Annotated in this window: 61 protein-coding genes, 2 tRNA genes and 1 pseudogene (1 of these 64 only partly in view); 26 read left to right on the forward strand and 38 right to left on the reverse strand. The window is 72.3% G+C overall.

What is annotated here, in order from left to right; translation table 11 throughout:
* From ABD086_RS08565 to ABD086_RS08635, 15 genes and pseudogenes are all read right to left on the reverse strand, one after another.
* A pseudogene (locus ABD086_RS08565) lies at positions 1-457 on the reverse strand (hypothetical protein); the annotation flags it as partial.
* Entirely contained in the window at positions 454-1,401 is a 948-nt protein-coding gene (locus tag ABD086_RS08570) for a transglycosylase SLT domain-containing protein (protein ID WP_343907069.1), read from the reverse strand. The pseudogene ABD086_RS08565 and the gene ABD086_RS08570, both read right to left, overlap by 4 nt.
* Positions 1,398-1,838 carry a flagellar FliJ family protein gene (locus ABD086_RS08575; RefSeq protein WP_343907070.1) on the reverse strand — a complete coding sequence of 147 codons (441 nt, stop codon included), beginning with the start codon at positions 1,836-1,838 and terminating at the stop codon, positions 1,398-1,400. The genes ABD086_RS08570 and ABD086_RS08575 overlap by 4 nt, the downstream gene beginning before the upstream one ends.
* The gene (locus ABD086_RS08580) at positions 1,835-3,148 is read right to left on the reverse strand and encodes a FliI/YscN family ATPase (RefSeq protein WP_343907071.1); all 1,314 of its coding nucleotides are present in this window, start codon (positions 3,146-3,148) and stop codon (positions 1,835-1,837) included. Before ABD086_RS08580 ends, ABD086_RS08575 begins: the two co-directional genes overlap by 4 nt.
* 10 nt (positions 3,149-3,158) lie before the next feature.
* Positions 3,159-3,845 carry a FliH/SctL family protein gene (locus tag ABD086_RS08585; RefSeq protein WP_343907072.1) on the reverse strand — a complete coding sequence of 229 codons (687 nt, stop codon included), beginning with the start codon at positions 3,843-3,845 and terminating at the stop codon, positions 3,159-3,161.
* A complete protein-coding gene (gene fliG / locus ABD086_RS08590) occupies positions 3,829-4,845 on the reverse strand; it encodes a flagellar motor switch protein FliG (RefSeq protein WP_343907073.1) in 1,017 nt (338 codons plus the stop codon). Before fliG ends, ABD086_RS08585 begins: the two co-directional genes overlap by 17 nt.
* Positions 4,845-6,440 carry a flagellar basal-body MS-ring/collar protein FliF gene (gene fliF, locus ABD086_RS08595; protein ID WP_343907074.1) on the reverse strand — a complete coding sequence of 532 codons (1,596 nt, stop codon included), beginning with the start codon at positions 6,438-6,440 and terminating at the stop codon, positions 4,845-4,847. Before fliF ends, fliG begins: the two co-directional genes overlap by 1 nt.
* Complete coding sequence (gene fliE, locus ABD086_RS08600) at positions 6,437-6,760, reverse strand: flagellar hook-basal body complex protein FliE (protein ID WP_343907075.1); 324 nt, start codon at positions 6,758-6,760, stop codon at positions 6,437-6,439. The genes fliF and fliE overlap by 4 nt, the downstream gene beginning before the upstream one ends.
* A gap of 70 nt (positions 6,761-6,830) precedes the next feature.
* On the reverse strand, positions 6,831-7,223 hold the full coding sequence (locus tag ABD086_RS08605) for a flagellar basal body rod protein FlgC (RefSeq protein ID WP_343907076.1): 393 nt from the start codon (positions 7,221-7,223) through the stop codon (positions 6,831-6,833).
* On the reverse strand, positions 7,223-7,591 hold the full coding sequence (gene flgB / locus ABD086_RS08610; RefSeq protein ID WP_343907077.1) for a flagellar basal body rod protein FlgB: 369 nt from the start codon (positions 7,589-7,591) through the stop codon (positions 7,223-7,225). Before flgB ends, ABD086_RS08605 begins: the two co-directional genes overlap by 1 nt.
* A 167-nt stretch (positions 7,592-7,758) precedes the next feature.
* A complete protein-coding gene (locus ABD086_RS08615) occupies positions 7,759-8,103 on the reverse strand; it encodes a hypothetical protein (protein ID WP_343907078.1) in 345 nt (114 codons plus the stop codon).
* Entirely contained in the window at positions 8,100-8,492 is a 393-nt protein-coding gene (fliS, locus tag ABD086_RS08620; protein WP_343907079.1) for a flagellar export chaperone FliS, read from the reverse strand. The genes ABD086_RS08615 and fliS overlap by 4 nt, the downstream gene beginning before the upstream one ends.
* A gap of 20 nt (positions 8,493-8,512) precedes the next feature.
* Positions 8,513-9,844, reverse strand: a complete 1,332-nt coding sequence (gene fliD / locus ABD086_RS08625) for a flagellar filament capping protein FliD (protein ID WP_343907080.1) — start codon at positions 9,842-9,844, stop codon at positions 8,513-8,515.
* Positions 9,845-9,973: 129 nt separating this feature from the next.
* On the reverse strand, positions 9,974-11,101 hold the full coding sequence (locus tag ABD086_RS08630) for a flagellin N-terminal helical domain-containing protein (RefSeq protein WP_343907081.1): 1,128 nt from the start codon (positions 11,099-11,101) through the stop codon (positions 9,974-9,976).
* Between the two features lie 163 nt (positions 11,102-11,264).
* Positions 11,265-12,110 carry a sigma-70 family RNA polymerase sigma factor gene (locus ABD086_RS08635; RefSeq protein ID WP_343907082.1) on the reverse strand — a complete coding sequence of 282 codons (846 nt, stop codon included), beginning with the start codon at positions 12,108-12,110 and terminating at the stop codon, positions 11,265-11,267.
* 237 nt (positions 12,111-12,347) lie between these two features.
* Between ABD086_RS08635 and ABD086_RS08640 the strand changes: the two genes are divergently transcribed.
* From ABD086_RS08640 to ABD086_RS08675, 8 genes are all read left to right on the forward strand, one after another.
* Positions 12,348-12,830, forward strand: a complete 483-nt coding sequence (locus ABD086_RS08640; RefSeq protein WP_425571578.1) for a flagellar protein FlgN — start codon at positions 12,348-12,350, stop codon at positions 12,828-12,830.
* 2 nt (positions 12,831-12,832) lie between these two features.
* Positions 12,833-14,230 (forward strand): flagellar hook-associated protein FlgK, encoded by a 1,398-nt coding sequence (gene flgK, locus ABD086_RS08645; RefSeq protein WP_343907084.1) that lies wholly within the window; start codon positions 12,833-12,835, stop codon positions 14,228-14,230.
* Positions 14,230-15,132 carry a flagellar hook-associated protein FlgL gene (gene flgL, locus ABD086_RS08650; RefSeq protein WP_343907085.1) on the forward strand — a complete coding sequence of 301 codons (903 nt, stop codon included), beginning with the start codon at positions 14,230-14,232 and terminating at the stop codon, positions 15,130-15,132. Before flgK ends, flgL begins: the two co-directional genes overlap by 1 nt.
* A 42-nt stretch (positions 15,133-15,174) precedes the next feature.
* Complete coding sequence (gene fliW, locus ABD086_RS08655; RefSeq protein WP_343907086.1) at positions 15,175-15,573, forward strand: flagellar assembly protein FliW; 399 nt, start codon at positions 15,175-15,177, stop codon at positions 15,571-15,573.
* A gap of 26 nt (positions 15,574-15,599) precedes the next feature.
* Entirely contained in the window at positions 15,600-15,839 is a 240-nt protein-coding gene (gene csrA / locus ABD086_RS08660) for a carbon storage regulator CsrA (protein ID WP_343907087.1), read from the forward strand.
* A 133-nt stretch (positions 15,840-15,972) separates the two neighbouring features.
* Positions 15,973-17,535 carry an MDR family MFS transporter gene (locus ABD086_RS08665; protein ID WP_343907088.1) on the forward strand — a complete coding sequence of 521 codons (1,563 nt, stop codon included), beginning with the start codon at positions 15,973-15,975 and terminating at the stop codon, positions 17,533-17,535.
* A gap of 1 nt (position 17,536) precedes the next feature.
* Positions 17,537-18,001, forward strand: coding sequence for a MarR family winged helix-turn-helix transcriptional regulator (locus tag ABD086_RS08670; protein WP_343907089.1), 465 nt, complete (start codon positions 17,537-17,539; stop codon positions 17,999-18,001).
* 36 nt (positions 18,002-18,037) lie between these two features.
* Complete coding sequence (locus ABD086_RS08675) at positions 18,038-18,214, forward strand: hypothetical protein (protein WP_343907090.1); 177 nt, start codon at positions 18,038-18,040, stop codon at positions 18,212-18,214.
* On the opposite strand, the gene ABD086_RS08680 is transcribed toward ABD086_RS08675, so the two are convergent.
* From ABD086_RS08680 to ABD086_RS08690, 3 genes are all read right to left on the reverse strand, one after another.
* On the reverse strand, positions 18,211-19,821 hold the full coding sequence (locus tag ABD086_RS08680; protein WP_425571579.1) for a glycoside hydrolase family 13 protein: 1,611 nt from the start codon (positions 19,819-19,821) through the stop codon (positions 18,211-18,213). The two genes, ABD086_RS08675 and ABD086_RS08680, sit on opposite strands and share 4 nt — an antisense overlap.
* A 14-nt stretch (positions 19,822-19,835) precedes the next feature.
* Positions 19,836-20,555, reverse strand: a complete 720-nt coding sequence (locus ABD086_RS08685; protein WP_343907092.1) for a hypothetical protein — start codon at positions 20,553-20,555, stop codon at positions 19,836-19,838.
* A 209-nt stretch (positions 20,556-20,764) separates the two neighbouring features.
* Positions 20,765-22,081: a cryptochrome/photolyase family protein gene (locus ABD086_RS08690; RefSeq protein ID WP_343907093.1), complete on the reverse strand. Its 1,317-nt coding sequence runs from the start codon at positions 22,079-22,081 to the stop codon at positions 20,765-20,767.
* A gap of 47 nt (positions 22,082-22,128) precedes the next feature.
* Here ABD086_RS08690 and ABD086_RS08695 point away from each other — a divergent pair, with 47 nt between their 5' ends.
* From ABD086_RS08695 to ABD086_RS08705, 3 genes are all read left to right on the forward strand, one after another.
* A complete protein-coding gene (locus tag ABD086_RS08695) occupies positions 22,129-22,815 on the forward strand; it encodes an iron-dependent transcriptional repressor DtxR (protein ID WP_343907094.1) in 687 nt (228 codons plus the stop codon).
* 56 nt (positions 22,816-22,871) lie between these two features.
* Complete coding sequence (locus ABD086_RS08700) at positions 22,872-24,323, forward strand: serine/threonine-protein kinase (RefSeq protein WP_343907095.1); 1,452 nt, start codon at positions 22,872-22,874, stop codon at positions 24,321-24,323.
* A 142-nt stretch (positions 24,324-24,465) separates the two neighbouring features.
* Positions 24,466-24,834 carry a hypothetical protein gene (locus ABD086_RS08705; protein ID WP_343907096.1) on the forward strand — a complete coding sequence of 123 codons (369 nt, stop codon included), beginning with the start codon at positions 24,466-24,468 and terminating at the stop codon, positions 24,832-24,834.
* Here the strand turns inward: ABD086_RS08705 and ABD086_RS08710 are convergent.
* Complete coding sequence (locus tag ABD086_RS08710; RefSeq protein WP_343907097.1) at positions 24,809-25,627, reverse strand: Sir2 family NAD-dependent protein deacetylase; 819 nt, start codon at positions 25,625-25,627, stop codon at positions 24,809-24,811. The genes ABD086_RS08705 and ABD086_RS08710 overlap by 26 nt on opposite strands.
* Positions 25,624-25,893, reverse strand: coding sequence for a DUF2277 domain-containing protein (locus tag ABD086_RS08715; RefSeq protein ID WP_343907098.1), 270 nt, complete (start codon positions 25,891-25,893; stop codon positions 25,624-25,626). Before ABD086_RS08715 ends, ABD086_RS08710 begins: the two co-directional genes overlap by 4 nt.
* A 44-nt stretch (positions 25,894-25,937) precedes the next feature.
* Here ABD086_RS08715 and ABD086_RS08720 point away from each other — a divergent pair, with 44 nt between their 5' ends.
* Together ABD086_RS08720 and ABD086_RS08725 are read left to right on the forward strand one after the other, a co-directional pair.
* Positions 25,938-27,095 (forward strand): saccharopine dehydrogenase family protein, encoded by a 1,158-nt coding sequence (locus ABD086_RS08720; protein WP_343907099.1) that lies wholly within the window; start codon positions 25,938-25,940, stop codon positions 27,093-27,095.
* A gap of 64 nt (positions 27,096-27,159) precedes the next feature.
* A complete protein-coding gene (locus ABD086_RS08725; RefSeq protein WP_343907100.1) occupies positions 27,160-27,948 on the forward strand; it encodes an Fpg/Nei family DNA glycosylase in 789 nt (262 codons plus the stop codon).
* Positions 27,949-28,028: 80 nt separating this feature from the next.
* Here the strand turns inward: ABD086_RS08725 and ABD086_RS08730 are convergent.
* Together ABD086_RS08730 and ABD086_RS08735 are read right to left on the reverse strand one after the other, a co-directional pair.
* Positions 28,029-28,101, reverse strand: a tRNA-Arg gene (locus ABD086_RS08730).
* A gap of 32 nt (positions 28,102-28,133) precedes the next feature.
* Complete coding sequence (locus ABD086_RS08735) at positions 28,134-28,781, reverse strand: polysaccharide deacetylase family protein (protein WP_343907101.1); 648 nt, start codon at positions 28,779-28,781, stop codon at positions 28,134-28,136.
* Between the two features lie 311 nt (positions 28,782-29,092).
* Between ABD086_RS08735 and ABD086_RS08740 the strand changes: the two genes are divergently transcribed.
* Positions 29,093-30,277: an LCP family protein gene (locus tag ABD086_RS08740; protein WP_343907102.1), complete on the forward strand. Its 1,185-nt coding sequence runs from the start codon at positions 29,093-29,095 to the stop codon at positions 30,275-30,277.
* Positions 30,274-30,447, forward strand: a complete 174-nt coding sequence (locus ABD086_RS08745) for a hypothetical protein (RefSeq protein ID WP_343907103.1) — start codon at positions 30,274-30,276, stop codon at positions 30,445-30,447. The genes ABD086_RS08740 and ABD086_RS08745 overlap by 4 nt, the downstream gene beginning before the upstream one ends.
* Here the strand turns inward: ABD086_RS08745 and ABD086_RS08750 are convergent, their stop codons facing one another.
* From ABD086_RS08750 to ABD086_RS08760, 3 genes are all read right to left on the reverse strand, one after another.
* Entirely contained in the window at positions 30,448-30,810 is a 363-nt protein-coding gene (locus ABD086_RS08750) for an MscL family protein (RefSeq protein ID WP_343907104.1), read from the reverse strand. It lies immediately after the preceding gene.
* Between the two features lie 9 nt (positions 30,811-30,819).
* The gene (locus tag ABD086_RS08755) at positions 30,820-31,440 is read right to left on the reverse strand and encodes an SAF domain-containing protein (RefSeq protein WP_343907105.1); all 621 of its coding nucleotides are present in this window, start codon (positions 31,438-31,440) and stop codon (positions 30,820-30,822) included.
* Positions 31,441-31,515: 75 nt separating this feature from the next.
* Complete coding sequence (locus ABD086_RS08760) at positions 31,516-31,812, reverse strand: FmdB family zinc ribbon protein (RefSeq protein ID WP_343907106.1); 297 nt, start codon at positions 31,810-31,812, stop codon at positions 31,516-31,518.
* Positions 31,813-31,905: 93 nt separating this feature from the next.
* Between ABD086_RS08760 and ABD086_RS08765 the strand changes: the two genes are divergently transcribed.
* Positions 31,906-34,476 (forward strand): penicillin acylase family protein, encoded by a 2,571-nt coding sequence (locus tag ABD086_RS08765; protein WP_343907107.1) that lies wholly within the window; start codon positions 31,906-31,908, stop codon positions 34,474-34,476.
* An 18-nt stretch (positions 34,477-34,494) separates the two neighbouring features.
* Here the strand turns inward: ABD086_RS08765 and ABD086_RS08770 are convergent, their stop codons facing one another.
* Positions 34,495-35,079, reverse strand: coding sequence for a 5-formyltetrahydrofolate cyclo-ligase (locus ABD086_RS08770; RefSeq protein ID WP_343907108.1), 585 nt, complete (start codon positions 35,077-35,079; stop codon positions 34,495-34,497).
* Between the two features lie 23 nt (positions 35,080-35,102).
* Between ABD086_RS08770 and ABD086_RS08775 the strand changes: the two genes are divergently transcribed.
* The 9 genes from ABD086_RS08775 to ABD086_RS08815 all read left to right on the forward strand — a co-directional run bounded on the left by ABD086_RS08775 (position 35,103) and on the right by ABD086_RS08815 (position 41,136).
* Positions 35,103-36,485 carry a UTP--glucose-1-phosphate uridylyltransferase gene (locus ABD086_RS08775; protein WP_343907109.1) on the forward strand — a complete coding sequence of 461 codons (1,383 nt, stop codon included), beginning with the start codon at positions 35,103-35,105 and terminating at the stop codon, positions 36,483-36,485.
* On the forward strand, positions 36,478-37,710 hold the full coding sequence (gene glp / locus ABD086_RS08780; RefSeq protein WP_343907110.1) for a molybdotransferase-like divisome protein Glp: 1,233 nt from the start codon (positions 36,478-36,480) through the stop codon (positions 37,708-37,710). Before ABD086_RS08775 ends, glp begins: the two co-directional genes overlap by 8 nt.
* A complete protein-coding gene (moaC, locus tag ABD086_RS08785; RefSeq protein ID WP_343907111.1) occupies positions 37,710-38,195 on the forward strand; it encodes a cyclic pyranopterin monophosphate synthase MoaC in 486 nt (161 codons plus the stop codon). The genes glp and moaC overlap by 1 nt, the downstream gene beginning before the upstream one ends.
* Positions 38,192-38,668, forward strand: a complete 477-nt coding sequence (locus ABD086_RS08790; protein WP_343907112.1) for a MogA/MoaB family molybdenum cofactor biosynthesis protein — start codon at positions 38,192-38,194, stop codon at positions 38,666-38,668. Before moaC ends, ABD086_RS08790 begins: the two co-directional genes overlap by 4 nt.
* Complete coding sequence (locus tag ABD086_RS08795) at positions 38,665-39,276, forward strand: GNAT family N-acetyltransferase (protein WP_343907113.1); 612 nt, start codon at positions 38,665-38,667, stop codon at positions 39,274-39,276. Before ABD086_RS08790 ends, ABD086_RS08795 begins: the two co-directional genes overlap by 4 nt.
* 61 nt (positions 39,277-39,337) lie before the next feature.
* Entirely contained in the window at positions 39,338-40,114 is a 777-nt protein-coding gene (sepX, locus tag ABD086_RS08800; RefSeq protein ID WP_343907114.1) for a divisome protein SepX/GlpR, read from the forward strand.
* 15 nt (positions 40,115-40,129) lie between these two features.
* The gene (locus tag ABD086_RS08805; RefSeq protein WP_343907115.1) at positions 40,130-40,594 is read left to right on the forward strand and encodes an SRPBCC family protein; all 465 of its coding nucleotides are present in this window, start codon (positions 40,130-40,132) and stop codon (positions 40,592-40,594) included.
* 57 nt (positions 40,595-40,651) lie between these two features.
* Positions 40,652-40,727: transfer RNA gene (locus ABD086_RS08810), tRNA-Ala, on the forward strand.
* Positions 40,728-40,863: 136 nt separating this feature from the next.
* Positions 40,864-41,136 carry a DUF3263 domain-containing protein gene (locus ABD086_RS08815; RefSeq protein ID WP_343907116.1) on the forward strand — a complete coding sequence of 91 codons (273 nt, stop codon included), beginning with the start codon at positions 40,864-40,866 and terminating at the stop codon, positions 41,134-41,136.
* Here ABD086_RS08815 and ABD086_RS08820 read toward each other — a convergent pair.
* From ABD086_RS08820 to ABD086_RS08850, 7 genes are all read right to left on the reverse strand, one after another.
* Positions 41,094-41,531 carry a hypothetical protein gene (locus ABD086_RS08820; protein ID WP_343907117.1) on the reverse strand — a complete coding sequence of 146 codons (438 nt, stop codon included), beginning with the start codon at positions 41,529-41,531 and terminating at the stop codon, positions 41,094-41,096. The genes ABD086_RS08815 and ABD086_RS08820 overlap by 43 nt on opposite strands.
* A gap of 393 nt (positions 41,532-41,924) precedes the next feature.
* Complete coding sequence (locus tag ABD086_RS08825) at positions 41,925-42,833, reverse strand: tyrosine-type recombinase/integrase (RefSeq protein ID WP_343907118.1); 909 nt, start codon at positions 42,831-42,833, stop codon at positions 41,925-41,927.
* A gap of 292 nt (positions 42,834-43,125) precedes the next feature.
* On the reverse strand, positions 43,126-45,684 hold the full coding sequence (locus tag ABD086_RS08830; RefSeq protein ID WP_343907119.1) for a hypothetical protein: 2,559 nt from the start codon (positions 45,682-45,684) through the stop codon (positions 43,126-43,128).
* A 236-nt stretch (positions 45,685-45,920) separates the two neighbouring features.
* Positions 45,921-46,088 (reverse strand): hypothetical protein, encoded by a 168-nt coding sequence (locus ABD086_RS08835; protein ID WP_343907120.1) that lies wholly within the window; start codon positions 46,086-46,088, stop codon positions 45,921-45,923.
* Between the two features lies 1 nt (position 46,089).
* Positions 46,090-46,305, reverse strand: a complete 216-nt coding sequence (locus ABD086_RS08840) for a holin (RefSeq protein WP_343907121.1) — start codon at positions 46,303-46,305, stop codon at positions 46,090-46,092.
* Position 46,306: 1 nt separating this feature from the next.
* A complete protein-coding gene (locus ABD086_RS08845) occupies positions 46,307-47,059 on the reverse strand; it encodes a hypothetical protein (RefSeq protein ID WP_343907122.1) in 753 nt (250 codons plus the stop codon).
* Positions 47,060-47,249: 190 nt separating this feature from the next.
* Positions 47,250-47,807 carry a hypothetical protein gene (locus ABD086_RS08850; RefSeq protein ID WP_343907123.1) on the reverse strand — a complete coding sequence of 186 codons (558 nt, stop codon included), beginning with the start codon at positions 47,805-47,807 and terminating at the stop codon, positions 47,250-47,252.
* Between the two features lie 81 nt (positions 47,808-47,888).
* On the opposite strand from ABD086_RS08850, the gene ABD086_RS08855 reads away from it, so the two are divergent.
* Positions 47,889-48,083 (forward strand): hypothetical protein, encoded by a 195-nt coding sequence (locus ABD086_RS08855; protein WP_343907124.1) that lies wholly within the window; start codon positions 47,889-47,891, stop codon positions 48,081-48,083.
* A gap of 43 nt (positions 48,084-48,126) precedes the next feature.
* On the opposite strand, the gene ABD086_RS08860 is transcribed toward ABD086_RS08855, so the two are convergent.
* The 5 genes from ABD086_RS08860 to ABD086_RS08880 all read right to left on the reverse strand — a co-directional run.
* On the reverse strand, positions 48,127-48,474 hold the full coding sequence (locus tag ABD086_RS08860) for a hypothetical protein (protein ID WP_343907126.1): 348 nt from the start codon (positions 48,472-48,474) through the stop codon (positions 48,127-48,129).
* Positions 48,475-48,675: 201 nt separating this feature from the next.
* A complete protein-coding gene (locus tag ABD086_RS08865) occupies positions 48,676-48,984 on the reverse strand; it encodes a hypothetical protein (protein ID WP_343907127.1) in 309 nt (102 codons plus the stop codon).
* Positions 48,981-49,994, reverse strand: coding sequence for a hypothetical protein (locus ABD086_RS08870; RefSeq protein WP_343907128.1), 1,014 nt, complete (start codon positions 49,992-49,994; stop codon positions 48,981-48,983). Before ABD086_RS08870 ends, ABD086_RS08865 begins: the two co-directional genes overlap by 4 nt.
* Positions 49,994-51,808 (reverse strand): hypothetical protein, encoded by a 1,815-nt coding sequence (locus tag ABD086_RS08875; RefSeq protein WP_343907129.1) that lies wholly within the window; start codon positions 51,806-51,808, stop codon positions 49,994-49,996. Before ABD086_RS08875 ends, ABD086_RS08870 begins: the two co-directional genes overlap by 1 nt.
* On the reverse strand, positions 51,805-54,081 hold the 3' portion of the coding sequence (locus ABD086_RS08880) for a coiled-coil domain-containing protein (RefSeq protein ID WP_343907130.1). Its footprint extends 1,308 nt past the window's final position; only the last 2,277 of its 3,585 coding nucleotides appear in the window; its start codon lies beyond the right edge, outside the window — the gene reads right to left on this strand; the stop codon is at positions 51,805-51,807. Before ABD086_RS08880 ends, ABD086_RS08875 begins: the two co-directional genes overlap by 4 nt.

Raw genomic sequence — 54,081 nt, forward strand, 5'->3', positions numbered from 1 at the left:
CCAGCGTGCGGTCGTTGAGGTCGAGCAGCGCGGTCGCGATCCCGTGCGGGTCCGGCCCGGCGGGCGCCGCGCCGCTGATGGCGGTGGTCGCAGCGGTCGGCGCGGGGGCTGGCGCGAGGGCCGGCGTCCTGGCCTCCGCCGGCATGGACGTCGGCGCCTGCGGCGGAGCGGCCAGCACGGCGACGAGCTGGGGGAGCACCGGCAGCACGGGCAGCACCGGCAGCACGGGCGCCTCGGCGTCCCGCGTGTCGCCGTCCTCGGGCTCGGCCGCGGCCTCGGCGGTGACCTCGGGCGCCTTCCCGGGCTGCTCGCCCGGGATCACCGGGGCCCCGACCAGCTCCGCCAGCAGGGCGAGGAACGGGTTGCTCCCGGCAGTGGGCGCGCTCGCCTGGTCCGGCGGCGCCGGCATCGGCAGCAGGGGCACCATGCCCGGCAGGAGAAGAGGGATCTGGGTCATGCGGCCACCACCTGGGAGAGGACGGAGCGGACATAGGCCTGCGTCTCGGGGTACGGCGGGATCCCGCCGTACCGCAGCACCGCGCCCGGGCCGGCGTTGTACGCCGCGAGCGCGAGCTCGGTGCCGCCGAAGCGGTCGAGCAGGGTGCGCAGCAGCCGGGCGGCGCCGTCGACCGCCTGCGCGGGGTCGAACGGGTCGCGGACCCCGAGCCCGTCGGCCGTGCCCGGCATCAGCTGCATCAGCCCCTGGGCGCCGGCGGGGCTGACGGCGGTCGGGTCGAAGCCGGACTCCTGCTTGGCGACGGCCGCCAGCAGCCGGGGGCTGACCCCGTGCGCGGCGCCGGCGGTCTCGAAGAGCCGGGCGTACGGCGTCCCGAGCGGGACGACGGCGGGGGTCCCGTCGGCGGAGGCGCTGACGGGGGAGGAGGAGACGCTGTCGGGCACGATGCGCCGGATCGCGGTCGGGGTCTCGTACACCGGCCCGATCCGCACGTCCAGGCCGGGCCGCGGCGCCTCGATCATCTGGCCGTCGCCGACGTAGATGCCGACGTGGTGCACCGGGGAGCCGAAGGCGAGGATGTCGCCGGGCTGCGCCTCCGCCAGGCTGGACACCGGTCGCCCGGCGCGGGCCTGCTCGTAGGAGACGCGCGGCAGGTCGTAGCCGAGGTCGGCGTACGCCCGCTGCACGAGGCCGGAGCAGTCCAGGCCCTTCGACGGGTCGGTCCCGCCCCACACGTAGGGGACGCCCAGGTACTTCTTGGCGCGCTCGACCACGGCCTCGCCCGCGGCGCTGCCGGTCGAGGGCGTCGTGGTCGTCGTGGGCGTGGCGGCCCGCAGGGCGGCGGAGAACGCCGGCGCGGACGTGCCGCTCGTGGGAACCGGCGCGAGGACGGCGAGCTGGGCCTGGATCTGGGCGATCCGGGCGGTGACGTCGGAGACACTCATCCTGCTGCCTCGCCTTCGTGCGTGCGACGCCAGATGTCACCGGCGATCTCGTCCATCTCCTTGCCGTCGCGGCGCCGCTGCTCGGCGCGCCGCGCCTCGGCCCGGCGCTCGACCAGCGACTCCACCGCCGCCAGCCGGCTGCGGTCGGAGCGCCACCGGTCGCGGGCGGCGAGGGTGATCCGGCGGGTCGCCTCGAGCTCGGCTCGGGCGGCGGCCAGGGCCGCACCGAGCGCGGCCGCGACGTGCTGGCGGGCCGCGAACGACGCGACGTCCTCGAGCCCCGGCTCGGGCAGCGTGGCGAGCTGCTCCTCGATCCGGGTCACCCGTGCGGCGGCGTCGTGCTCCTCGGTCAGGGCCGCGGTCAGTCCGGTGCGGCTGTCGCGCTCGCGGATCCGCCGGACCCGCACCACGCCGCCGAGCTGCGGCTCCTTGCTCATGCCGCACCGCCCACGAGCTCGCGGAGCGCGGCCCACGTCGCCTCGACCTGCGAGGTGTCCTCGAGGTCCTGGCGCAGGAAGGCGTCGATGTGCGGCATCAGGGCCAGCGCGTCGTCCGCGTCCGCGTCGCTGCCGCTGACGTACGCGCCGATCTCGACCAGCTCCTTCACCGACCGGTACGCCGCGAGCAGCCGGCGCAGCCGGGTCGCGTCGGCGCGGCGGTCGGGACCGGTGACGGCGGTCGCGACGCGGGAGATCGACTCGAGCACGTCGATGCTCGGGAAGTGACCGCTGGTCGCCAGGTCGCGGGAGAGGACGACGTGGCCGTCGAGGATCGAGCGCGCGGAGTCGCCGACCGGGTCCTGGAGGTCGTCGCCCTCGACGAGGACGGTGTAGAGGCCGGTGATGCTGCCCTCGGGGGAGGTGCCGGCCCGCTCGAGCAGCTTCGGGAGCAGGGCGAACACGCTCGGCGGGAAGCCGCGGGTCGCCGGGGGCTCGCCCGCGGACAGCCCGATCTCGCGCTGCGCGAGCGCCACCCGGGTGAGGCTGTCCATCATCAGCACGACGTGCCGGCCGGAGTCGCGGAACCACTCCGCGATCCGGGTCGCCACGAAGGCGGCGCGCAGCCGGACCACGGACGGCTGGTCGGAGGTGGCGACCACGACCACCGAGCGACTGAGACCCTCGGGCCCGAGGTCGTTCTCGAGGAACTCCCGGACCTCGCGGCCGCGCTCGCCGATCAGCGCGATCACCGAGATCTCGGCGTCGGTGCCGCGGGCGATCATCGAGAGCAGGCTGGACTTGCCGACGCCGGAGCCGGCCATGATGCCCAGGCGCTGGCCGCGGCCGCACGGCGTGAGCGCGTCGAGGGCGCGGACGCCGAGACCGAGCTGCTGCTCGATCCGCGGGCGGCTGAGGGCGTGCGGCGCCGGGAGGTCGACGGTGACCTCGTCGAGGCCGGCGAGCTCCGGGCCGCCGTCCATCGGGCGGCCCAGGCCGTCGAGCACGCGGCCGCGGAGCGCCTCGCCGACGCCGATCCGCAGGCCGGTGCCGCACGGGCGGACGTGGTCCCCGGCGCGCAGGCCGGTCGTGTCGCCGAGCGGCAGGCAGGTGAGCTGGCCGGGCTCGCTCGCGACGACCTCGACCGGCACGACGCCGTCCGGACCCTGGATCTCGAGCAGCTCGCCCACCGCAGCCGGGATTCCGGTGACGGTCACGCGGATGCCGAGCAGGCCCGCCACCCGGCCCAGGCGCAGCGGACGGACCGCCGCCAGGGCGGCGTCCCGGCGCTCGGCGGTCAGGGCGCCCATCAGCGACACCTCATCGCAGGGCCTGCCGGAGACGGTCGAGCGCGGACTCCACGCGCAGGTCGATCGCGGCGTCGTCGACCTCGACGATCGCGCCGCCGGGGGCGAGCGCGGCGTCGGGCTGGAGCGACACGCCCTGCTCGGCGAGTGCGTGCGCCGCGGGCGCCTCCGCGACGGAGGGGTGGACCCGGACGGTGACCAGGGGAGCGGTCGGCAGCGCCGCCAGCACGCGGCGGACGACACCGGCGCCGGGGTCCTCCTGCACCGTCAGCTCGTGGCCGACCAGCTCGCGGGTGAGCTCGAAGGCGAGGTCGGTGGCCTGCGCGGCGATCCGGTCGCAGGTGTCGGCGACCGTGCCGCGGAGCTCGGTGGCGGCGGCGCGGAGCGCGTCGAGCGCGCGCCGGTGCTCGGCCTCCCGCTCGCGCTCGCGCTCGGCGGCCTGCGCGGCGACGAGCGCCGCCGCCTCCTCGGCGCGGGCCAGTGCCTCGGTACGGCCCTCGGCCCAGCCGACGGCGTACCCCTGCGCGCGGGCGGCGTCCCGGGTCCGCTGGGCCAGCCGGCCCAGCGCCTGCTCGGTGACGTCGTCGCCCAGCACGCTCGGGTCGCCGAGGCGGGTCCACACGCCGGTGCGCAGGTCGGGCCGCTCGGCGGGGCGCCAGGACCGGACGGCGGCCGACTCGGGGCTAGACGACGAGCTCATCGTCGCCTCCGCGCCGGACCATGATCTGGCCCTGCTCCTCGAGCAGCCGGATCGTGCGGATGATCGCCTGCTGCGCCTCCTCGACCTGGGTGAGGCGGACGGCGCCGAGCAGCTCGACCTCCTCGAGCAGCGTCTCCCCGGCGCGCTCGGACATGTTCGAGGTGATCTTGGTGCGGACCGTGTCGCTGACGCCCTTGAGGGCGAGGGCGAGCTCGGGGGTGTTGACCTGGCGCAGCACCAGCTGCACCGAGCGGTCCTCGAGCTCCACGATGTCCTCGAACATGAACATCCGGCTGCGCACCTCGTCGGCCAGCTCGGCGTCGAGCGCGTCGAGTCCCTCCACGATCTGCCGCTCGGTGGCCCGGTCGGAGCGGTTGATGATCTCGACCAGCGGGTCGATGCCGCCGACGCGGGACATGTCGGCGGGCTGGAGCACCGAGGACAGCTTGCGCTCGAGGCTCGCCTCCACGGCCCGGATGATGTCGGGGGAGGTGCGGTCCATGACCGCGATCCGGTGGGCGACCTCGGCCTGCAGCGACGACGGCAGCCCGGACAGCACCAGCGACGCCTTGTCCGGCGTCATGTGCGCGAGCACGAGGGCGATCACCTGCGGGTGCTCGTCGGCGATGAAGGTGCGCAGCTGGGTCGGGTCGGCCCGGAGCAGGAACTGGAACGGCAGCTGGACGGCCGCCGCCTGCAACCGGTCGATGATCTCGTTGGCGCGGTCCTGACCGAGCGACTCGACCAGCAGGTTCCGGGCGTACGACAGTCCGCCCTGGTTGATGTTCGCGCGGGCGACCATCATCTGGTTGAACTCGGCCAGGACGGCCTCGCTCTCGGACGCCTCGATGTCGTCGAGCCGGGCGATCTCGGCGGAGATCGCCTCGACCTCGGGGTCGGAGAGGTGGCTCAGCACGGACGCCGCGTGCTCGCGGCCGAGCTGGATCAGCACGATCGCGGCCTTGCGCACGCCGAAGGTGGCCAGGGCGGAGGACATCATCAGCGGTCCACCAGCCAACCGCGCAGGAGGGCCGCGACGTCCTCGGGCTGCTTCTCGACGAGCGAGGCCAGCTCGGTGCGCAGCTCCTCGTTCGCGGCGTTGTCGGCGCGCTCGAGCGCGGCGACGGCCGGCACCTTCTGGGCCTCGGCCGCGGCGGCCAGCGCGGCGCGCTCGGCCGCGTCGGTGCGCAGCTGCTCGACGATGTAGGTCGTCGCGTTCTCGCGGGCCTTCGAGCGCTTCCTGCTCCGCAGCCAGGCCAGGAGGAGCGCGGCGATGACCGCGAGGGCGATCCCCGCGTCGCGCGCCCACCGCCACATCTGGGCCTGCTTCTCGGCCTTCGCGGCGGCGGCCAGCTCGGCGGCCGCGGCGTCGTCGGCGGTGCGGTCGAACTGGAGCGACGTGACCTGGATCGTGTCGCCGCGCTTGGTGCTGATCCCGTTGCCGGCCGAGATCAGGTCCTGGATGTCGGTGGTGCTGCGGCCCTGGAGCGACGCGGTGTCGATGGCCACGGCGACGTGCATCGAGTTCACGCTGCCGGGCGCGGTCTCGCGGTGCTCGATGACGGTGTCGACCGCGTTGTCCTCGGTCTTCTGCTTCTTGGTGTACTTCGACGGGTTCGAGCCGCCCGTGGTGAGCGGGTCCATCTGGCCGTCGGGTCCGACCACGCCGTTCGCCGCGCCGGCGCCACCGGGCCCGGCGTACTGCTCGCTGCTCTCGCTCGACGAGAGCGGCGCCTGGGTCGGGTCGTTCTGGTACGTCGTCGACTCCGACACGGACTTGTCGAAGTCGAGGTCCGCGGTCACCTGGACCGTCGAGTTGCCGGGGCCGACGATCCGGTCGAGGACGGACTGGATCTGCGCGGTCTTCTTCTGCTCGAACTCCGAGACCTGCTGGTCGCGGGTGCTGGCGCCGAGCGCGCCGCCGTCGGACGTCGAGAGCACCTGGCCCTGCCCGTCGGTGACGGTGACGTTCTCGGGCTGGAGGCCGTCGATGCTCGCGGCGACGAGGTGGACGACCCCCTGCACCTGCTGCGGGTCGAGCGTCGTGCCGGCGGAGGTGTCGACCAGCACCGACGCGGTGGGCGGGTCCTGCTCGTCGGCGAACACCTTCTGCGGCGGCAGCGCGAGGTGGACGATCGCGGTGTTCACGCCGTCGATCGCCTCGATGGTCTTGGCGAGCTCGCCCTCCATCGCCCGCTTGAAGTCGGTCTGCTCCTGGAACTCCGAGGTGGAGATGCCCTGCCCGTCGAGCAGGCTGTAGCCGTCGCCGCCCGACGAGGCGGGCAGCCCCTTGCCGCTGAGCGCGATCCGGGTGTCGTAGACCTGGCTCTGCGGCACCATCACGGTGGCGCCGCCGTTGGTGAGCTGGTACGGCACGCCCTCGGCGTTGAGCTCGTCGACGACCGCCGAGGCGTCCTCGGCGGCGAGGTTGCTGTACAGCGGTGCGTAGTTGGGCGTGGCGACCCAGCGGAAGACCATGACCGCCGCGAGCAGCACGGCGGCCGTGCCGATGACCGCCACGACCTTCTGGCCGGTCGTGAACGAGAGGAACGTGGTGCGCAGTCGTGCGAACGACCGCGAGAGCTGCTGCTTCATCCGATCGGCATCCGCATGATCTCGTTGAACGCCTCGAGCGCCCGGTTACGGACCGCGACCGTCAGCTGCGTCGTGACCGAGGCCTCGGTCGCCGCGAGCGTGTAGTCGTGGATGTTCTGGAGGTCGCCGGTCGCGGCCTGGACGGCGAGCTGGTCGCTCTTGTCCTGGACCGCCTCGAGGCGGTCCAGGCCGTCGAGCACCAGGTCGCCGAACGCCTGTCCGGACTGCTGGGTGGCCTGCGGCGCGGCCGGTGCCGTCGGCGCGACGGTCGGGGGGACGTACGGCGTGAAGCCGATGCTCTCGATGCCGGAGACGCTCATCGGGGTCCCCTCGCCGTTGTCGGACGGAGGAGCGGAGCGGGGGAGGCCGAGAACGGCGTGGGGTGGTTCATCACGCACGACCGATCTGCAGCGCGGCGGAGTAGGTGTCCTGGGCGTCCTTGGTCACCTGGACCGAGGCCTGGAAGCCGCGCTGGGCCATCACCAGCTGGGTCATCTGGCTGGCCAGGTCGGTGTCGGGGGCACGGACGTAGCCGTCGGCGTCGGCGAGCGGGTTCTCCGGGTCGCTGACGAGCCGGCCCTGCGGGTCGCTCTCCGCGATGCCGGCGACCTCGACCCCGCCGCCGGGCACCGCGCGCACGATCGGCATCTGCGCCTGGAAGGCCGACTGGCTGGTGCTGGTGACCGTGTTGATGTTCGCGATGTTGTTCGCGAGCGTGTCCAGCCAGGTCTGGTGCGCGCCCATCGATGATCCCGCGATGCGCAGCATGTCGAAGGCGCCCATCACTGGCCGCCCGCCACGGTGCGGAGCAGCGCGAAGCGGTCGCTCGTCGCCCGGGTGATCATCTGGTACTGGAACTGCGACTGCACCGCCGCGAGCGTCTCCTTGCGGAGGTCGACGTTGTTGTCGTTCGCGCCGACCGGGGTGTCGGTCGGCAGCGTCTCGATGTCGAGGGCCGACGGGTCACCGGCGGCGATCGCGGCGCGCAGGCTGGACTCGAAGTCGACGCTCGTGGCCCGGAAGCCGGGAGTGTCGACGTTCGCGATGTTGTCCGCGATGACGCGCTGTCGCATGGCGATGCCGTCGAGCGCCGCGTGCAGGGCGACGTCGACGCCGTCGGGTCCACCGAGGGAAAAGCCGGTGCTGGACACGCCTGGCCTCCGAGTAAGACGAGGGCGGTGCCGATCCGTCGGCGGGGGGTGAGCATTCCTTGCTCACCGAGTTATTCGGCGCGTCGCGGCGCCACTTGAGGGCTTTTTCGGACTGATGTGTACGCCGGGCGGCCCCCCAGCGCCCGGCGCACGTCCCGAGGGGGCGCTCAGGCCTCCATGTCCAGGTAGACCGGCTGCGCGCCGCGGGCGGTGGCCCGGTCGACCCGGCTCGCGAAGTCCTGGTGCCGGCGCAGGCCCTGGGCCGTGGCCGCGAGCCGCGCCTCCACCGCGCGCTGACGGGCCAGGATCGCGAGCGCCCGATCCACCAGGTCGAGGGGGACCGGCCCGGCCAGGTTGGGCTCGTCCCACGGCTCGAGGTCCGGCGCGGTGGGGTCGTCCAGCTTGCGCTCGGCCAGGATGACGTCGAGCTCGAGCCGGTCGAGGGTGGTCTCCCAGTGCAGGTGGTGACGGTCGGTGTTGACGTGGATGGGGTAGTCGATCGCGCGGTTCATGCGCTCGCCGATGTCAGTTGGAGAGCCGCCTCGCGCCAGGTGTCGCGGAGCTCGCTCGCGGCGGTGAGGCAGAACTCGGCGGCCGCGAGGTCCTTCTGCATGTTCGCCCGGACCAGCTCCCGGTAGAGGTAGTCGTAGAGCGCGGCCAGCCCGGGAGCGCCGTCCCAGGCGTCGACGCGGAGGCTCGAGACGAGCTCGAGCACGATGTCCTGCGCGTGCAGGAGCGGTGCGTTCGCCTGGCCGGGCTCGTCGCTGCGCAGCGCGTCCGTGGCGCGCTGGAGGTCGAGCACCAGCCGCTCGAGGAGCATGACGAGCAGCTGGCCCGGGCTGGCCGTGGTCACGGAGGCGGCGAGGTAGGCCTCTCGCGGGTTCTGCGCGGAGAAGGTCATCGAGGGTTCCTTTCGCTGCCTCAGGAGCCGTGCGAGGGCAGGCTGTTGATCTGGCCGGCGAGCCAGCTGCTCTGGCTCTGCAGGCTGGAGAGCGCCGTCTCCAGGGCGGTGTACTGCCGTTCGAGCGTCGAACGCCGCAGCTCGAGCCGGCCGTCCCAGTCGGTGATGCTCTTGGAGAGCCGGTCGACGGTGGTCGTGTGGCCGGTGATGGCGTTGGTGATCGTGCCGGTGTAGGTGTCGGTCGCGCTCTTGGTCACCGTCGCGACGCGGGCCGCCCAGCCGTCGGTGGCGGAGGTGGCGCCGCTGGTGAACTTCGCGGCCACGCCGGCGGGGTCCGCGGCGTACGCCGCGGCGAACTTGTCGGCGTCGAAGACCAGCTTGCCGTAGCGGTCGGTCTGGATGCCGTACGGGGCCAACGACGTGGTGTCGTCGCCGAACACGGTGTTCAGCAACGCGGTGCGGAGGCTGCGGGCGGTCGGGTCGCCGGCCAGCACACCGGCGGGTGACGTGCTGGTCTTGGCGGCCGTCTGGGTGTCGATGCTGGTGAGGAGGGCGTTGACCTGGTCGACGAGGGCCTTGACCGAGGTCTTCACCCCCGAGGAGTCCTGGGCGACCGAGACCGTCGAGGTGTCGCCGTTCTTCGCCGTGGCGGCGAGCGTGACGGTCACGCCCGGGACCAGGTCGGTGAAGGTGTTGGACTTCGACGACGCGGCGATCCCGCCGATGGTGAGCTGAGCGTCCTGGCCGGCGTCGGTCGTGGCGGTGCCCAGGTCGACGTTGGTGAGGCTGATCGCCGACCCCGCGCCGGTGGCGTCGGCGGTGAGCAGGAGCCGGTAGGTGGTGGCGCCGGTCCTGACGGTCGTCGCGGTCACGCCGGCCTTGGCGGCGTTGATGCCGGCCGCGAGGTCCTTCAGGCTCCCGGTGCCCACGTCGATCGTGCGGGTGGTGCCGTCCGCGGCGGTGAGGACGACCGGGTCGCCGGCCACCGTCCGCACATCGGTGTTGAGCGCGACGTCCTTGCCGTAGGTCGTCTGGGCGGCCTTGGCGAGCTGGCCGACGACGACCGTGAACGAGGAGGCCGAGGCGGTCGGCGAGGCGGTCGCGGTGACGGCGGAGCTCGACGAGGTGGCCTTGAGGGTCTGCCAGGTGTCGGTCTTGGCGAGCTTCGCCGCGTTGCTGGCCAGCAGCGCGGTGTCGGTGTTGAGCTGGCGGAGCGCCTTGATGACGTTGTTCTCGGCGGTCTGCTGGTCCCGGAGCTTGGTCTGCGGGACCGACTCCAGCTTCATGAGCTGGTCGATGATGCCGGCAGTGTCCAGGCCGCTGGCCAGGCCGCTGATGCTGCTGGTCGCCACGGGCTCCTCCTGCTCGGGTCATCGGACCGGAGCCGGCGCGGCCCCGGGGTGCCCCCGGGAGAGTGAGCGCTCTCCCGGGGGCCGGGTTCCTCCGCGGTGGGTCGGTCTCCGACCGACCCACCGCCGGGATCAGCGCAGGAGCGAGAGAACGCCCTGCGGGGCCTGGTTCGCCTGCGCGAGCATGGCGGTACCGGCCTGCGACAGGATCTGCGAGCGAGTGAAGTTCATCATCTCCGACGCCATGTCGGTGTCGCGGATCCGGCTCTCGGAGGCCGTCAGGTTCTCCTGGGTCACATTGAGGTTGTTGATGGTGTGCTCGAACCGGTTCTGCATGGCACCGAGCTTCGCGCGAGCGGTCGAGACGCCCTTGATCGCGTTGTCGATCGCGTTGGTCGCGGCCTTCGCGTTGGTGGCGCTGTTCAGGACGAGCGAGCCGACGCCGAGGTCGGTCGAGCTGAAGCCGGCGTTCGCGCCCGGAGCCGCGTTCGTGGTGGCCGCGGTCAGACCGCCACCGACGGTGATCGCGCCCGGCAGGCCGTCCTTGGACGACACGACCAGCCCACCGTTGTCGTCGACCGACGCGGTGTAGTTGGCCTTGAAGTTCGTGTCGCCGTTCAGCGCGGTGGCGATGGCGTTCGCGTCCGTCTCGGCGGCGAGCACGGCCGTGGTCGTGACGACACCGTTGTGGGTGAACGTCGCGGCGGTGCCGTCGAGCTCGGCCGCACCGTTGGTCCACGTCGACTTCGCGCCACCGGTGCCCGTCGAGGTGATGTCCACCGCGATCGAGTCCGTGGCCTGGGTCCCGTAGCCGACCTGGAAGTTCTTGCCGACGTAGGAGCCGTCCAGCAGGGCGACGTTGTTGAACGTCGTCGAGGTGGCGATCCGGTCGAGCTCCTTGGTGAGGGCGTCGTTCTCGGACTGGATGGCCGCACGCGAGCTGGAGTCGTTGCTGTCGTTCGCAGCCTGGACCGACAGGTCGCGCATGCGCTGGAGGATGGAGTGCGTCTCGGTGAGCGCGCCTTCAGCGGTCTGCACGACGCTGACGCCGTCCTGGGCGTTGCGGACCGCGACCTTGATGCCGCCGACCTGCGAGCGCAGGCCCTCGGAGATCGCGAGACCGGCCGCGTCGTCGGCGGCCCGGTTGATGCGGTAACCGCTGGACAGCTTCTCCAGCGACTTGCTCATCTGGCCCTGGGTGACCGACAGGTTGCGGTACGAGTTCAGGGCGTCGATGTTCTGGTTGATGCGGAGACTCATGGGGGTTCCCTCCTGGAATCGAGTCAGTGGCCGGAGCCCGTCCGTGGGCTTCCGAGACCACCGATCGGTTCGTGGTGAGAGGACCTGAGGAATTCAGCGGAAGAAATGCCGACAGGTCACCGCCCGCCGGCGGTGACCTGTCGAAGAAGCAGGAGAGCGGAGCTCAGGCGGTCGCGTTGACCGGCGCCTCGCCCTCGCGCCGCCGGGTGCCGGCGGCGTGGCGGGCCGCGACCGCGGCGAAGTACGCCTCGCGGCGGCGGGCGGCGGCGCCCTGCGGGCGAGCGTGGGCGGAGACCAGGTCCGGATCGAGCTCGTGGTTGAGCGCGTCGCGGAGGAGGATCAGCGCCTCGGCCCGCATCTGCGAGACGCGGGACTCGCTGACCCCGAGCGTCGCCGCGATCTCGGCCATCGGTCGCTCGGCGAGGAAGTACTGTTCGACCACGACGCGCAGCCGCTCCGGCAGCTCGGCGACGGCCTCCGTGAGGTAGGTCAGCCGCTCGCGGTGCTCGGCCAGGCTCTCCGGGCTCGGCGTGGAGCTGACCAGCAGGTCGCCGAGGTCGGCGTCCTCGGACGCGTGCAGCGACAGCACCTGGGCGCGGGCGACGTCGTCGTCGTTGGCGCTGACCTCGTCGACGCTGAGGCCGGCCGCGGACGCCACCTCGGCGTCGGACGCGGTCCGGCCCAGCGCGGCGGCGAGCCGCGCGCGGGTCGCGTCCAGCTCGCGGGCCCGTCGGCGCACCGACCGGGAGGCCCAGTCGATGCTGCGCAGCTCGTCGACGAGCGCCCCGCGGATCCGCGTGGCGGCGTACCGGGGGAAGGGGACGCCGCGGTCGGGGTCGTACGCGTGGGCCGCCTGCACGAGCGCAGCCAGTCCGGCCGAGGTCAGGTCGTCGCGGTCGACGTGCGAGGGCACGCGGCTGGCGGTCTCGCGGACGATGTGTCCGACGAGAGCCATGTGCCGCTCGATCAGCTCCGTGGAGCCCGGCGGGACGTCGTTGTGGGGGGTCACGCGGAGCATCCTGCACGCTCGTGGAGCGGTCTGTCCGTAAAATCTGGGGGGTACGCGGGAGTGACAAAGATCTGCCTAGTCGACCCTCAAGTCGGCTGATTTCGGCACCGATACCAGACCAATCGACCCCTCCCGTCCGCATTGCCGCTCCGAAACTCCTCAGCATCCGCGAACACCGCCCGATGGTGGTGCTCGAGGGACATCAGGTCAATGCGAACGAGGGAGCGGAAGGAGTCGATGGACGTGGAGAAGCTCTCTCTGGTGCTGTGGCGGGAGCGCGAGCTCCTGGAAGCCCTCCAGTACCGGCTCGCGGTCGAGCAGCTCGTGATGGCCGGCGGCCAGACCCGCTGGCTCGCGAACGCCGCCCGCGACGTGGAGCAGGCCGTGGAGGAGCTGCGGAGCATGGAGCTGCTGCGCGCCGTGGCCGCCGACGAGGCCGCCTCGGCCGCCGGGCTGGCGCCCAACCCCAGCCTCTCGGCGCTGATCGCGGCGGCCGACGAGCCGTGGCGCTCGATCCTGGCCGACCATCGTGAGGCATTCGCCGCGATGACCGAGGAGATCGAGCGGATCGCGGCCACCAACCGGGCGCTCATCGCCAACGGCCTGCGCGCCGCCCACGAGACCCTGCTCGGGGCCGACGACGGCGGCCGCATCTACACCGCGGCCGGGGCGACCGTGAGCGACGGCGCCCGCACGGCCGTGGTCGACAGGAGCCTGTGAGCATGGCGAGCTTCTCGTCGCTGAACACGGCGCTGAGCGCGATGCGCTACCAGCAGGTCGTGCTCGACGTCTCCAGCACGAACATCGCCAACGGCGGCACGGACGGCTACGTACGCCGCCGTGTGGTCGGCGAGACCGTCGGCGCCCCCGCGACCCCGGCGATCTGGTCGCGCACCAACGAGATCGGAGCCGGCGTCCGGGCGAGCGGCGTCGACCGGATGGTCGACCAGTACCTCGACAACCGCGGTCGCGCCGAGCACGCGAAGCAGTCCTACCTCGACGTGCAGGCCGACGCGCTGGCCCGGGTCGAGACGGGTCTCGCGGAGCCCGGTGGCAACGGCGTCTCCGGTGCTCTCGCGGACTTCCGATCCACCCTGCACGACCTGGTGAACGCGCCCGGCAGCGACGCCGCCCGCAGCCAGGTGCTGTCCTCGGCCAACACGCTGGCCGACGCGATCCGGCTCCAGGCCCGCAACCTCGCCGACGAGGCCGGCGACCAGCGTTCCCGCCTGATCGCGACCGTCCAGGAGGTCAACGACACCGCGACCCAGCTCGCGGCGACCAACCACAGCATCGCCGCTGCCAGCCTGACCGAGGGCGACACGGCCAGCCTGCTCGACGAGCGCGACCGGCTGTCGATGAAGCTCGCGGAGCTCACCGGCGGCACCGCGAAGATCCGCGACGACGGCGGCATGGACGTCGAGGTCCGCGGCGTCTCGCTGGTGGCCGGCACCACGACCCAGCAGCTCCAGATCGCCGCGGGGGTCAACCCCGACGGGACCGCCGACGGCAACCCGACCGCGTACACGATCGGCGCGACAGCGGTGACCGGTCTCTCCGGGGACGTGGGTGGCATCAGCGACCTGCTCGACCACAAGCTGCCCGACCACCTCGCCGGCCTCAACGCGATCGCGAAGCAGCTCGCCGACGACATCAACCTGCAGCACACCCAGGGCTACGACGCGACCGGCGCCGCCGGAACCGCCACGTTCTTCGACTACACCGACCCCGACGTGGCTGCGAGCCTCACGGTGGGCATCACCGACCCCAAGCAGCTCGCCGCCTCCAGTCAACCCAAGGACCCGGCGAGCCCGGTCATGGTGCTGGACACCGGCAACGCCGACGCGCTGATCGGCGCGATCAAGGTCGACGACGGCTACCAGCGGCTGGTGAACCAGTTCGGCACGGTCGTGGCGTCGACGAAGCGGCTCGCCGCCAACCAGCAGGCGCTGACCTCCCAGATCGACTCCTCCCGCGAGCAGCTCGCGGGTGTCAGCCTGGACGAGGAGACCGTGAACATGCTCAGCGCCCAGCGCGCGTACGAGGCCGCGGCACGGGTCATGACCACCATCGACTCGATGCTCGACACGCTGATCAACCGGACGGGGATGACTCGCTGATGGCCATCTCCCGCATGACCCAGAAGATGATGAGCGACCGGGCGCTGCTCGGCATGCAGGCCGGCCTGGACCGGCTCTCGAAGGTCCAGGAGCAGCTGACCACCGGCCGGGTGATCAACCGGCCGTCCGACGACCCGACCGCTACGACCAGCGCGATGCGGATCCGCGGGTCGGTCGCGGCCCAGAAGCAGTACGCGCGCAACGCCAACGACGCGCTGGCCTGGCTGAACCAGACCGACGCGACGCTGGCGTCGATGACCGACCAGGTGCGCCGGGCCAAGGACATCGCGCTCCAGGGCGCGAACGACGGCGCGATGGGACCGGAGGCCCGCGAGGCGCTCGCGACCGAGGTCGACCAGATCCGCAAGGGGCTGATCGCCACCGCCAACGGGACCTACCTCGGGCGGCCGCTCTTCGGCGGCGTGACCGGTGGCAGCGCGGCGTACGCCGCCGACGGCACCTGGATCGGGGTCCCGGCCGCGGCCGGCCAGGGCGTCACGCGCACGGTGGGTGAGGGTGTGCAGATCCGCGTGGACGTCGAGGGGCCGACCGCTCTGGGCCCGGACGGCGACTCGCTCTTCGACCACCTGGACGCGCTCGCGACGGCGCTCCGGTCCGGGAGCTCGGCCGGCATGGCGACCGCCATCGGGAAGCTCGGCTCCGACTCGGCGCGGATCACCGACGTCCAGTCCTCGGTCGGCGCCCGGACCAACCGGGTCGAGCAGGCCCAGACGGCCGCCGGCGACGCGCAGCTGTCCCTGACCAACTCCCTCTCGGAGATCGAGAACGCCGACATCGCGAAGGCGACTGTCGACCTCCAGCTCCAGGAGGTCGCTTACCAGGCGGCCCTGTCCGCCACTGCCCGCGTGATGCAGCCCAGCCTGCTCGACTTCCTGCGATGAGCCCCAGGTGAAAACCCGATGACGACTGCGATGATGGCCCCGATGCCCACCACCGACTCCGACCTCCCGATCATCGAGATGGTCCGGCCGATGCCGGGCTTCCCGGACCGGCGCCGGTTCGCGCTGGTGCGTCTCGACCCGGCCGGGGACCTGTGCAGCATGACCTCGCTCGACGAGCCCGACCTGCGGTTCCTCGTGGTGCCGCCGGCGCGCTTCTTCCCCGACTACGCTCCCGAGGTCGAGGACGACGTCCTGGCCGACCTCGAGATCGAGTCGGAGGAGGACGTGCTGCTGCTCGTCGTGCTGAGGGCCGGGAGCTCGCTCGCGTCGACGACCGCCAACCTCGCCGCGCCGGTGCTCGTGAACACCGCGACCCGGCGGGGCGGCCAGATCGTGCTCGACCAGCCCGGACTCCCGATCGCCGCGCCGCTGACCGCGTAGCGCCTCGCTACGGGTAGCGTGGCGTCATGCTGGTTCTGAGTCGTCGCGCGGGTGAGAGCGTCGTCCTCGGCGAGGACATCACCATCACCGTCCTCGAGGTGCGCGGCGACGTGGTGCGCGTCGGTATCGACGCGCCGCGGTCGCTGAAGGTGCACCGGGCCGAGCTGCTCGAGCAGCTCGAACAGGAGAACCGCCAGGCCGCCTCGCCGAGCGAGGACGTGGTCGCGAACCTGACGCGTGCGCTGGGGGACGAACCCGAGGGGTGAGTCCGGCTCGCACAAGTTGTCGATGTCAACGATCGGGAATATGGTTGACGTTGACAACCTTGTACTCCCCGTGAATCGAGCTTCCGTGTCCCAGGCGCCCGCCGCCCCCCTGTCCGCCGAAGAGTCGGGTCAGATGACCCACCGCCAGATCCTGGAGGCCCTGAGCGGCCTGCTGCTGGCGATGTTCGTCGCGATGCTGTCCAGCACGGTCGTCACCAACGCGCTGCCGCGGATCGTGAGCGACCTGCACGGCAGCCAGACCGGCTACACCTGGGTCGTGGTCGCGACCATGCTCGCGATGACGGCGACCACCCCGATCTGGGGCAAGCTCTCCGACCTGTTCAGCAAGAAGCTGCTGGTCCAGCTGGCCCTGGTGATCTACATCGCCGGCTCGCTGATCGCCGCGTTCGCGCCGTCCATGGGGGTGCTCATCGGGGCCCGCGTCGTCCAGGGCCTCGGCGTCGGCGGCCTCACCGCGCTCGTCCAGGTCGTGATCGCCACGATGATCTCGCCGCGCGAGCGCGGCCGGTACTCCGGCTACCTCGGCGCGACGTTCGCGCTGGCGACGGTCAGCGGCCCGCTGATCGGCGGGGTGGTCGTCGACTCGGCGCTGGGCTGGCGGGGCTGCTTCTTCGTCGGGCTGCCGTTCGCGGTCGTCGCGTTCTTCCTGCTCCAGAAGACCCTCCACCTGCCGGTCGTCAAGCGCCCGGTGCACATCGACTACCTCGGCGCGACGCTGCTGGTCGCCGGCGTCTCGGTGTTGCTGGTGTGGGTCAGCCTGGCCGGCAACGACTTCGCCTGGGTGTCGGCCACGACCGCCGTCCTGGTCGCGCTCGGTGTCGTCCTGCTGGCCGGGGCGGTGTACGTCGAGGGCCGGGTCGCCGTCGAGCCGGTCATCCCGCTGCGCCTCTTCAAGGACCGCACCACGACGCTCGCCACCATCGCCTCGGTGCTGATCGGCGTCGCGATGTTCGGCTCGACCGTGTACCTGAGCCAGTACTTCCAGACCTCGCGCGGGATGACCCCGACGGAGGCGGGCCTGATGTCGATGGCGATGGTCGGCGGCCTGTTCGTCTCCAGCCTCGTCAGCGGCCGCGTCATCAGCGACACCGGCCGCTGGAAGGGCTGGCTGGTCGGCGGGATGGTCCTGGTCGTCGTCGGCCTCGCGCTGCTCGGCACCATCGACGAGACCACCGACCTGGTCGTGGTCGGCGGGTTCATGGCGATCCTCGGCGTCGGGCTGGGCGCCACCATGCAGAACCTGGTGCTTTCCGTGCAGAACAACGTCACCATGTCCGACATGGGTGCCGCCAGCTCGGTCGTCGCGTTCTTCCGCACCATGGGCGGGTCGATCGGCGTGTCCGTGCTCGGTGCGCTGCTGAGCCACCAGGTCGCCCAGCAGGTCACCGACGGGTACGTCGCCGCGCAGCGCCCGCCGTCGTTCTCGGCCGACAGCCACGCGGTGCCGGACGTCGCCTCGCTCCCCGGGTGGGAGCAGTCGATCTGGGAGCACGCGTTCGGCACGTCGTTCGGCCACATCTTCCTGGTGGCGACGCCCTTCGCCCTGCTCGCCCTGGGCTGCGTGCTGCTGATCCGCGAGGTGCCGCTGCGGACCTCGAACCTCGAGGCCGAGGCCACCGCGGCGCCGGAGACCGCCGCCGAGCTGCACCGCGCCGTCGTCCGGAACGAGGCCTGACGTGGCGAGCCGGACCGCCCGCGCCGACCTCCTGACGGGGCTGGAGCAGCAGGTCGGCGTGATGATCCGCCGGATCCGGCGGATCATCCGGGAGCGGGCCCAGGCGGTGCACCCCGACCTGCAGTCCTCGTCGTACCTGATGCTCTCCTGGCTGGCCGAGCACGGCCCGCAGCGGGCGTCGGCGATGGCCGAGACGTTCTGCATCGACAAGGGAGCGATCAGCCGGCAGATCCAGCACCTCGTCGACCTCGGCCTGGTCGAGCGGGCCCCCGACCCGGCCGACGGGCGCGCCACGCTGGTCTCGGTCAGCCCGGAGGCGAGGTCGCGGATGGTGGCGGTCGCCGAGGAGCGCCGGCGCTGGCTCGACGACCGGCTCCGCGACTGGACCGAGGAGGACCTCACCGGCATGGTCGCCCTGCTGGGCCGCTACAACGCCGCGCTCGACGAGCGGGTCGCCGCCGACTGACCGTTTTCGCCGGTCCGCCGTGGGTACCGCCCGAGCATGTCGGACGGAGAGCAGCAGCCGGTCCGGACCGCGCGGAAGGTCACGCTGATCGCGATCGGCGGGATCCTCGTGGTGCTGGTCATCATGCTCGCCATCGTGCTGTGGCTCGGCGACCCGACGAACGACATCGGCGAGAACCAGCCGACCCCGTCGCCCGGATCCTCGGGGTACTAGCGCTCCTGGCCCAGCCAGACCGCGGTGTCCGGCGGCAGCGTGCGGTCCACCGGCCCGCTGGCCAGCAGCACCTCGCCGTCGGGGAGCTCGACCGGCTCCGTGCCGCAGTTCAGCAGCACGGTGACCGGCCCGCGGCGGAACGCGAGCACGTCCGCGCCGAGGCGGTGTCCCGAGCCTGTCGACGGGTCCAGCAGCTCCACGTCGTCGCCGGCGGTCGTCGCGAACGTGCGCCGGGTGGCGAGCGCCGCGCGGTAGAAGCTCAGCGTCGAGTCCGGGTCGTCCTCCTGCGCCTCGACCGTGAGCGCGGCCCACGCGGCCGGCTGCGGGATCCAGGGCTGGCCGGTGCCCGGCCCGAAGCCGAACGGCGGCGCCTCGCCGCTCCACGGGATCGGCACCCGGCAGCCGTCGCGGCCGGGCTCGCCGGTGCGGAACCAGGACGGGTCCTGGCGGAACTCCGGCGCCACGTCGACCTGCTCCAGGCCGAGCTCCTCGCCCTGGTAGACGTACGCCGACCCGGGCAGCGCCAGCATCGTGAGCGTCGCCGCCTTCGCTCGGGCGAGGCCGACCGCGCCGCCGCCGTACCGGGTCGCGTGCCGCTCCACGTCGTGGTTGGAGAGCACCCACGTGGGCGAGCCGTCGACCAGGCCGACCGCGTCCAGGGTGCCGGTGATGACGTCGGCGAACCCCCGGGCCGACCAGGGCGTCAGCAGCCAGGCGAAGTTGAACGCCTGGCTCATCTCGTCCTGCCGGATGTAGCGCGCCATCGACTCGGGCGTCGCGGTCCAGGCCTCGGCCACCAGCATCCGGTCGCCGTTGTACTTGGCGAGCACGTCGTGCCAGCGGCGGTAGACCTCGTGCACCTCGGGCTGGTCCCACATCGGGCCGTGGGTGGCGGGCGCCTCGACCATCGAGTCGGTGGGCTTGCGCGGCGTGAGGTCGTCGGGCAGGCCCTCCTCCTTGAAGAGCCCGTGCGCGACGTCCACGCGGAAGCCGTCGACGCCCCGGTCGAGCCAGAAGCGCAGCACGTCGACGAACATGTCGCCGACCTCGGGGTTGCGCCAGTTGAGGTCCGGCTGGGCGGTGTCGAAGAGGTGGAGGTACCACTGGCCGTCGTCGACCTGCGTCCACGCGGGGCCGCCGAACACCGACCGCCAGTTGTTCGGCGGACCGTCCGGGCTGTCGCGGAAGACGTAGCGCTCCCGCTCCGGGCTGCCCGGGCCGGCGGCGAGCGCGGCCTGGAACCACGCGTGCTGGTCCGAGGTGTGGTTGGGCACCAGGTCCACGATCACCTTGAGGCCGACCTCGTGCGCGCGCTCGACCAGCGTGTCGGCGTCGGCGAGGGTGCCGAACAGCGGGTCGACGTCGCAGTAGTCGGCGACGTCGTACCCGTGGTCCTTCTGCGGCGACGTGTAGAACGGCGAGATCCAGACGGCGTCGACGCCGAGGTCGCGCAGGTACGGCAGCCGCGAGGTGATGCCCGGCAGGTCGCCGATGCCGTCGCCGTTCGCGTCCGCGAAGCTGCGCGGGTAGATCTGGTAGGTCACCGCGTGCCGCCACCACTCCTGGTGCGGGACGGTCGTTGGATCGTTCAAAGACACGGTCTCCATGGTACGGGGGCGGCTCAGTCGAAGTCCGAGGGGTTCACCGCGACCCAGGTGTGCTCGGCGCGGCCGACCACCCGGCCGTCGGAGTCGTAGAGGGTCGAGGACGTCCAGGTCCGGCGGCCCTCGGAGCCCCGGGTCGCCCCGACCACCACGTGCTCCTCGCCGACGGCCGGCAGCGCGTCGACGCAGGCGGTCATGGTGGCGAGCACCATCAGCCGCTCCTCCAGGTCGCCGGCCCAACCGCCCACGCAGTCGAGCGCCGCCCACGTGACCGGCAGCGTCGCCCGGCCGTCGGCGTCACCGACGCTCTCGTCGGGCGTCCACGTGGCCGCTGTGCGCCCGTCGCCCACCTGGCCCGGGAAGATCCGCAGGCCGTCGCCGGCTGCCCGGCCGACGCCGCAGGAGAAGCAGGTGGGGAAGGGGTGGAAGGAGTGCCCGGCGTACACCGCCTCCGCGGCCCGGGCCTCCTCGGCGGACACGGGGTCGACGATGCCCGGGTCGGCGTCGGCCAGCGATGCCCGGGCGACGACGTGCTCCCCGTGCACCGCCTCGGTCACGCCGTCCTGGGTGGTGACCGGCATCGGGACGTCGAGCGGGGGCGGCCGGCGCAGCGACACCGTGATGGCCGGCCAGGGCTCGTGCGCGCCGACGAGCGCGGCGAGCGCTCCGGACGTCCAGCCACCGTTCCCCGTCGACGGCGGGCCGCAGTAGCGGCGCGGCACCAGCAGTTCCCCCATGGTCGGACCGACTCCCCTCGTGTGCTCGAAGGCATCACGCTGACACGGAGAGCCGCTCAGGTCCACCCTGCCGGGCGCCCACGCTGGCACACCATGGGACGCCCCGAGCAGGGCGCAACCGCGCAATTGAACGCCCAGCCTCGGTCTACGCGCGAGTAACCCAGGCCTGTCGTTCAATTGCGACGGAGCCGGCCCCGACCCGACGGCGGTCAGCGGATCTCCTCCCACCGGTCCAGCGCCTCGCGCCGCTCGGCAGCGTGGTCGACGACCGGCTCGGGGTAGCCGGTCGCCAGCCGGTCCTCGGGGCTCGGGTCGTGGGGGTCGCCGACCTCGGTGAGCTCCGGCACCCAGCGGCGCAGGTACTCGCCGCGGGGGTCGAACTTCCGGCCCTGGCTGGTCGGGTTGAAGACGCGGAAGTACGGCGCCGCGTCGACGCCGCTGCCCGCGGCCCACTGCCAGTTCTGCTGGTTCGAGGCGAGGTCGCCGTCCACGAGCCAGCGCATGAAGTGCCGCGCGCCGTGCTGCCACTCCAGGTGCAGGTCCTTGACCAGGAAGCTGGCGACGACCATCCGCACCCGGTTGTGCATCCACCCGGTGGCCCGCAGCTGCCGCATCCCGGCGTCGACGATCGGGAAGCCGGTCCGCCCCTCCTGCCAGGCGGTCAGCGCGGCACCGGGCTCGTCGTAGCGCATCCGCGCGTACTCCGGGCGCAGGTACTCCCGCGCGGTCGCGGGCCGCGCGAAGAGCACGTCGGCGAAGAACTCCCGCCACGCCAGCTCCTTGCGGTACGCCGCCGCGCCCGCGCTCCGCCGGCGCGCCAGGTCCGCGAGCATCGTCCGCGGATGGATCTCCCCCCAGCGCAGGTGCACCGACATCCGGGAGGTGGTGTCCAGGTCGGGGCGGTCACGCTCGTCGTCGTACCGGTCGATCCGGTCGAGGAACTCCGCCCACTGCCGGCGCGCCGCCGCCTCCCCGGCCGCGGGGAGCGCCAGCCCGTCGGGGAGGTCGGGGTCCGGGATCTCCGTCGTGTCGTCCAGCGCGAGCCAGTCGACGCCGTCGGGTGTCTCGGCCGGCGCCCGCCAGCCGTGCTCGGCCCAGGCGCGGGAGAACGGCGTGTAGACCCGGTAGGGCCGGCCGCTGCCGTTGGCCACCCGCCCCGGGGACACCGCGTACGGCGAGCCGGTGCGGACCAGCTCCAGGCCGTGCTCGGCCAGGGCCTGCTCGACCGCGGCGTCGCGGCGGGCGCCGTACGGGCCGAAGTCCGCGGCGACGTGCACGCGCGACGCCCCGACCGCGCGGGCGGCGTCGACCACGCGCCGTACCGGGTCTCCCTCGACGACCGCGACCGGCGCGTCCAGCGCCCGCAGCGAGGCCGTGAGGTAGCCGCGCCGGGCGGGTCCCGCCGGCCGCCACAGCGCGGGGTCCAGCACGAACAGCGGGAGCACCGGGCCGTCGGCGGCGGCCTCCACGAGCGCCGGGTTGTCGTCGAGGCGCAGGTCACGGCGGAACCACAGGACGGAGGGCATCGCCTGCCAGCCTGCCAGCCCGCTGGTGGATGGGAGAGAATGTGCGGGTGAGCGACCTGATCGACACGACCGAGATGTACCTCCGGACCATCTACGAGCTGGTCGAGGAGGGCATCGTGCCGCTGCGTGCCCGGATCGCCGAGCGGCTCCACCAGAGCGGCCCGACGGTCTCGCAGACCGTGGCCCGGATGGAGCGGGACGGCCTGCTCACCGTCGAGGGCGACCGGCACCTCGAGCTCACCGACGAGGGCCTGCGGCTGGCCACCCGGGTGATGCGCAAGCACCGGCTCGCGGAGCGGCTGCTCACCGACGTGATCGGCCTGGACTGGGAGCTCGTGCACGAGGAGGCGTGCCGGTGGGAGCACGTGATCTCGGAGACCGTCGAGCGCCGGCTGCTGGAGCTGCTCGACCACCCGACCGAGTCGCCGTACGGCAACCCGATCCCCGGCCTGGACGAGCTCGGCGAGAGCGAGGTCGGCGAGGAGTTCATGGACGGCGTCGAGCCGCTGTCCCGCGCCGCGAGCCCCCTGGAGGGCCGCGTCCTGGTCCGCCGCATCTCGGAGGAGATGCAGAAGGACGAGGTGCTGATGAGCGCGATGCGCCGGGTGGGCGCGCTCCCCGACAAGACCGTGACCGTCGTCGCCACCGCCGAGGGCATCCTGCTCGGCTCCGGCGGCGAGAGCGCCGAGATCGTGCTCGAGGCGGCCGACCACATCTTCGTCCGCAAGCTCTGAACGTCCCCGGGGGCAGCTGAGTGTCACCGGGCCCCGGTCCGGGTACGGCCGGGGACATGCCACCGGAGATCATCGCGGGGCGCTACCACGTCGAGCGCCCCATCGGCCGGGGCGGGATGGGCACGGTCTGGCTGTGCCGGGACGAGGTGCTGGGCCGCCAGGTCGCGGTCAAGCAGGTCGGCCTGATGCCGGGCGAGTCGGCCCCGGACCTCGCCCGAGCCCTGCGCGAGGCGCGCTCGTCGGCCGCGCTCCACCATCCACACGTCGTGTCGGTGTTCGACGCCGTCGAGGCCGATCGCCACATCTGGCTGGTCATGGAGTACGTCCCCGGCTCGACGCTCTCGGAGCTGATCGACCGGGAGGGGCGGCTCGACCCGGCGCGGGTCGCGTCCATCGGCGCCCAGGTCGCCGACGGGCTGGCCGCCGCGCACGAGCGCGGGACCATCCACCGCGACGTCAAGCCCGGCAACGTCCTCATCGACGGGGACGTCGCCAAGATCAGCGACTTCGGGATCGCGCGCACCGACGGCGACGCCCAGCTGACCCAGTCGGGGCTGCTCACCGGCACCCCGCTCTACTTCTCGCCCCAGCTGGCGCGCGGCGAGAGCCCGACGCCGGCCGACGACGTGTGGGCGCTGGGCGCCACGCTGTACGCCGCCGTCGAGGGCGCGGCGCCCGCCGAGGACCGCGGCAACGCGATCGCCACCCTGACCGCGATCGCGGAGACCCGGCCCGCCCCGCCGGCCCACGCCGGCTTCCTGGCCGACGCCATCGGCCGGATGCTCGACCCCGATCCCGTCTCGCGGTGGTCGATGGCCGACGCCGCCCACGCCCTGGCGCGCCTGCACGAGCAGCACCGGGCCCCTGGGACCCTCGAGACCGCAGCGCCGTCCCCGGAGCCGACGCCGGAGCCGGCGCCGTCCCCGGAGCCGACGGCCACGACCGCCACGACCGCCGCAGCGCCGCCGCCCGGGCCCGAGCGCCACCGCTCCCGGTGGCCGCTGGCGGTCGGTCTCGTGCTCCTGCTGCTCGTGGCCGGGATCGCGGCCGCGGTCGCGCTGCGGCCCGACGACCCGTCGGGGACCCCGGCCGCGGGGCGGTCGCCCTCGGCGGCCCGCTCGCCGTCGGGGACGCCGTCCACCGCCACCGCGACGGCGACCGTCACCACGACCGCGACGCCGTCGGCCGAGGAGTCGCCGCCCGCGGCCGAGCCCGCCGCCGGCGGCCCCGAGCAGGCCGTGGAGACCTACTACGGCCTCCTGCCCGACGACACCGAAGGGGCGTGGCGGATGCTCGGCCCGACCGCGCGGGACAGCTCCGGGGGCTACGACGACTACGCCGCGTTCTGGGACGGCATCGACTCCGTCGAGGTCGGCCCGACCTCCCTGGACGGCGACATCGTGACCGTCGAGCTCACCTACGACGGCGCGGACTCCGAGACCCGGCGGCTGCGCATGGAGCAGCGTGGCTCCGGCTGGATCATCGCCGAGGATCTCCGCACCGGCTGAGCACGCTCCCACCTGTCTGGACGTCTGTCCCGCAATGGGGGGAGTTCTGAGATTGCCCTGTCCGGCGGGGTCGGTGTCGGTAGATTTCACCTCGGTCCGGGGGACCGAGGCGCGGGGGAGCGCCGACGAGGGGGACATTTTCATGGAGATGATCGACGCGGGCGCGCTGGTGCCCGGTCCGGCCGAGCGCACCGTGCTGGTCGCGCACTCGCGCACGGGACTGCGACGCGGGCTGGACCTCGGTGAGGCCGTCCTGCTGCGGGCGCCCGACGGCGAGTACCACGTCGCCCGGGTCGTCGACCTGACCTTCGAGCTCGACGACACCGTCTACACGTGCGAGCTCGGCGGCCGGATCCCGGAGGAGCTGGCCCGCGAGCGGGCGGCCGGCCTCGACCCGGACCGCGACGACCTCGAGCTGCACGAGATCGTCGACCTGCTGCACGAGCTGCGGGACGAGGGTCACCGGCCGCCGGACGCTCAGGCGTTCACGCGGCAGCTCGCGATGCGCTGAGCTCGGCCAGGAACTCGCTGCACCCGACCTCGAGCTTCACGGTCGCCAGCTCGTCGCCGCGGGTCGCCCCGCGGTTGACGATCACCACGGGTACGCCGGACTTCGCCGCCCGGCGCACGAACCGGAAGCCGGACATCACGGTGAGGCTCGACCCGGCGACCAGCAGCGTGCCGCCGGTCTCCGCGAGCGCGTCGACGGCCGCGTAGCACCGCTCGACCCGCGGTGCGGGGACGTTCTCCCCGAAGAACACCACGTGCGGCTTCAGCACACCGCCGCACGCCGCGCAGCCCGGGACGACGAACCCGGCGGTCTCGTCGAGGTCGACGTCGCCGTCCGGGCGCACCGCCACGTCGGCGTACCGCTCGGCGAACCCGGGGTTCAACGCCGCCAGTCGCGCCTGCAGGGCCGCCCGCGCCGACGTCCGGCGGCAGCCCAGGCAGACCACGTCGGCGATCCGTCCGTGCAGCGCCACCAGCCGCTCGGTGCCCGCCCGCTCGTGGAGGCCGTCGACGTTCTGGGTGATGAGCAGCTCCGGGGCGATCGCGGCCAGCGCGTGGTGGCCCGGGTTGGGGTCGGCGCCGCGCATCCGCCCCCAGCCGAGGTGGCTGCGCGCCCAGTACCGCTGCTGCGCGGCCGGGCCGGACACGAACTCCTGGTAGGTCATGGGCAGCCGCGCCGGCGAGTTCGGGCCGCGGTAGTCCGGGATGCCCGAGTCCGTGGACAGACCCGCGCCCGTGAGGACCACCAGCGGGCGGTCCGCCAGCAGGTCGAGCGCCTGCGTCGCCAGGGTCAACGGGCGTACCGGAGCTCGGCCCGGGCGCGGGCCTTGGCGGCCTCCACCTCGCGGTCCTTGGGCGGCGCGCTGGTGACCAGGTCGTCGAGCAGGTGCTGGGTGAGGTGGGCGATCTCGCGCACGGCGCGGTCGAACGCCGCCTGGTTGGCCTGGCTGGGCTTGGTCGTCCCGCTCACCTTGCGGACGTACTGCAGGGCCGCCGCCGACACCTCGTCGGAGGTCGCGGGCGGCTCGAAGTTGTGGAGCGGGCGGATGTTCCGGCACATGGGCACGAGCCTACGTCGCCCAGGCACCTGCCAGCATGGCCTTCATGAGCCCAGCTACCCGCGAGTACGACATCGTCCTGGTCGGCGCGACCGGCTTCACCGGCGGCCTGACCGCCGAGTACCTCGCCCGCCACGCCCCGGCCGGGCTCCGGTGGGCGCTGGCCGGGCGCAACCAGCAGAAGCTGGCGGCGGTCCGCGACCGGATCGGGGTGGACGTCCCGCTGCTGACGGCCGACGTGACCGACCCGGCGTCGCTGGCCGACCTCGCCGCGAGCACCCGGGTGGTGATCACCACCGTGGGGCCGTACCTCGAGCACGGCGAGCCGCTGGTCGCCGCATGCGCGGAGGCGGGCACCGACTACGTCGACCTCACCGGTGAGCCGGAGTTCGTCGACCGGGTCTATCTGCGCCACCACGCCACCGCCGAGCGCACCGGGGCGCGGATCGTGCACGCGTGCGGGTTCGACTCGGTGCCGCACGACCTCGGCGCGATGTACTGCGTCCAGCAGCTCGCCGCGACCGGGCCGGTGCGGGTCCGGGGCGTGGTCCGTTCCGGCGCGACGGCCTCGGGCGGCACCATCCACTCCGCGCTCGGCCAGTTCGCGCGGGCCCGCCAGATGCGCTCGGCGATGCAGGAGCGCCGGCGGGCCGAGCCGCGTCCCGAGGGACGCCGGTCGCGCGCGGTCGCGGGCAAGCCGCACCGGGACCCGGTCCTCGGCTACTGGCTGGTCCCGCTGCCCACGATCGACCCGTTCGTCGTCGCGCGCAGCGGCGCCGCGCTGCCGGCGTACGGCCCGGACTTCTCCTACTCCCACTACGCGGGGACCAAGACCCTGCGGTACGCCGTGGGCGGTGCGGCCGGCGCGGTCGCGCTGTTCGGCGCCGCACAGCTGCCGCCGCTGCGCAAGCTCCTGCTCAGCCGGGTCCGCCAGGGCGAGGGACCGGACGAGCAGCGCCGCGCGAAGTCGTGGTTCCGCGTCGACTTCGTCGGCGAGGGCGACGGCCGCACCGTGCACACCCGGGTCAGCGGCGGCGACCCCGGCTACGACGAGACCGCGAAGATGCTCGCCGAGTCGGCGCTGTGCCTCGCCCTCGACGACAACCCGCCGACCGCCGGGCAGGTCACCACCGCCCAGGCGATGGGTGACAACCTGCTCGCCCGGCTCCAGGCGGCCGGGATCCGGTTCGAGGTCGTCGAGTAGCCCCCTGCCTCGGGCCACCCCATCGGCCGGTTTGACCGCTCACCCGGCCGGTCACCGGACGGGCATGCCCGAGCTGCCGGACGTCGAGGTCTTCCGGCGGACGCTCGCGCACTCCTCGCTGCACCGTGAGATCACCGGCGTGGAGGTCGCCGACCCGATGGTGCTGGAGGACGTGTCGGCCGCGGACCTCGAGCGCGAGCTGACCGGGTCGCAGCTGACCGCCACCACCCGCCACGGCAAGCACCTCTACGTGCGCCGCGACGCCGGGCCGGCGCTCGCGCTGCACTTCGGCATGACGGCGTACCTCGAGCCCGATGCCGCGGACGCCCCCGAGCCCGACCACGCGCGGGTCACCCTGCTGTTCGAGGGCGACCGCCGCCTGGTGTTCGTCGACCAGCGCCGGTTCGGCCGGATCACGCTCGTCGACGACCCCGCCCGGGACGTCGAGGAGCGCGGCCTCGGTCCCGACGCGCTCGCGATCGACCGGCCCGGGCTGCACGACCGGCTCGAGGTGAGCCGGGGCGGACTCGCCGCCACGCTGATGGACCAGTCCGTCGTCGCCGGTATCGGCAACATCTACTCCGACGAGGTCCTCTTCCACGCCCGCCTCGACCCGCGGATGCGCGCCTCGACCGTCACCGACCGCGAGGTGGCCCGCCTGCACCACCAGCTGCGCCGCGTCCTCGAGCGCGCCATCGAGGCCCACGCGCGGCCGGAGGCGATGCCGGCGGGCTGGCTGATCCACGCGCGCGAGGACGGCGCCCCCTGCCCCCGCGGCAACGGCACCGTGCGGCCCTACTCGGTCGCCGGCCGGACGGCGTACTGGTGCCCGGAGTGCCAGGGGGGCGACTGACCGAACGTCCGCGGCCGCGGGACGTCATACGGACGGAGCAAGGGGACACACTGTCCGTATGACGTCCCGGCGCGGATGAGTGCCCCAGGTAGGAGTCGAACCTACGACCTTTCGCTTAGGAGGCGGCTGCTCTATCCACTGAGCTACTGGGGCCCGGGGTGAGGGTACAAGAGCAACCGGCCCGCTCAGGGATCCGCGGACATGACCCGGTCGAGGCGGACGAAGTGGTACCCGCGGTCCCGGAGCCGGGCGATGATCGTGGGCAGCGCGTCGGCGTCGAGCGTGGTGCCGTCGTCGGGGTTGGAGCCGACGTGCATCAGCACGATCGCGCCGGGCTCGGCGGCCGCGAGCACGCGGGCGACCACGGTCGCCTCCGTCTGCCCGCCGGACGTGCCCTCCCAGCCGAGGGTGTCGACCGTCCAGCCGAACGGCACGTAGCAGAGGCCGTTGACCAGCCCGATCAGGTGGTCGGTGCGGGCGCCGTACGGGAAGCGGAAGAACCGTCGCGGGTCTTCGCCGGTGGTGGCCCGGATCGTGGCCTCCGCGCGGCGCACCTGGGCGGTGACCCGCCGGTCGGTCAGCGTGGTGAGGTCGGGGTGCGTCATCGTGTGGTTGCCGACCAGGTCGCGCCCGGCCAGCCGCCGCGACGTCGCCGGGTACCGCTGCACGAACGCCCCGGTCAGGAAGAACGTCGCCGCGACCTTCGTCCGGCGCAGGGTCGCGCGGATCGACGGCACGCCGTCGGCGTTCGCGCCCGCGTCGAAGGTGAGCGCGACCCGCTTCCCGGTGATCGGGAGCCGGTCGACCTGCTGCCCGGCGAACCGGGACGGCACGGCACAACCGTGCAGGACGGGCGCGGTCGCGCTGCCTCCTCTGGCGGGGCACCCGGTCAGCAGCAGGCACGCGCACACGAGCGCCGCCAGGCTCCGCGACCGTGCCACCGGACCCACCTCGATCCGCACCTCATCCGCATCTCCAGTGTGGCCGGGCACGGGTCGCGGCCGTACGGACCTTCGGACACGGGGCCGGGGACGATGGTCCTGCCGCCGACCGCCGTTTTGTTTCAACCCGCTGGTCACAGGGAGACTTAAGGTTCGAGCCCTACCGTGGCCGAGCCCGCAGTCCCGACAACCGAGGTACGACGATGTCCGACGCCGCGCCCGACAGCGCCGAGCGCGACCCCGCCGTCCCCAAGCGCCGGGCGAAGGTCCGCAAGCGCCACACCGTCGGCAAGGTGCTGCTCGCCAGCGTCCTGGTGCTGGCGATGGCCACCGGCCTCGGGACCATCTGGGCGTACCGCCACCTGAGCGGCAACCTCAACGGGCTCGACGTGACCGGCCAGCTGGAGAACCGCCCGGACAAGTTCGCGGTCACCGGCCCGCAGGAGCCGCTGAACGTCCTCGTGATGGGGTCCGACAGCCGCGACTGCGCCGGCTGCAACATCGACAACCTGACCGGCGGCGGCCAGCGCTCGGACACCACGATCCTGTTCCACCTCTCGGCCGACCGCCAGCGGGCCTACGGCATCTCGATCCCGCGCGACTCCATGGTCGACCGGCCCGACTGCAAGGCCACCGACGGCTCCACCATCCCGGGCGCGGACAACGTGATGTGGAACGAGGCGTTCGGCCTCGGCGGGCCCGCCTGCACGATCCAGCAGTTCGAGCAGCTCACCGGGATCCGCCTCGACCACTTCGTGGTGGTCAACTTCGAGGGCTTCCAGGGGATGGTCGACGCGATCGGCGGCGTGGAGGTCTGCATCCCCGAGCCGATCGTCGACCCGGCCCACGGCATCAACATCGAGGCCGGCACGCGCAAGATCAAGGGCAAGGAGGCCCTGAACTACGTGCGCGAGCGGTACGTCGTCGGCAACGGCTCGGACATCGGCCGGATGAAGCGCCAGCAGGCGTTCATCGCCTCGATGGCCCACCAGGTCGTCACCGCGGGCACCCTCGCGCGCCCCGACCACCTGCTGCGCTTCCTCGACGCGGCGACCAAGTCGCTGACCGTCGACAAGGGCTTCGACAACCTCGTCGACATCACCAAGCTCGGCATCCAGTTCAAGAACATCGGGCTGGACAACATCCAGTTCATCACGATCCCGAACATCCCCGACCCCGCCGACCCGAACCGGCTGGTCTGGAAGGAGCCCCAGGCCAAGCAGGTCTGGGACAAGATCGCGCACGACGAGCCGCTGACCAAGAAGCTCAGCGAGGACGTCATCAGCGCCGGCAACCTGCCCGGCTCCGGCTCGCCGTCCTCGTCCGGCGGCGGCAAGAAGAACGAGGCCGACAAGCAGGCCCTCCAGGACGCGGGGCTCTGCACGTGAGCGGTCGCACGCCCGAGTCGGACTGGGAGCGCCGCAAGCGCCGCGCCGAGGTGTTCGGCGAGACGCTGCCGGAGACCACGACCGACGAGCGGGACGAGTCGCCGGCCCGCGAGGGGGACGGCGACCAGTGGCTGCGGGAGCAGGTGCCCCCGCACCATGGCAAGACCTGATCAGGTCGTGGGCGGCCGGCCCTGCTGCGCGGCCAGCAGGTCGCGGATCTCCTGCAGGAGCTTGATCTCCTCCGGCGTCCCCGGAGGGGCCGGCGGGAAGTAGCGGTCGCGGATCTTGGTGTAGGGCAGCACGACGAGGAAGTACACGACCGCCGCGAGGATCACGAACGAGATCAGCGCGTTGAGGAAGAACCCGCCGTCCCCGAGCTCGGTGCCCTGGAAGGTCTCGGACGCGCCCGGCAGCTTTGCGGTCAGGAACGCCGTGAACGCGGTGACCACGGCGCCGAACGCCGTGCCGATGATGACCGCGACCGCGAGGTCGACCAGGTTGCCCCGGAGAATGAAGTTCTTGAAGCCGCTCATGCGGCCACGCTAGCCGCCGAAGGCGATCGTCAGGAACGTCCGCACCGAGGCGTCGGCGATGCGAGGGACGTCACTCGGCGGCGCGCCGACCACCACCAGCCGGCCGGTCAGCCCCGCCGCGCCGACCTCGCCGTCCCCGGGCGGCAGCGCCAGCACCGGTACGTCGCTCGCCACCAGCGTGGCGGGGCCGCCCTGCGGGTGCGCCGAGACCAGGTCGACGCGGTCGCCCACGGTCAGCAGGCCGGCCATCGCGGCGTCCGGCAGCCGCACCGGGACCGCGGCCAGGCCCGGGTAGCCGTCGGTCAGCGACGGCCCGACGAGGCGGACGTCGGTGACCGGCTCGCCCGCGCGGAGCGGCGCCGCGAGCGTGTGCCCCGCCGGGTCGGCGACGGCGCCGTCCGGGACCGAGCCCGGCGCGAAGCCCGCCGTGCGCAGGTCGCCGGGGGAGAGGACCGCGCCCGAGGGCAGGTCGCGCGCGGCGACCAGCACGTGCACCGCGGCGGGCGGCGGTGCGGTGGCGGCGTGCAGCCCGGTCGCCACCGCGACGGCGGTCAGCAGCGCGGCGAGCGGCCGGCGGCGCGCGAGCACGGCCCGGCGTACCGGGCGGACGAGGGCAGCGAGGCGGCGCATGCCGCGACGCTAGGTGGGATCAGCCGGACGTGCGCCGGCTCTCCACAGGCGGTGTCCGGAGCCCGTCGAAGCGCGTCAGTCGGAGGACGTCGAGGCGGCGGCCGTGGCGGCCGGCTTGGACTCGGTCTTCGTCTCGGTCTTCGTCTCGGTCTTCGTCTCGGTCTTCGTCGACGAGGTGTCCGAGGAGCTCGAGTTCGAGCGGCTGTCCGTGCGGTAGAAGCCGGAGCCCTTGAAGACGACCCCGACGGCGTTGAACACCTTGCGCAGGCGCCCGCGGCACTGCGGGCACTCGGTGAGCGCGTCGTCCGAGAAGCTCTGGACCTGCTCGAAGGCGTGGTCGCACTCGGTGCAGGCGTATTGATAGGTCGGCACGGTTCTCCTCCACGGCTGGCCGATGCTGGCACTCGACCCTGACGAGTGCCAATGGTACGACACGGCACAATGGCGGTCGACATGGTTGGCGGGTTGGGGTTCCGGGGATGGCCGCGCGCGGCCCGCGTCGCGACGTACGTCGCCGCCGGCCTGGTCGTCCTGCTGATCGGGATGCTGCTCACCGCCGTGCACCTGGTGCGCCAGCCGTTCCCCCAGACGACCGGCGAGATCGAGGTCCCGGGCCTGACCGGCCGGGTCGAGGTGGTCCGCGACGACGCGGGCATCCCCCAGGTCTACGCCGACTCGGTCGACGACCTGATGCGGGCGCAGGGCTACGTGCACGCCCAGGAGCGGTTCTTCGAGATGGACGTGCGGCGGCACGCGACGGCGGGCCGGCTCGCCGAGATGTTCGGCTCGGCCGCCCTCGAGAGCGACGAGTACGTGCGCACCATGGGCTGGCGCCGGGTCGCCGAGCAGGAGCTCGCGCTGGTCTCGCCGGAGACCCGCGCCGCCCTGACGGCGTACGCCGACGGCGTCAACGCCTACCTCGACACGCACACGCCCAGCGAGATCGCGGTCGAGTACACGGTCCTCAACGCCGGCGGGCTCGGCTACGAGCCGGAGCCCTGGACGCCGGTGGACTCGCTGGCCTGGCTCAAGGCGATGGCGTGGGACCTGCGCGGCAACATGACCGACGAGATCGACCGGGTGCTGGCCCTGGCCGGGCACTCGGCGCGCGAGGTGGCGCAGCTGTACCCGCCGTACGACTACGACGCGCACCGGCCGATCGTCGGCCAGGGCGCGGTCGTGGACGGCGTCTTCGAGCAGGACGCGACCGCCCCCGGCACCCGCAACCCGCGGCGCCCGGCGTACACCGCCGACATGCGCGGAGCCCTGGCCCGGCTGCGGGCGGGGCTGCAGGACCTGCCGCCGCTGCTCGGCCACGGCGACGGGCTGGGGAGCAACAGCTGGGTGGTGAGCGGCGACCACACCGACACCGGCGGGCCGCTGCTCGCCAACGACCCGCACCTCGGCGTCTCGGTGCCGGGGGTGTGGATGCAGATGGGGCTGCACTGCCGCGAGGTCACCGAGGACTGCCCGCTGGACGTCGCGGGTTTCACGTTCTCCGGCGTGCCCGGCGTGATCATCGGCCACAACCGCGACATCGCCTGGGGCTTCACCAACCTCGGTCCCGACGTCAGCGACCTCTACCTGGAGAAGGTCGAGGGGAGCCGGTGGCGGTACGACGGCCGGTGGCGGCCGCTGCGCACCCGCACCGAGACGATCAAGGTCCACGGCGGCGACGACGTCACGCTCACGATCCGCTCGACCGCGCACGGCCCGCTGCTCTCCGACGTCGCCGACGACGTGGCCGAGGCGGGCGAGGACCCGCCCGGCGTACCGCCGGGGGAGTACGCCGTCGCGCTCCAGTGGACCGCGCTCCAGCCCTCCACGACCGCGGACGCGGTCCTCGGGATCGACGCGGCCACCGACTGGGACGAGTTCCGGGCCGCGGCGGCGTCGTTCGCCGTACCGGCGCAGAACCTCGTGTACGCCGACCGCGAGGGCCACATCGGCTACCAGGCGCCGGGCCTGGTCCCGATCCGCAAGTCCGGCAACGACGGGCTGCTGCCGGCCGCCGGGTGGAAGCCGGAGAACGACTGGACGGGCGACTACGTGCCGTTCGACGGGCTCCCGAGCGTGCTGGACCCCGACGACGGGTTCGTGGTGACCGCCAACCAGGCCGTCACCGGGCCGGACTACCCCTACTTCCTCACCGACGACTGGGACCGCGGCTACCGCGCCCAGCGGATCCGCGACCTGATCCAGCGGCAGCTCGACGGCGACGGCACGGTGTCGGCCGGCGACATGCTCGCCATGCAGCTCGACGACCTGAACCCGATGGCGGCCGAGCTGGTGCCCTACCTCCTGGACGTCGACCTGCCCCACGGCTACTACTCGGCCGGGCAGTGGCAGCTGCGGCACTGGGACTTCCACCAGGGCGCCGACAGCGCGGGCGCGGCGTACTTCAACGCGGTGTGGCGCAACCTGCTGGCGTTGACCTTCCACGACGACCTGCCGGCCGACATCTGGCCGGCCGGCGGGGACCGCTGGTACGCCGTGGTGACCGAGCTGCTGCACGACCCGGAGTCGGCGTGGTGGGACGACAAGCTCACCCCCGACCTCGACGAGACCCGCGACGACATCCTGCGGCAGGCACTGCTCGACGCCCGCGACGAGCTCACCCGGCGGCAGGCGCTGGACAGCGACCACTGGACCTGGGGGCACCTGCACCGGCTCGACCTGCACCACCCGTCGCTGGGTGAGTCCGGCATCGGCCCGGTGGAGTGGCTGGTCAACCGCGACGGCTGGGAGGTCGGCGGCGGCTCGTCGACCGTCGACGCGACCGCCTGGGACGCCGCCGACGGGTACGACGTCGTCAGCGCGCCGTCGATGCGGATGGTCGTGTCGCCGGCGGACTGGGACGCGTCGCGCTGGATCAACCTGACCGGCGTCTCCGGCCATCCCTTCGACCAGCACTACACCGACCAGACCGACCTCTACGTCGACGGCCGGACCCTCCCGTGGCCGTTCACCCAGGACGCCGTCTCCGACGCCGCCGCCGACGTCCTCACCCTCGAGCCCGCCCCCGCGGCCGACTGACCCAACGCCGACTCGGCATCACGCGAGGCGGCGGATGCCGGACGGGGTGGCGGCGTGGCCGACCGGGCGGTCGTGCGGCTCGACCGGGATGTCCAGGCCGACCTCGCCGTCGTAGAGCAGCGCGCAGGTGAAGGTGCCGACCGGCACCCGGCCCAGGGCGCGGTCGTAGCAGCCGCCGCCGCGGCCGAGGCGGACGCCGGTCGGGGAGACCGCCAGCGCCGGCACCAGCACGACGTCCGCGGTGGCGATCGCGTCGACGCCGAGCCGCTCGCCGACCGGCTCCAGCAGGCCGTAGCGCGCCGGGGCCAGGTCGTCCGGGTCGCGGTAGACGGCCCAGTCCAGGTCCATGCCGGGCAGCACGACCGGGAGGATCACCCGCTTGCCGGCGGCGCGGAGCCCGTCCAGGAGCGGGCCGGTGCCGGGCTCGCCGTTCATCGAGACGTACGCCGCGACGGTCGCCGCGCGCCGGACGTCGACGCCGGCCAGGAGGTGCGCGGCGAGGTCGCGGGCGGCCTCGCCGACCTCGCCGATCGACCGCCGCTTGCGCGCGGCGAGGAGCTGGTCCCGCACCGCCACCTTGGCGGGGGGTTGCCGGGTCGTCACGGGGGAAGCCTACGATCGTGGGTATGGGAAGTGCTGGCCTGAACAAGGCACGCGACAAGATGGTGCAGGCCGGGGTCGATCCCGTGGCGATCGAGACGTTCGCGCACTACTACCGGCTGCTCGAGCACGGTGAGACGGGGATGATCCCCGAGTCCTCGATCGAGCCCGTCGACATGGAGTCGCTGGCGAGCGTCGAGGTGTCCGACGAGGACGCCGCCGCGGCGCTCCGCACCACTGCCGTCATCAAGCTGAACGGCGGCCTCGGCACCTCGATGGGGATGGACCGCGCGAAGTCGCTGCTGTGCGTGCGCCGCGGGCTCTCCTTCCTCGACGTGATCGCCCGCCAGGTGCTGCACCTGCGCGACAAGTACGACGCCCCACTGCCGCTGCTGTTCATGAACAGCTTCCGCACCTCCGCCGACACGATGGCGGCGCTGGCGCGCTACCAGGACCTGCCGGTCGAGGGCCTGCCGCTGGAGTTCCTGCAGAACAAGGAGCCCAAGCTCAACGTCAAGGACCTCTCGCCGGTCTCGTGGCCGAAGGACCCCGACCTCGAGTGGTGTCCGCCCGGCCACGGGGACCTCTACACCGCGATGCGCGGCACCGGCCTGATCGACCAGCTGCTCGCGGCCGGCTACCAGCGGGTCTTCGTGTCCAACTCCGACAACCTCGGCGCGGTCCCCGACCCGCGGCTCGCCGGCTGGTTCGCCACCAGCGGGGCGCCGTTCGCGATCGAGGCGGTCCGCCGGACGCCCTCGGACCGCAAGGGCGGCCACTTCGCCCGCCGCAAGGCCGACGGCCGGATCGTGCTCCGCGAGACCGCCCAGACGCTCCCGGCCGACCAGGCCGCGCTCGCGGACCTGGACCGGCACCGCTTCTGCTCGACCAACAACCTCTGGTTCGACCTCGCGGCGATGAAGCAGGCGCTCGACCAGCGCGACGGGGTCCTCGGCCTGCCGCTGATCCGCAACGTCAAGAACGTCGACCCGGGCGACAAGTCCACGCCCGAGGTGATCCAGATCGAGACCGCGATGGGCGCGGCCGTCGAGGTGTTCGAGGGCTCCCGGCTGATCGAGGTCGGTCGCGACCGGTTCGTGCCGGTGAAGACCACCAACGACCTGCTGGTGCTGCGCTCCGACGTCTACGACCTCGGCGGCGACTTCGTGCTCGACCAGGCGTCGGCGGAGATCCCGTTCGTCGACCTGGACGGCAGCTACTACAAGCTGGTCGGCGAGTTCGACAAGCGCTTCCCCGAGGGCGCGCCGTCGCTGAAGAAGGCGAGCTCGCTCAAGGTCGCCGGCGACTGGACGTTCGGCCACGGGGTGCAGGTCATCGGGGACGTCGAGCTCGAAGCCAGCTCGGCCAAGCGGATCGACGCCGACACCGTGCTCACCACCGATGGCTGACGGCCTGACGTCGGTCGACGACCACCTCGCGCGGATCCTGGCGGCGATCGAGCCGCTGCCGGCCTACCCCCAGCCGCTGATGGAGGCGCTCGGGCTGCCGGTCGCCGAGGACGTCGTCGCCCCGATCAACCTGCCGTCCTTCGACAACTCCGCGATGGACGGGTACGCCGTGCGCCACGAGGACGTCGTGTCCGCCTCGGCCGAGTCGCCCGTCCACCTGCCCGTGGTCGGCGAGATCGGCGCCGGCAAGGCGAAGCTGGTGGCGATGTCGCCGGGCACCGCGGTCAAGATCATGACCGGTGCGCCGGTGCCCGCCGGTGCGGACACGGTGGTGCCCTACGAGTGGACCGACCGCGGGGTCGCGCAGGTGCGGATCGAGCGCGCGCCGTCGTACGCCCAGCACGTCCGGCCCGCGGGCGACGACGTGCAGGTCGGCGACGTGCTGGTCTCGGAGGGGACCGTGCTGGGCCCGCGTCACCTCGGCCTCCTCGCCGCGGTCGGCCGCGCGAGCGTGCTGTCGCGGCCCCGGCCGCGGGTGGTGGTGATCTCGACCGGCTCCGAGCTGCGCGAGCCCGGCACCCAGCTCGGCCACGACTCGATCTACGACGGCAACTCGTTCCTGCTCGCGGCGGCGGCGCGGAAGGCCGGCGCGATCGCCTACCGCGTCGGGATCGTGCCCGACGAGCCGCGCGCGTTCCTCGACGCGCTCGACGACCAGCTCGTGCGCGCCGACCTGGTGGTCACCAGCGGCGGGGTCTCGCAGGGCGACTTCGACGTCGTCAAGGAGGCGCTCGCGCCGCTCGGCTCGGTGTGGTTCGGGGGCGTCGCGATGCAGCCGGGCAAGCCGCAGGGCTTCGGGCTGCTCGGCGACGACCGCACCCCGATCTTCACGCTGCCGGGCAACCCGGTCTCGTCGTACATCTCCTTCGAGATGTTCGTGCTGCCGGCGATCCGCAAGCTGATGGCCCGTACGCCGTACGCGCGCCCGACCGTGACCGCTCGGCTGACCCACGACCTGCGGTCCCCGGACGGCCGGCGGCAGTTCGCGCGGGCGGAGTACTCGGTCGACAAGGCCGGCCCGGCGGTGACGCCGGTGGGCGGACACGGTTCCCACCTGATGGGCGATCTGGCACAGTCCGACGCGCTGGTCGTCGTGCCCGAGGGCGTCGCGCAGGTCGCGGCGGGCGAGCAGGTCCAGGTGCTGAGGCTCGACGAGGAGTTCTGATGGGCGCGCTGCCAGATTCTGGGGGTCTCACCCACGTCGACGAGTCGGGCGCCGCGCGGATGGTGGACGTGTCCGGCAAGGACGTCACTGCCCGCACCGCGACCGCGTCCGGTCGGGTGCTGGTCTCCGCCGAGGTCGTCGCGCTGCTGCGCGGCGAGGGCGTCCCGAAGGGCGACGCGCTCGCGGTCGCCCGGATCGCCGGGATCATGGGCGCGAAGCAGACGCCGGCGCTGATCCCGCTCTGCCACCCGCTCGCGGTCTCCGGGGTCACCGTCGACCTCGCGGTGGCGGACGACGCCGTCGAGATCAGCGCGACCGTGAAGACCACCGACCGGACCGGGGTCGAGATGGAGGCGCTCACCGCCGTCTCGGTCGCCGCGCTGACCGTCGTCGACATGGTCAAGGCCGTCGACAAGGGCGCGGTGATCACCGACGTCCGCGTCGAGACCAAGACCGGAGGCAAGTCGGGGGACTGGGCCCGATGACGATGCGGGCCGAGGTCGTGGTCGCCTCCAACCGCGCCGCGGCCGGTGTCTACGAGGACGCCACCGGGCCGCTGCTCGTGGCGTTCCTCGCGGAGCTGGGGTTCACGGTCGACCCGCCGGTCGTGGTACCGGACGGGGACCCGGTCGGCGCAGCGATCCACGCCGCCGCGGACGGCGGCGCCCGGGTGGTGCTGACGACCGGCGGCACCGGCCTCACGCCGACCGACCGCACGCCCGAGGTGACCCGTGCGCTGCTCGACTACGAGGTGCCGGGCATCGCCGAGGCGATCCGCGCGTACGGCGTCGCGCAGGGCGTCCCGACCGCGGTGCTGTCCCGCGGGGTGGCCGGCGTGGTGGGCTCGTGCCTGGTCGTGAACCTGCCCGGCTCGCGCGGGGGAGTGAAGGACGCGATCGCCGTGCTGCGGCCGATCCTCGTGCACGCCGCCGAGCAGGTCGTCGGGAGCGACCATTGACGTCACGGTCGAGCGCGTGGCCGGCCTGGCTCACCGCCGGTGAGGTCACGGTCCGGCCGCTGGCGTACTCCGACGCCCACGCCTGGCGGGAGGCCCGGCGCCGCAACGCCGCCTGGCTGCGGCCGTGGGACGCGACCGTGCCGCCCGGGGCGGACGCCCGCCCGTCGTCGTTCCGCGCGCTGGTGTGGCGGCTGCACCGCCAGGCCCGCGCCGGCGCGACGTACCCCTTCGCGATCGACGTCGACGGCCGGTTCGCCGGCCAGGTGACCGTGAACAACGTGGTGCGCGGGTCGGCGCAGTTCGCGTCGATCGGCTACTGGCTGGACCGGCAGTACGCCGGCCGCAGCGTGATGCCGCGCGCCGTGGCGCTGGTCGTCGACCACTGCTTCGGGCCGGCCGGCCTGCACCGCATCGAGATCGCGATCCGCCCGGAGAACTCCAACTCGCTGCGGGTGGTGGAGAAGCTCGGGCTGCGCGAGGTGGGGTACGCGCCCAAGTACCTGCACATCGACGGCGACTGGCGCGACCACCGGCTCTACGCGGTCACCGTCGAGGAGGTGCCGGAGGGGATGCTCGCCCGGCTCGAACACCATCAGTCACACGAGTGATTTCGCGACACACTGGTAGACATCCGAAGCGGAGTGAGGTAGCGCTCCTAACCTCTGACTCGTGGACCTGAGCGCACTGATCTTCGTCGCCCTCGCCGTGGCGTGGGCCGTGTACCTCGTCCCCAAGGCGCTCCGCCACCACGAGGACGTCGCGCGCAGCCGGTCGGTCGACCGGTTCTCGCACACGATGCGGGTGCTGGCCCGGCGCGAGCCGGTCAGCACCAAGGACGCGCGGCTGGTCGTGAACAGCGGCCGCCCCACGACTGCCACCGACCCCCGGCCCACCCCCGACCGACGCGCAGCGGCGAAGCGGGCCACGAAGCGGCGGCGGAACGTCCTCGGCCTGATCCTCGTCGCCAACCTCGCCGTCGTCGGCGTCGCGGCGTTCCAGGTGATCGCGTGGTGGTACGTCGCGATCCCGGCCACGCTCCTGGTCGCCTGGCTGGTCGCCTGCCGGATCATGGTCAAGGGCGAGCGGCGGGCGCTCGCGTCCACCCGGCGGCTGCCGTTCGAGCCGCTCGAGGAGGAGGCCGCCGAGGTCCCCGAGGACCGTGCCGAGGAGGAGACCCTCGGCGACGACCCGCTCGCCGACACCAGCGCCGGCATGGCGGCGATCGTCGACCCGGCCCTGTGGGACCCGGTCCCGGTCACGCTCCCGACGTACGTCGGCAAGCCCGCCGCGACCCGTCGTACGGTCCGCACCATCGACCTGGAGGGCACCGGCGTGTGGACGTCGGGCCGCACCGAGTCCGACGCCCAGCTGGCCCGCGAGGCCGACGAGGCGGAGAAGGCGGCCCGGAAGGCCCGCGAGGAAGCCGAGCGCGCCACCGGCTCCTGAGGCTAGCCTGACGGCGTGCCCGTCGAGCTGACCGCCTCCCGGACCTACCCGGCCGGCGTCGCGCGCACGTTCGACACCGCGCTGTCCCTGCCGCTGCCGTACCTCTTCGCGCACCGGTACGCCGCGATCCCGCCGGTCACCCAGGTCCGCGACCAGGGCGCGTGGACCACGGTCGGTGAGACCCGCACCATCGTCCTCGGGGACGGCGGCACCATCCTCGAGACGCTGACCGAGGTCGAGCGCCCGGACACGTTCGCCTACCGGCTCACCGACATCACCGGGCCGATGAAGCTGCTCGCCACCTCCGTCGACGGCCGCTTCCGGTTCGAGCGCGCCGGCACCGGCGTCCGCGTCACCTGGTCCTGGTCGGTCCACCCGCGCGGGCGGCTCGGCCGGGCCGCGATGCCGGTCTTCGCCCGGATGTGGCGGCCCTACGCGCGCATCGCCCTCGAGCGCCTCGAGGACGTCCTGGTCGGCTGACGGGTCGATTCGGCGCACTCCTGGGGCTGGTGCTAACGTTGCGCTCCGCAACATCCTGGGGCTGTGGCGCAGTTGGTAGCGCGTCTCGTTCGCAATGAGAAGGTCAGGGGTTCGAATCCCCTCAGCTCCACCAGACACGAAACCGCCCCTCACCAGCACAGATACCGGTGAGGGGCGGTTCGTCGTTCAGGCGCCAGGACAGCAAATGTCGGCCAAGTCGTCGGCCATCCGGTGCCGGAATGTCCACGGCGACGACTACGGTGGCGCGCATGGCCGAGCTCACCGACCGCGACCGGGAGATCCTGGACTTCGAGCGCCAGTGGTGGCGCTACCCGGCCGCGAAGGAGACCGCGATCCTCGAGAAGTTCGACCTGACCGCCACCCGCTACTACCAGGTCCTCAACGCCCTGATCGACCAGCCGGCCGCCGCGGCGTACGACGGGCAGCTCGTCGGCCGGCTCCGCCGGATCCGCGACGCCAGGGCGGCGCAGCGGTCAGGTCAGAGGTCGACGCGGATCTCCGCCGACGTCCCGTCGAGCTGACCCGTGCCCTTCCTGTCGCCCGAGTCGGTGGTCACGGTCGCCTCGTAGAACTCGCTCTCGGGGACGGAGAAGGAGACCGGCCACGAGCAGCCTTCGCGCTTGCTGAACGACCCGCCGTTCTCTGGGGGCTTGCTGGTGCCAACGATGGTGCCGTCGGCGTCGCGGAGGGTGACCTGGAGGTCGACGGTCTGGCCGAGGACGGTCCGTGTGCAGCGGACGTTGTCCAGGTTGAACAGGGCGTCGAGCGGCGGAGCGTCGTGGAGCTCGACGGTGACGGTGACGTCCTTGGGCTCGTCGCTGCTGGCGTCGCCGGCTGAGTCGCTTCCGCTGCAGCTGGACGCTGCGAACACGGCGGCGGCCAGCAGGATGGCGGTCGGCGCGGTCGTGGAGCGCATGGCAGCACCGTACGCCGCCTCGGCCCGGTTGTTCGAGGATCAGGGGTTCCCGATCCCGCCGCGGCCGCGGTCGACCGCGAGACGGCGGCGTACGACGTCGGCGCGCTCGTCGGCGGCAGCCGGGTCCCCACCGGCCGCGAGGAGGAGGTCGGTGACCTCGGCGGCCTGGTAGCCGCCGGCGCCTCGAGCTGTGCCGGCTGCGTGACCGAGGAGCCGCGGGTCGGTGGTGATGGCGTGGAGCTCGGCGATCGGCCTCGGCCTGGTCGATCTCCTCGCGGAGGAGCCGGCGGGCGGTGCCGTCGAGGCGGGCGGTGATGATGCCCTCGTCGGGGCTGTGGTGGCGCGGCATGGCCCGAGTCCAGCACGCGCCACCGACAGCGCCCAGATCGGCAGTCAGGCCGTCAGTCGGGCCGAGACGATGTGCACCGGGTGGGTGTCGTGGTTCGACTTCGACAGGTCGTAGTGCCGCGACGTCGTGCGCGGGTCCTCGTGGTCGGCGAGCCGCTGGCCCTCGCGGATGTCCCCGCCGCCGTCCAGGTGGGTGGTGATCACGCTCGCCCGGATGAGGTGCGGGTTGACGTGCTTCGTGACGCCGGAGTGCCGGACGACCGTGTTGAGCAGCCCGGTCGCCGAGGAGCGGTGCAGCTTGTACCCGTCGATCGAGACGAGGACGGGCCCCTCGGTGCGGTCGCCGGCGGCGTCGTCGATCGCCATCGCGACCACGGCCGGCATCGGGACGGTGCGGATCTTCCCGCCCTTGCGGCGGACGCGCATCACGCGGTGGCCGCGCTCGACGTCCTGGCAGTTCTCGATGAGCAGGTCGCAGCACTCGCTGATCCGGAACGCGTGGGCGATCAGGAGCTCGCCGAGCGCCCAGTGGCGGCCGCCGAGCTGCTTCGCCGAGCGCCGGATCGCCCGGAGCTCCTCGCGGTCGAGCGGGTACTTCTTCCGGTAGTCGACCTTCGGGAGGCGGGTGTGGACGACGGGGTCGCGGTCGATGAACCCCTCGAGCATGGCCCACCGGTAGAAGCCCTTAACCGGGGTCATGGCGGTGTTGACGGTGGAGCCGCGCAGGCCGCGTTCCTCGGAGAGGTGGCGGACGTACAGGGCGATGGTGGTGCGGTCGGCGGTGAGCGGGTCGACGCCGTGGAGGTGGCACCAGGCGAGGAACGCGTTGAGGTGGTACTCGTACGCCGTGCGGGTGTTGCCTTCGTAGTCGGCGAGGTAGCCGAAGGCGACCCGTTCTAGATCGGTGAGGGCGGCGAGGCGCGCGGGGAGTGGCAGCGCGATAGCGTGCGTCATGGTCACTTCTCCTGTCCAAGGTGGGAGTGGTGGCAAGGCCCTCGCCGGTGTTCCAGCACCTGCGGGGGCCGCTTCTTTACTTTGACCGGACAGCGTACGACGGCGTCCGGAAATGCGGAAGAGGCCCCGCCCACCCGAAGGTGGACGGGGCGTGTCGGGATTCGGTGATCCCGGCCGTAGGCGGCTTACGGACGGCCCTGACGGCAGTCGTCCGAGGTACCCTCCCGACATGAAGGCTCTCGACCCGCTCTACTGGTTCCTCGTGGCCGCGGCGTGTTGGACGCTCGGCCGATCAGGCGAGAAGCCCGACCGACTGGAGGTCGTCGCAGATCGAGTTGGCGAACTGCTTGATGTTCGCCATGTCCGCCACTAGGGCGTTGACGGCGGTCACCAGGGCGTCCGCCTGCTCCTGCGTCGTGAACCCGTAGGGCGTCGTGTTCGTGGCCGCCGTGGTCGCCACGGTAGTGGCGGTCGGATTGCTGTGCGTCCGGGTCGCCGTGGAGTAGGTCTGCGTGTAGGCGCTCGGGCGGGCGATGCAGGTCGCGCCCCAGAAGGAGAGCTTCTGCGTAGAGGCCGTTCCGAACTTCGTGCCGTTGGTGCTGCCAACCGAGATGTTGTACCCATCGGACAGCAGGAGCGCAGTCGTGAGGAATCGGGCGCGCAGCGTGGCGGCGGTTGCGACGCTGACCTCGTTCGTGGCCGCCTGGTAGATGCCGCTCGCGGGGTCGCCGTCGAACGTGTACGACGGCGCGCCGGCCGTGCCCGCCAGCGCCCGCATCTGCGCCCCCAGCTTCACCGCGGCGTCGAGCCACACGTTGATCGGGCCGATGAGCGGGGTCGTGGCAGCGGAGAAGTTGCAGGCGGTGCCGAGGCGGACCGCGTTGCTGGCGACGTTCTTGACGCTCAGCCCGCGGTTGTTGACGATGGTCGCCGTCTTGGAGCCGCGGGTGATGCCAGAGAACTCGACCACGCCGTTGTTGTAGTCCGACGAGCAGTGGACCGCGCCGGCCTCGCTGCCGTCGGTGGTCCATGCGTCGGTCGCGACCACGCTGACAAAGAAGTCCTTGTTGTCGTGGTACATGTTCACGGCGAACGGGCTCGGCTCGACGCAGGAGCCGAGTGCTGCGATGAGGCCCTGGGTGGCGTAGCAGTAGATCGCCCCGTCGTTGGCACCGCCCTGGATGCCGTACCCCTTGAGGCTGCCGGGGTTGACCACGATGCCCTTGGCGTACTCGGTCGGGGTGCCGATGACGTCGGTCGTCTTGAACGCCCCGTTGATGGTGCCAGCCGGTCCCATCGTGCCGTCGGTGACGCCCGAGTCCGCCGAGCCCATGTTGATCGTGACGTTGTTTGGGGCGTATGCCTGCTCACCGGCCGCGTCGGTGGCGGCGGTGACGTCGAACGGCTTCTTGACGCCGTACATGCTGCCCCAGCCCAGGGTGATGTTCTGGCCGCCGTGGGTGCCGAGTCCGTCCCAGATCGAGACGCCGTGCATCTCGCCGACCCAGCCGTTGCAGTCGGAGCTGTGCGGGTAGCGCACGAGGTCGGAGGACGCGCCGCGGCGGGTGAACTGGAGCGCGTACACGTTGCCAGAAGTCCCGGGGGTGAGGTCGCGCAGGTGGTGGATCGTGGCATCGACGTGGACGGCCGAGAGCAGCAGGACGCCGCCGTACCCCATGTCGTGGATGACGTCGACCTCGACCACCGAGTCCTTGACGAACTCGCCGTAGATGCCGACGGAGCCGAACCCGGAGATGCTGGCGGGCTTGACCACGACGTCGGTGACGTAGGTCGGCGGGGTCGCCGCGCCGTTGTCGGTGCCCATGATGGCAACGGCGTGGTGGTTGGCCTTGTACTGGCCCGAGACAGACCCGGCGAGGTGGCACAGGATGCGGGAGCCAGAGGCCGCCGGACCGATGGTGAACAGCGCCGACGAGGGGTTGGATCGGCCGTCGACGATCTTGCCGGGCCCGTCGATCACGACCGGCTGAGTGATCGTGTGGGCGGCATTGAGGGTCAAGGTGGTGGTCGCTGGGACGAACACCCGGGCACCGGCCGGCAGCCCGGCGAGGAACGTGTCGAACGTGGCGTCGGTCAGGGTCGACTTGAGTTCGTACCCATACGAGGCCGAAAGGTTAAGCCACTCGTACCCGCCACCGGACGCTGGCGTGGGCACGTCGCCGGGGCTTCCGCCGGGCGGGATCGGGCCGCCAGCGGGCCCGGTGTCGCCCTTCGCGGCGAGCACGCCCCAGTTCGTGCCGTCGGCGTCCGGCGGCGTCGCGGTCGTGCCGGCGACGAGACGCCGGTACGACGCGCCACCGTAGGAGACCGCGTCCGCGACTGCGTAGGCCGTCGGAGCGGACCAGGGGCCCCGCCAGTTCAGACCGGCAGCGATCGCGGCGTCACGGGCGTCCGTGGCCTGCGCCTGGGCGGCCTGCGCCTGGTCGACGTAGCCCTGCAGGGTGTCGATCGCGTTGGACATCCAGGTGGGCGGGACGTACTGCTCCTCGACGAGGTCCTGAAGGTCCGCTGCCTCGGAGACGGTGAACCAGCCGAAGTCGCCGGACTCGACCTCTACCCCACGGGTGGGGCCGAGCTTCGCGGGCACCTCGTACCGGATCTTGATCTGGAACGACGTCGGGTTCGAGGTGCCGGGGATCGGGACGCCGGTGAGTTCGAAGGTGCCGTCGGCGTTCACGGTCGCGGAGCCGGCGCCCATGCGGACGTTCCCGGCCTCGTCGATGATCCACCCGGTCTCGGTGTTGAAGACGATCCAGAGCTTGGCGCGGCGGAAGTCGTACGCCGAGCCGAGGGCGTCGAGCAGCGAGCCGGTGATGTTGACGTCAGCCATGTGAGCGGTCCTGTTCTGTGGCGAGGCTCAGGCGGAAGGGTCAGATCGGTGCGGGGGTCCAGAAGTGCAGCGCCAGGGCTCCGACTAGCACGACCCCGAGGGCGGGCCAGCGGCGGTTGAGGGTGGTGATGGTGGGCACGTGGCCGGTACAGATGGCCGCACATTCGTAGGCACAGATCGCGGCAACGAGTGCCTTCGTGGTGCGCGTCTCGGGGATGGATGGCCGGCGCATGGTGCTAGCCCGCGTTCACCAGCATGAGCGGCGCGTCGTACCGAACGACCCACCGCTCACCCTCGCGGCGCAGCGAGACTCGTCCGGTCGCGTTGGCGCGGCTAGCAACCTCGATCGCCTCGCGCCACGTCCAGAACGGGCGCTCGCACGGCAGGCTGGATGCGGCGCGCATGTCAGACCGCCGATGGGTCGTCGTCGGGGCCGACGCCCGCGGTGATGACGCTGGTCAGGTACGACAGCACAGCCCCGCCGAGAGCGAACCCTGCGACGTCGGCCCAGTTGGCGGCGAAGGCGTTGACCTGATCGGCGCCGATGACGAGGACGGCGGCCTGCGCGGCAGACTTGGCGGCCCGCTCGGTGGCCTTCTTCCAGAACTCGCGAGTGAACATGTCAGGCTCCCTTGTTGGTGATCTGGTACCGGAACCGGACCGGCTTGTGGTCCGACGACTTGCCCTTGCGCATCACGTCGGCCGACTCGACGCGCAGCAGGCGGATGAACGCCCCGTCGATGAGGCGCCGCCCGAGGCTGCCCGTCGTCGGTAGGTGCTTGCCCCACGCGCATCGCTGCGTCATGGCGGCATCGATGAGCGCCCGCCAGTGCCGACGCCGCAGGTCCACGTTCCAGTCGGCCACGTTGATCTGCGCGGCGTGCGGGTGGTCGCGCTTGAACCGGCGGCAACGGTGCCCCCAGCGTGCGAGCGCCGCAGTCCACGCCGCGACCTTCCGCACCTCCGACGCCCGGAACCGCTCGCCGTCCTGCACCGACGCGGGCATGTGGCAGACGCGCACCATGACCACGCGGCCGGTCTCGCGGTGTCGCAGCGGGACGGTGGTCAGCCAGGTCGTCGCGTTGCGGTTGCTGCCCCGGTTGAACGTGTGCTTGCGCGCGAGCGGCCCGAACGACGGCTCCCACGCAGGCTCGAAGGTGTCGATGCGCCAGACGACGACGCACTCGTGGCCGCGGTAGCCCTTCCAGCCGTCAGCGTCGAACGCCTTGTCGTGGTCGCCGCTTCCGTGCTCGGTGGCGGTGATGAGCTTGACGGCGGGGTCGGCGCGGAAGTTGTCCCAGTCGGTGCGGACGTCGGCGAGCGAGGCGTCGAAGCGACCTGAGGCGTGGACGTGGGTGAAGGTGGCGGCGTTCACGACGGGCCGCGATGTTCGGGTGGGAGGTATCCGCTGCGAGCGACGTGACACAGGTCGCCGTCATGGGGGCATCGAGCGCGGCACTTCTCGGTCCAGTCGATGCCCGTCCCGGCGCGATGCAGACTGCCGGGAACGTAGAGGCGGGGATTGTGGTCGAGCGCCTTGAGCAGCGCCCGATCTTCGGCAACGGTCACTTCCGACGCCCGATCTGCTCAGCCCACCGCAGCAGCCGCGCAGCCCAGCCCGGATGCCCAGCAGCGTCCGCGCGCCGAGCCTGGCGACGGACGACCTTGACCTTCTGCTCCCGGCTCAGCGGCTCAGGCTTCGGCGGCGGGGGAGGCGGCGGCGTCGGGATCAGCCAGCCGTCGCAGGTGTCCGACCAGCCCAGGTACGTCAGCCCCCACGTCCGCTCGGGCCAGTCGAGCGGCACCGTGGCGACCTTGCCCGCGCCGCCCGCGTCGGTGGAGCGGATCATGCCGCCGCCGAGCGAGATGGCGCGGTGGCCGTTGGCGCTCCCCCCGTAGGCGACCGGGACGCCGGCGGGAGGGTTGCGGTCGGTGTGCCGGTACTTGGCGGGCTCGGACAGCCAGCCGTCGATGGCGTCGGCATCTCCGTCGCGGTCGCGGTCACCAGCAGACGGGGAGCCGCAGATGCCGCGCGTCCAGAGCTGGCAGTAGCGGGGCGTGTTCGTCTTGCTGGCCTTGGCGCGCTCAACGATCTGGGCGCGGTCGTAGGGGGTGACGTTCACGGGGATCTCCTTCGTGACGCGGCGACGGACGGGGGTGCCATTGGCGGGCACGGGACCTCCGAGATGGCGTAGAATCAGGGCATGGCGACACTCTTGGATCTGCTAGCCGCGCTACCCGAAGAGGCGATGCGCGAGGGCGCTTCCATCGGCGTGGCCGACAGCAGCGGGCGGGAGTGGACGATCACCTTCGGCAAGCGGAACGAGCCCCCGCAGATGGCCGCATGGGGGATCGCGCCGCCGCCTGCTGGGCGCTGGCACCAGCCCGCGACCGACTAGCCGCCCAGCCGCGCCCACCACCTGCGTAGGCGGTAGAACAGCCTCAGTCCAAGTCGGGCTCGTCACCCACGTCGCCGCCATGCAGATGCGCGTCCAGCACGACCGTCAATGCGGTCACGTCGCGCTGAACCGAGTCGATCTTCCGGTTCTGCTCCCGGTTCTCGACCACCACGGCGCGGACCTCCTGCCGCACCGTGTCGATCTTGTCGAGCACCGTTGGCTCCGCTGACGAGTGATGGTTCACCGTCACCTGATGATGTGTCTCGCGCACCGGCGTGAGGATCTGCGCCTCGGCCCACGCCGCCACGCGCGGCTTCACCAGCCACCACAGCACCCCGGCCGCTCCAGCCAGTGTGACGATGGCGCCACAGCCAACCAGGACCGCGGTCACCACCTGGCTCATTCGCCGCTGCCGTTCATCCTCATCGCGCGCGCTCCCATTCGCGTTGGACCGCCGCTGATGTATTCCGGCGGCGGTCGTGGTCTCCTATACAGCAAGCGCGGGCGTCCGGTGGAGTCGGTGCGTCCGTGCCAGTTCCGCAGGCTCCCTGCGGGATGGCCCCCGGCGGGTTCGCCTGCCGGGGGTTCCTCCCTACTGGTCGAACCAGTAGTCGAACGCTGCGAGCACGAACGCCCGCAACTCGTCCAGCCCGCCAGTCTCAGCGGCGGCGCGCAGGTCTCGCAGGTTCGCCCGCGCGGCCTCGTCAGCGGCGTCGGTGGAGTCCATCCGGTACTGCACCAGCGCGATCTCGTAGGCCGTCAGCGCCCCATCGAACGTCACCGCAGTCCCCGCCGCGCACGGAGCGATGTCCAGCACCGACTTGCCGGTGATGTCCGCGAACGACGTGAGCTCGATCTGCGGGCGACGATGCCGACCCTCGACAACGGTCACGTCGGTCATGCCGTCTTCAGCTCCAGCCGGTTCAGCCGCGCCGTCTGCTGGGCCACGACCTCAGCCTGCGCGCGTGCCAGCCTGCCCATCGGCGTCAGCGCGATCGTGCCCGAGCCGTCGGTGTAGGACGTCGCGCCGATGACCCACTCGAGCGGCCCCAGGTTCGCGGCGCCGTCGGAGGTGAGCGTGCCGTGTTGCTTGACCCGCTGGATGCCCGCCGCGACCTGCCAGAACTCGGGCGGCGTGCCACCCGGCGTCGTCAACCGCATCCGGGTCACCTCGACGCCGTCGGTGAACGCCGGGCGCGCCTTCCGGTTCGCCAGCAGCGCCTCCGACACGGCCTCGGAGGCTGACAGGCCGAGGCTCGACAGGTCGATGGTCTCCTCGCGCACACCCCACCGCTCGGCAGCGGCATCGTCGCTGACCGCCGTGCGGCCCGACGAGTAGGTGATGACCAGCGTCGAGGCGTAGTCATCGTCAGCGGTCGGCATCGCGGGCACGTCGGGGGTGAGCGCCCAGTCGACCTCGGTGGGCAGGTCGTACACGCGGACCTGGCCGTAGGGGTCGACGCGCCACTGCTTCCCGGCCGCCGCACAGTAGGCGTCGAGCGCGTCGGACACGGAGCCGTCAGTGACCGTGAACGTGGTTGAGATCGACTCAGGTCGCGTCCAGGGCAGGTCCCGCCCGATCGCCGCGTCGATCGCGTCGTCCAGCGTCTTCGATGCGTCAGTGAACGCGGCATCGAACCGCTCTCCGCGCCGATGCAGCCCGTCCGCGACGAAGTGCCAGGCGTTGCGGTCCGGGTCAGCCATCGTCCCCGACCACACGCACAGCGGCCCCGCGAACACCTGCACGAGCGCGCCCTGCCGCAGCGCCGGGTGCGTGAACCCGACCGGCAGGGTCATGTCCCACTGGGCGACCAGTGGACCGCGCATCGAGGTCGTGTACGAGACCGGTGACATGGCGCCGTTGGGGAGGATCGCGTGGAGCCAGTAGCCGTCCGACTTCACCGTCAGCATCAGGCGGATTCCTTGACGACGGCGTTGATTCCTCGGCGGTGGTACCTGCCTGAGACCTCCGGATTCGAGCCGCCCGTGTTCGCCATGAACACCGTCACCGACGGCGGTACGAGCTGGTGCGGCATCCACGAGCCAGCGGCCTGACCCGCGTGGTAGGCGTCCGCCTTGCCCGCTGCCGTGCCGAGCCAGATCGTGGGCGCTGTCCGTTCGAGGGACGCCGACTCGATCCACAGGCGGGAGTTCGCAGTGCCGAGCGCCGCGGCGGTCGTGGCGCCGCAGTCGACCAGTGTCAGCGCCCCGTCGTCGCCGAGGGGACACAGGAACATCTCGTCGTACGCCACAGAGGACCCCGACATGCTCAGCACAGAGATCTCCACCGTCGCATCCGAAGCGTCGGGCACATCGGCCGGCGGGATGGCCAGATCCGCGAGGATGTCGAACCCAGCCTCCGTTCGCACGTTCCGGTTCCGCTTGGTCTTCGTGCCGATCAGTGCACCCGTCGATAGCCGGGTCGACACCGTGGTCTGCACGTCTGTGAACGACGGGCCCGTCGGCAGCGCCAAGAGCAGGTAGCCGCCGCGGGGCAGACCGCGGGTCGGTACCCGGAACACCTCGGCCGTCGCGGTGCCTACCGACGACTCCTTGCCCGACACGCGGTTCGCGTTGGGCGTCTCGGACGTCGACCCCGACACCCGGCGCGCTCGGAGGTTCGGCGCGTAGCCGCCACCGAGCGCCGGGTGGGACAGCAGCAGCACCTTGCCGAGGCCGTTGGTCGGGTGCTCGATCGCCAGCGATGCGGGGGTCCGCGCCGAGCCCTTCACCTGTACCGTGCGCAGCGCCTCGCGGCCCGGGGTGTCAGCGGTCGACGGCGCCTGGTTGGTCGACTCGACGTTGTCGATCTGGAACAGCCACGTCGGGACCGTGCCACCCGCGGCGACCGTCACGACCCACTCGAACCGGACCTTGAGGGTCGCCACCGAGGAGTCGGTGCACTCGAAGAAGTACCGCGTGCCGCCGCCCGGGATGGTCGACAACGTCAGCATGTCCAGCTCCACGCCGTCCGCGAAGGCGATCACGTTGCCGCCCGAGCTGTACCCACCGGCCGGCGGGATCGCATCGACCTGCAGGTAGTTCTGGGTCGCGAACGAGGTGAGCGGCGACCCCGGCGTGTAGATGAACTCCGCGACCATCTGGTAGGTGGTCCCGCTGGAGTCCGACGCGTACACCGATGCGGTCACCGTCTGCCGCAGCGTCCCGCCCGACGCGGTCACGGCCGAGGTGCCGGTCCAGTTCGCCGCCGAGGTGCCGTCCGAGATCGTGGTCGACGCGGGGGTGACACCCGAGGCGAGCGCGGGGACGGTCGTCGGCTTCTCGGCGCGCACCCACGGCTGGGCCCGCATGGCGAGCACCCAGGTCTGGTAGCCGTCGAGCTCGTCGAGGTCCCAGTCTCCGGACTCGTCGAAGTACAGGTCGGCCAGGACGATGTCGAACACCCCGGTCGAGTCCTCATCCCCGTCGACCGGGACGCAGGCGAACTCGTTCACGTCCTTCTGCGCCTCGATGTGCAGCTGCTCGATCACCTCGGCCAACCGCACCGGGTCACCCTTGAGCCCGATGATCAGCGACTGGTCACGGTTCCCGGCTGCGACCCGACGCTCGATCGCTCCGTCGAGGAGCATGGAGTCCACGACCTGGGTGATCGGCACCGGCCGGCCACGCTGGATCCCGTAGACGCGGATCTCGACGTCGTCGAACCCCGACGCGTCGTCGAACCAGAACGACCCGAGACGAACCCTGTAGCCGCCGCTGATCACCAGACCGCCACCCGTCCCCGCTGGCCGGCCGCGGAGGCACCGTTGACGCCCGCGGCCACCTTGTCGGCGTTGTCCTCGGAGTTCTTCTTGGCTTCCTTGCGGGCCCGAGCGAGTTCGCGACGGATCGCCCTCAGCTCCATCTCCTGCCGGTGCAGGATCGCCTTCGACTCGGTGAGGGTCTGGTTGAACCGGGCGAGCTCGTTGCCCCACCGCTGCATCCCGGCGAGCTCCCCGACCCGGTCAGCGATCCGGTCGCGACGGTTGTAGAGCTGCTGGTACTGCTGCAGCAGCTGCTGGTCGTCGAGGAGCGCCTGGAGCTGGCCGTTGTCGGCGTTCTGCTCGGCGTACAGCAGCGCGTCACCGTGAAGCCCCGCCCGCTTGAGCCGCCTGAACAGCTCCTCCCTCTGCCGGGCCTCACGGATGTCGGCGCGGAGGATGTCGGCGGGGTTCTGCTGGAGGGAGGCGTTGACCTGCTGCTCGGCGAGCGCCCACGCCCGCTCCTGCTCGGCGGAGGCGAACACGCCGCCGTTGTCGGGCCGCTGCAGGGTGACCCAGTCGGGCTTGGCGAAGATGTCAGACTTCAGCCGGTCGGCGATCGACTGCTTGATCGCGGCGATGTCGTCGCGGACGGCGTTCCGGTGCTCGCGGGCGAGGTCGACGGCCTTCTGGGCCCGCTCGACCTCCTTCTCCATGAGCCGCTGCTGGACCTGCAGCTGCTTCTCGGTGAGCCGCGCGAGGTTGCCGAGGGCGAACCCGGCCGCGAGCGCCGGGCCGACGATGGAGCCGCCCGGGACCATGGAGAACCCGAGGCCGGGCTGCCCGCCGATGGTGCCGCCGTCGGCGTACCCGACGACCGCGAGCTTCGCGCCCTTCGACGCGGCCTTCAGCTCGGCCCGGTTCTTGTCCGCGCCGCCGTACCGGTTGGAGACGACCTCCTCGCCGTCGGCGGCGAGGATCAGGTGCCGGTCGGCGTACGGCAGGCCGGTCTTTGGGACGGTCAGTCCGTCGGCGCCTCGGTGGTCAGGGTTGGGCTCGAACCCACCCTTGCTGATGGCGTTGACCTGGTTCACGTACCAAGTGGTGGAGATCGACCGGGGGATGTCGTCGAGCTGGGCCTTGATCGCGCGGATCGCGGCCTTCGCCTCGTCGGTCTGCGCCACGATCAGGGTCTTCACCAGCTTCGGAGTGAGGCCCAGCTCCTTGAGGTAGGCGACCATCTGCCCGCGGCTGATCCCGGCTGCCTCCCCGGCGTCGATCAGCGCCTTCTTCTGCGCCTTGAGGTCACCCGACAGCTGCTTCGACGATGCACCGGCGTTCGCCTCGGCGACCAACAGCTCTTGGAACGCCTCGACCCGCTGCCGGATGGCTGCGCGGTTCGTGATCGCCGCATCGCTGTTGCCCTTCAGGGTCTTGTTGTTCTTGTCGAGGTCGTCGGACAGGTGGCGAAGGGCCGTGGTCCACGCATCGGTTGCCTCCGAGAGGCCCAGCTGGGGACCGAGGAGGTCGTCGAGGGCGTCCTTGAGCCCCTCAGCGGACATCTTGGTCGACACCATCCGGTTGTCGAGCGTGGCCATGGAGTCCGCGATCCGCTGAGTGCGGCCGGCGGCCGTGTCCATCCAGTGCGTGTAGGACACGATCTGGTCGACCAGTTCGCCGATCGACCCGTTGTCGACGGCGGCCTGGAGGTCCTTCGTCGAGATCCCCAGCTCCTCCATCGCCGGCCGGGCCCGCTCGAGGACCGGCGCGAGCTTGCCGAGGTCGTCGACGTACCTGCCGGCCTTGAACCCCTGAGCACCGAACGCCTGGCCGAGGGCGTTGACGCTGAGAACGAGGGACTCCTGCGCGGACTGCAGTTCCTCCAGCTTCGCCCGGGCCTCGCCGCTGCTGTCGTTGATCTGGCTGAACACGTACTGCCAGCCCTCGGAGACGTGCTTGACCGGGTTCAGCGACCAGTCGAAGTCCTTCGCCGCTGCGTTATCGGCGAGTGCGGCCTTCAGCTTGGTGACCTGGTCGGCCATGGTGACCAGGTCGGCCGACTTCATCGCGGCGTCGGCGCCACGGATCGCCTTCTCGAGCCCGTTGTTCGCGGCCGCGAGGTCCATCGTGAGGCCGATTCCGGTGCCGATGGCGGCGCCATAGGGCCCCGCGATGGTGCCCATCATCCCGAAGGTCGCCGCGTTCGCGAGGCCCGACTTCTCGGCGTACCCGGACATGGCGAGCGCGAGCCCGCCCACGGCGGCCGCACTCTTCCCAGCCTGGGCGGCGCCCGCGCG

The sequence above is a fragment of the Nocardioides aquiterrae genome (genome assembly GCF_039526625.1).
Classification (GTDB): Bacteria; Actinomycetota; Actinomycetes; order Propionibacteriales; family Nocardioidaceae; genus Nocardioides; species Nocardioides aquiterrae.

What these genes read in the sequence shown, in the direction of transcription:
- ABD086_RS08680 (WP_425571579.1), bottom strand. Translation starts at nt 19,821, where the DNA reads ATGGAGACCGTGTCTTTGAACGATCCAACGACCGTCCCGCACCAGGAG.
- ABD086_RS08725 (WP_343907100.1), top strand. Translation starts at nt 27,160, where the DNA reads ATGCCCGAGCTGCCGGACGTCGAGGTCTTCCGGCGGACGCTCGCGCAC.
- ABD086_RS08715 (WP_343907098.1), bottom strand. Translation starts at nt 25,893, where the DNA reads ATGTGCCGGAACATCCGCCCGCTCCACAACTTCGAGCCGCCCGCGACC.
- ABD086_RS08830 (WP_343907119.1), bottom strand. Translation starts at nt 45,684, where the DNA reads ATGGCTGACGTCAACATCACCGGCTCGCTGCTCGACGCCCTCGGCTCG.
- ABD086_RS08665 (WP_343907088.1), top strand. Translation starts at nt 15,973, where the DNA reads ATGACCCACCGCCAGATCCTGGAGGCCCTGAGCGGCCTGCTGCTGGCG.
- ABD086_RS08775 (WP_343907109.1), top strand. Translation starts at nt 35,103, where the DNA reads ATGGGAAGTGCTGGCCTGAACAAGGCACGCGACAAGATGGTGCAGGCC.
- ABD086_RS08585 (WP_343907072.1), bottom strand. Translation starts at nt 3,845, where the DNA reads ATGAGCTCGTCGTCTAGCCCCGAGTCGGCCGCCGTCCGGTCCTGGCGC.
- ABD086_RS08865 (WP_343907127.1), bottom strand. Translation starts at nt 48,984, where the DNA reads ATGACCGACGTGACCGTTGTCGAGGGTCGGCATCGTCGCCCGCAGATC.
- ABD086_RS08700 (WP_343907095.1), top strand. Translation starts at nt 22,872, where the DNA reads ATGCCACCGGAGATCATCGCGGGGCGCTACCACGTCGAGCGCCCCATC.
- flgL (WP_343907085.1), top strand. Translation starts at nt 14,230, where the DNA reads ATGGCCATCTCCCGCATGACCCAGAAGATGATGAGCGACCGGGCGCTG.
- ABD086_RS08640 (WP_425571578.1), top strand. Translation starts at nt 12,348, where the DNA reads ATGGACGTGGAGAAGCTCTCTCTGGTGCTGTGGCGGGAGCGCGAGCTC.
- ABD086_RS08570 (WP_343907069.1), bottom strand. Translation starts at nt 1,401, where the DNA reads ATGAGTGTCTCCGACGTCACCGCCCGGATCGCCCAGATCCAGGCCCAG.
- ABD086_RS08685 (WP_343907092.1), bottom strand. Translation starts at nt 20,555, where the DNA reads ATGGGGGAACTGCTGGTGCCGCGCCGCTACTGCGGCCCGCCGTCGACG.
- fliS (WP_343907079.1), bottom strand. Translation starts at nt 8,492, where the DNA reads ATGACCTTCTCCGCGCAGAACCCGCGAGAGGCCTACCTCGCCGCCTCC.
- ABD086_RS08605 (WP_343907076.1), bottom strand. Translation starts at nt 7,223, where the DNA reads ATGGGCGCCTTCGACATGCTGCGCATCGCGGGATCATCGATGGGCGCG.
- ABD086_RS08835 (WP_343907120.1), bottom strand. Translation starts at nt 46,088, where the DNA reads ATGCGCGCCGCATCCAGCCTGCCGTGCGAGCGCCCGTTCTGGACGTGG.
- csrA (WP_343907087.1), top strand. Translation starts at nt 15,600, where the DNA reads ATGCTGGTTCTGAGTCGTCGCGCGGGTGAGAGCGTCGTCCTCGGCGAG.
- ABD086_RS08690 (WP_343907093.1), bottom strand. Translation starts at nt 22,081, where the DNA reads ATGCCCTCCGTCCTGTGGTTCCGCCGTGACCTGCGCCTCGACGACAAC.
- ABD086_RS08720 (WP_343907099.1), top strand. Translation starts at nt 25,938, where the DNA reads ATGAGCCCAGCTACCCGCGAGTACGACATCGTCCTGGTCGGCGCGACC.
- fliF (WP_343907074.1), bottom strand. Translation starts at nt 6,440, where the DNA reads ATGAAGCAGCAGCTCTCGCGGTCGTTCGCACGACTGCGCACCACGTTC.
- ABD086_RS08615 (WP_343907078.1), bottom strand. Translation starts at nt 8,103, where the DNA reads ATGAACCGCGCGATCGACTACCCCATCCACGTCAACACCGACCGTCAC.
- ABD086_RS08855 (WP_343907124.1), top strand. Translation starts at nt 47,889, where the DNA reads ATGGCGACACTCTTGGATCTGCTAGCCGCGCTACCCGAAGAGGCGATG.
- ABD086_RS08825 (WP_343907118.1), bottom strand. Translation starts at nt 42,833, where the DNA reads ATGACGCACGCTATCGCGCTGCCACTCCCCGCGCGCCTCGCCGCCCTC.
- ABD086_RS08705 (WP_343907096.1), top strand. Translation starts at nt 24,466, where the DNA reads ATGGAGATGATCGACGCGGGCGCGCTGGTGCCCGGTCCGGCCGAGCGC.
- ABD086_RS08575 (WP_343907070.1), bottom strand. Translation starts at nt 1,838, where the DNA reads ATGAGCAAGGAGCCGCAGCTCGGCGGCGTGGTGCGGGTCCGGCGGATC.
- ABD086_RS08580 (WP_343907071.1), bottom strand. Translation starts at nt 3,148, where the DNA reads ATGGGCGCCCTGACCGCCGAGCGCCGGGACGCCGCCCTGGCGGCGGTC.
- ABD086_RS08870 (WP_343907128.1), bottom strand. Translation starts at nt 49,994, where the DNA reads ATGCTGACGGTGAAGTCGGACGGCTACTGGCTCCACGCGATCCTCCCC.
- fliW (WP_343907086.1), top strand. Translation starts at nt 15,175, where the DNA reads ATGCCCACCACCGACTCCGACCTCCCGATCATCGAGATGGTCCGGCCG.
- ABD086_RS08755 (WP_343907105.1), bottom strand. Translation starts at nt 31,440, where the DNA reads ATGCGCCGCCTCGCTGCCCTCGTCCGCCCGGTACGCCGGGCCGTGCTC.
- moaC (WP_343907111.1), top strand. Translation starts at nt 37,710, where the DNA reads ATGGGCGCGCTGCCAGATTCTGGGGGTCTCACCCACGTCGACGAGTCG.
- ABD086_RS08675 (WP_343907090.1), top strand. Translation starts at nt 18,038, where the DNA reads ATGTCGGACGGAGAGCAGCAGCCGGTCCGGACCGCGCGGAAGGTCACG.
- glp (WP_343907110.1), top strand. Translation starts at nt 36,478, where the DNA reads ATGGCTGACGGCCTGACGTCGGTCGACGACCACCTCGCGCGGATCCTG.
- fliG (WP_343907073.1), bottom strand. Translation starts at nt 4,845, where the DNA reads ATGATGTCCTCCGCCCTGGCCACCTTCGGCGTGCGCAAGGCCGCGATC.
- ABD086_RS08815 (WP_343907116.1), top strand. Translation starts at nt 40,864, where the DNA reads ATGGCCGAGCTCACCGACCGCGACCGGGAGATCCTGGACTTCGAGCGC.
- ABD086_RS08740 (WP_343907102.1), top strand. Translation starts at nt 29,093, where the DNA reads ATGTCCGACGCCGCGCCCGACAGCGCCGAGCGCGACCCCGCCGTCCCC.
- ABD086_RS08630 (WP_343907081.1), bottom strand. Translation starts at nt 11,101, where the DNA reads ATGAGTCTCCGCATCAACCAGAACATCGACGCCCTGAACTCGTACCGC.
- ABD086_RS08750 (WP_343907104.1), bottom strand. Translation starts at nt 30,810, where the DNA reads ATGAGCGGCTTCAAGAACTTCATTCTCCGGGGCAACCTGGTCGACCTC.
- ABD086_RS08790 (WP_343907112.1), top strand. Translation starts at nt 38,192, where the DNA reads ATGACGATGCGGGCCGAGGTCGTGGTCGCCTCCAACCGCGCCGCGGCC.
- ABD086_RS08840 (WP_343907121.1), bottom strand. Translation starts at nt 46,305, where the DNA reads ATGTTCACTCGCGAGTTCTGGAAGAAGGCCACCGAGCGGGCCGCCAAG.
- ABD086_RS08820 (WP_343907117.1), bottom strand. Translation starts at nt 41,531, where the DNA reads ATGCGCTCCACGACCGCGCCGACCGCCATCCTGCTGGCCGCCGCCGTG.
- fliE (WP_343907075.1), bottom strand. Translation starts at nt 6,760, where the DNA reads ATGAGCGTCTCCGGCATCGAGAGCATCGGCTTCACGCCGTACGTCCCC.
- flgK (WP_343907084.1), top strand. Translation starts at nt 12,833, where the DNA reads ATGGCGAGCTTCTCGTCGCTGAACACGGCGCTGAGCGCGATGCGCTAC.